This is a genomic window from Sphingomonas yabuuchiae (assembly GCF_001477495.1).
GTDB classification, from domain to species: Bacteria; Pseudomonadota; Alphaproteobacteria; order Sphingomonadales; family Sphingomonadaceae; genus Sphingomonas; species Sphingomonas yabuuchiae_A.
This window is the reverse complement of record NZ_LDTF01000007.1, coordinates 283,036-338,984: the sequence shown is the minus strand read 5'-3', so window position 1 is coordinate 338,984 and position 55,949 is coordinate 283,036. Positions and strand designations below refer to the sequence as shown.

The following is a 55,949-nucleotide window of genomic DNA, read 5'->3' as shown; positions in this document are numbered from 1 at the left end:
CGATCTCGTCCAGGAACAACGTGCCGCCATGCGCCTGTTCGAGAAGGCCGGTGCGGACCAGATCGCCCCCCTCCTCCACGCCAAACAATTCTTCCTCGACCCGCTCGGGCGTCATTCGCGCAGCGCTGACCACCACGAACGGCGCATCGGCGCGGTTGCTCCAACCGTGGAGCAGGCGCGCGGCGACCTCTTTGCCGACGCCCGCCGAACCCATGATAAGCACCCGGCTGCCCGTCGCGGCCACCCGCTTCAGGGTTGCGCGGATGCCGTTGATGGCGCTCGACGATCCGGTCAGATCGGTTTCACGCCCGGCCGATGCCCGCAGCGAGGCGTTTTCACGACGCAGCCGCTCCGTCTCGGTCGCGCGTGCGACCATCAAGAGCAGACGCTCGGCCTCGAACGGCTTTTCGATGAAGTCGGCCGCGCCCTTGCGAATCGCGGCAACGGCCGTATCCAGATTGCCATGGCCAGAGATGACCAGCACCGGGATCGACGGATCGCGCCGCTTGATCTCGTCGAGCAGTTCCAGCCCATCGAGCTTCGAGCCTTGAAGCCACACGTCCAGCAGAACCAGCGACGGACGCCGCACCGCCACCGCCTCCAGCGCGGAGTCGCTGTCGGCCGCAACGCGGGCGTCATAGCCCTCGTCTTCCAGTACACCCGCGACGAGTTCGCGGATGTCGAGTTCGTCGTCGACGACGAGGATGTCCAAAGCCATGATCTTTTTACGTCCGGGTACGAGTCAAAGCGGTGAGCTGGCCCTCCCCAGCCAGTTCGGGTTCGGCGCCCCCCTGATCCAGTGCCGCCAGGGCACCGGCGTCGAACATCATCGAAACGATGGTCCCGCCGGAGGGATTGTCGGAAAAGCCGATGGTGCCGGCATGTTCCGCAATGATCTTGTTGACGATGGCGAGGCCCAGTCCGGTACCCCGCGCGCGCGTCGTCATATAGGGCTCGATGATGCGGTCACGCTCCGGCGGCAGGCCGATGCCATTGTCGGTCACGGTGATCGTGACCATGCCGCCTTGCTGGCCGACCGTCATCACGACCTCTCCGCCGGTCAGGCCTTCCGGGCGGGACTCAATGGCCTCCACCGCATTCTTGACGATGTTGGTCAGGGCCTGGCTCATCTGACGGCGGTCGCAGACGAGCGTCGGGGCGGGTTCCTCCTGATCCAGCTGGAATCGGACCTCGGGATGCGCAACCTCATGCAGGAACATCGCCTGGGCGCAGATATCGGCGATAGCCTCTTCGCGGAACACCGGCTTGGGCATCCGCGCGAAGGACGAAAATTCGTCGACCATGCGACGCAGGTCACCGACCTGGCGGACGATGGTTTCGGTCAGGCGGCCGAATGTCGGATCCTCAGGTCCGACGACCTTTCCATAACGTCGCTGAAGCCGCTCGGCGGCCAGTTGGATCGGGGTCAGGGGATTCTTGATTTCGTGCGCGATGCGGCGGGCGACATCCGACCAGGCGGCGCGGCGCTGGTCGAGCAACTGCTGGGTGATATCGTCGAACGTCAAAATCGGGCCGTCACCGGTTTGGGCGATGCGCACCGCAAGGGTCCGCATGTCGCCATCAAGCGCGACCTGCACCGTCGCTTCGCGCCGCCCCTGGTCGAGCAGCTCGTCCAGTTCGGGTGCGACCTCGCCCAACTTGCGCCCGACCAAACCGCCCTGATCGGCACCCAAGAGCAAATCCGCGGAATTGTTCGCGATCCGCACCTGCCGATCCCGTCCGATCGCGACGACACCCGCGGAAACGCCCGCCATCACCGCCTCGATCAACGCACGACGATTGTTGAGCTGGGCATTGGCGGTAACCAACTCCGTGTTCTGGCGCTCCAACTGGCCGGTCATCTGGTTGAAGGCATTGGCGAGGGTGCCGACCTCGTCACGAGTCTTGGGGTCGGGCACGCGGGCGGTCAGGTCACCGCCTGCGATCCGCCGTGCGGCATCGACCAGTTCGCCCACGGGACGCACGAGGCGGTCCGCCACTGCCAAGGCGATCCAGACCGCAATACCGACGATCAGGAGCGCGATCGCGAACAGAACGAGGTTGAACTTCAACTGGAGCGAACGAGCACGCCCCTGAAGGGCACGATAATCGTCGAATACGTCCTCGGCGGCGAAATGCTGCTTGCTGAGGAACTCGGCGTTCACCGGCGTGCCGATATAGAGCATCAGGCCATTGCCCTCGGGCAGCGGCGTGACCACCCAGACGCGCTGCTCGTTGATGCCGACCTCGGGCCGGCTCAGCTTGCTCGCCTGCTGGATCATTTCCGGCGTCACCAGCTCGCGAAAGGTCGTGTCCGACGGCTGGTTGAAGAAGTCGTAGAATTTGAAGCCCTGCTTGCGGTCGTAGGAGAACAGGACCGACTCCACCGTATCGCGCACGACCGTCTGCTGGACGAGATAGTCGTGGAAATCGCGCCGGTTCTCGCGCAACGCGGGCAGGTTCCGGCCGAGGTCCTGCGACATGGCACGGCCGGTGTCGACCCAACGCTTGATGATCTGCTGCTGCGACTGGCGGGCAATGTCCATGGCGTCGCCGAACGCCTGTCGGGCACGGTCGGAAATCCAGAATTCGGCCGAGGACTGGAACAGCACCGAAGCGGTGACGACGGTCAACAGGATCGGGATGCTTGCGGTCAGCGAGAACAGCGCGACCAGCCGCACATGGAGCCGTCCGCCACCGCCGACCGGCGATTGAGCCGCCCGTCGCATCGCGACCCGCCGACCCAGCAGCATCAACAGCAGGACGCCAGGCACCAGATTGAGCGCGAGCAACCCCGCCATCACCGGCGGTGCGATCAACCCCTGCGCATCATGGCGGCTGTCGATATAGACATAGGTCCCGACCGCGACTGCGACCGCCCCCAGGATGACCGCGACCTCCATGACCGGAGTGACCGCGAAGCGAGAGCGCGGCCCTTCGGCAGGTTCAGCGGGCTTCACGGACGCCAACATCGTTGCAATCGTACAACGTGAAGCGTGTCCTGCAAGCCACAATTCGTGAAAATTATGCCAGCGCCTCTCCACCCTCGTCATCGCCGTTGACGGGGATGTTGAGTGTATCGAGGCGCTTGCGCAGGGTATTGCGGTTGATCCCCATCGCGCGTGCCGCACGAAGCTGGTTACCGCCGTGACGCGCGAGCATCGCTTCGATCAGGGGACGTTCGACCTCGCCGATGATACGGTCATAGAGCGTACCGTCGTCCAGCGATGTCGGCTGCGCCATGGCGAGCCGTGCGATGTAGGCGCGCACCGCCGCCGACAGGTTTCCGTCCGCAGCCGCGACGCCGACCGCTGCGAAAGACGAACGCGCTTCTCCCAACATCGTCCGCACCGCTTCGGCATCGATCACCTCGTCGCGCGCGAGTACGGCGAGGCGCCGCATCATATTCTCTAGCTCACGCACATTGCCCGGCCAGTCATGGATGACCAGTACGTCGAGCGCATGGGTATCGATCCGGCGCTTGGGCAGTCCCTGCAGCGCGGCATTCTCCAGGAAGTGCCGGGCAAGAAGCGGGATATCCTGACGTCGTTCGCGAAGAGCCGGCAAGGCGATCGGCACGACGTTCAGGCGGTAGAACAGGTCTTCGCGAAATTGCCCAGATGCGACCTGCTGGCTGAGATCACGGTTCGTCGCCGCCACGATGCGGACATCGGTGCGGATCGTCCGAGCGCCGCCGACCGTCGTGAACTCGCCGGATTGCAGGACGCGGAGCAGGCGCGTCTGCGCCTCCATCGGCATATCGCCGATCTCGTCGAGGAACAGCGTACCGCCAGCCGCCTGCTCGAACCGGCCCGCATTGCGCTGCGCCGCGCCGGTAAAGGCACCGCGTTCGTGCCCGAACAACTCGGCCTCGATCAATTCGCGCGGGATCGCGGCCATGTTGAGCGCGACGAAGGGCGCGGCACGACGCGGGCCGAGGTCATGGATCGCCCGGGCGACCAACTCCTTGCCGGTCCCCGACTCGCCGGAAACAAGCACCGTCAGATCGGTCGACACGACGCGCGCGATTATGCGGTACACGCCCTGCATCGCCTGCGATCGGCCGATCAGCGGCAGGGCCCGATCATCCTCCCCCAACCCGTCCTCGACCAATACACCGCGCCGGGCAAGCGCCCCGGCGACGGCATGGGTCAGCGCATCGAGGTCGAAGGGTTTGGGCAGATACTCATACGCCCCGACCTCTGCGGCGCGGACGGCAGTGGTCAGCGTGTTCTGCGCCGACAGGACGATGATCGGCAGGGCGGGAAACCGCTCGGCCACGCCGCGGATATGATCGATCCCGTCACCGTCCGGCAGGATCACGTCGGTGACCAGCACGTCCGGCGCGCCTCCCGCAAGGATACGGTCCAGCCTTGCCAGTGTCTCCACCGTCGTAACCTCATACCCCGCCCGCCGCAGGGCCTGACCGACGACGGTGCGGATGGCGGCGTCGTCATCGACGACGAGGACGTGGCTCATGATGGGCGGCTCATGGATGGGCTCTCGGAAGAAGCAGGCGGAGGACCGTCATTTCCGGCGTACCCTCCCTGGCATATTGAATGATCCCGCTCATGTCGCGAACGAGCTTGTCGACAAGCGCGAGGCCCAGCCCCTGCCCCTCGCGTCGCCCCGACACGAACGGGTCGAACAAGTGATCGACGATGTCGGCGGGTGCGCCGGGGCCATTGTCGATCACGCAAATCTCGATCGGCAGCGGCAGACGGGGTTGCCCCTCGCCTGCGCTGACCGACATGCCATGACGATAGGCGGTGGTCAGGACGATGTGCGGGTTGCGAACCGCACGAACGGCTTCGCGGGCATTCTTCAGCAGGTTGATGACGATCTGGAGCAGCGCATCGCGGTTGATGCGTGCAGGAGGCAGCGAAGGGTCGAACCGCTCCTCGATGGGAATGCCTCGTGCAAAGCCCGCCAAAGCAACGCCACGGGCGTGGCCGAGCAGCGGATAGATATTCTCCGACGCCAGCGGCAGCGGCCGGGTATCGCTGAAATCCTGCATCCGGTCGATCAGCGCGGCGATACGGTCGACCTCGGTCGTAATGAGCGTGGTCAGTTCGCCACCGTTGAGCAATTGCGCCGCCCCCCGGATGCCTGACAGCGGGTTCTTGATCTCGTGCGCCAGCATCGCGGCAGCCCCCACCGCAGCCCGCGCACCTGCGCTACGGTCGGACGCATGGGCCAGTCGCCGCGAAGGACCTGCACTATGCAGAGTGATGGCGCGCCAGCCGGGATAGTCGGGAATTTGCGCCTCGACGAAATCGACCCGGATTTTAGGGCCATGCGGTGTGGCGATCACCGTGTCGTAAACGGCAAAGCCATGCCCGTCCCGACTGCGGGGCGCGTCCGGCGGCGGCAGGATCGCGGCGAGCGGCTGCCCGGTCATCAGCCGCTCGGACAAGTTGAGCAGTTGCTCGGCCAGCCCATTGGCATGGGCGATACGGTCGTCGGGATCGACCACGACCACGGCCACCGGCAGCGCCGCGAACAGCGCGCCGAAACCGGGCCGACCGTGACCCGCCGTGTCAGGCAGCCGCTGCAAGCTCGATCTGCGGCATGTAGAAATCGTACAGCATCGCCTTGACCCGGTCGGCGCTGGCTTCGTGGTTTACCGTGTTGCGGAACTCGGCAGAGCCGTGCAGGCCACGGGTGTACCAGCCGATATGCTTGCGAGCCATGTTGACGCCAGTCTCGGTGCCATAATGATCCAGCATCGCGTCATAATGCTCAGTAACGGCACGATATTGCTCGTCGAGCGCTGGATCCTCGCGACGTTCGCCGGTGGCGAACCAGTGCATGACCTGACCCAGCAGCCAGGGACGGCCATAGGCACCACGTCCGATCATGACGCCATCCGCCCCCGACTGGTCGAGCGCCTTGTCGGCATCGTCGATCGAGCAGATATCGCCATTGGCGATGACCGGGATCGACACCGCGTCCTTGACGTTGCGGATGAACGCCCAGTCGGCACTGCCCTTGTACATCTGGTTGCGGGTGCGGCCATGAACGGTGATCATCTTGACCCCGATATCCTCGGCGATCCGCGACAGTTCGGGTGCGTTCAGACTGTCATGACACCAGCCCATCCGCATCTTCAGCGTGACGGGCACATCGACCGCCTTGACGGTCGCCTCGATGATGGCCGAGGCCAGCTTCAGGTCGCGCATCAACGCCGAGCCCGCATCGCCGTTGACGACCTTGCGCACCGGGCAGCCCATGTTGATGTCGATGATCGCGGCCCCGCGATCGGCGTTCAGCTTGGCGGCCTCTCCCATTTCATAGGGGGTGCAGCCGACCAACTGCATCGACACCGGCTCTTCCAACGGATGCCAGGCGGCCTTCTGGATCGACTGGCGCGTTTCCCGGATCGCGGCCTGGCTGGCGATCATCTCGGTGACGTTGAGGCCCGAGCCATAGCGGCGGACAAGCGTACGGAACGGCATGTCGGTGACGCCGGTCATCGGCGCCAGCACAACGGGGCTGTCGATCGTCACCGGACCGACCTGGATGGGAGCGAGATTACGCATCATACTGCCTGAAAATTAAGCAGTCGCTATACGGGAAGAGGCGCGTCAAGGCAAGATTGGCGAGTGCGGCGAAAAGCCGCTAGGCGGACGACATGAGCCAGGATGGAAAGATCGCCGCACTGATCGTCGCGGCGGGCGGGGGTTCCCGCATGGGCGGCGGCATACCGAAGCAGTTTCGCAACCTTGGTGGGCGGCCGATGCTCGGCTGGAGCCATGCCGCCTTCGCCTCCCACCCTGCCGTAGACACCGTCCTGACGGTGGTCGCGGAGGAGCAGATGGATCATGCCCGGTCGATCCTACCTGACGCGTGGATGGAGGCGGGCGGTGCCAGTCGGCGGGAATCGGTGGCGCGCGGGCTTCGCCACCTCGCGCTGAACGGCGTGACGCAGGTGCTGATCCATGACGCCGCGCGTCCGTTCCTGTCGGCCGACGTCATCGACCGGGTGCTGGCAGGACTAAAGGCTGCCGATGGGGCGATGCCTGTCCTGCCCGTGGCCGACACGCTCGCCCGGTCGCTGGACGATGCATTGGGCGAAACCGTCCCCCGCGACGGCATGGTCCGCGTCCAGACCCCCCAGGCTTTTCATCTGCAAGCCGTGATCGCCGCTCACGCCGCCTGGCCCGCCGAAGCGGAAGCGACGGACGACGCGCAGATGGTGCGACGGCTTGGCGGGCGCGTCGCTTTGGTGCAGGGCGATGCCATGCTCGAGAAAATCACCTATCCCGACGACATGACCGGAGCCGATATGCGCCTGACCTGGGAAACCCGGACCGCCATGGGCTATGACGTCCATCGGCTGGAGGATGGCGAGGAATTGTGGCTGGGCGGCGTGCTCATCCCCCATCATCAGGGCCTGTCGGGGCATAGCGACGCCGATGTCGCGCTCCACGCGCTGACCGATGCATTGCTCGGTACGATCGCCGCTGGTGATATCGGGGCCCACTTCCCCCCCAGCGATCCGCAGTGGAAGGGTGCCGAGTCGGGCCAGTTCCTGCAACATGCCGCCAAGCTGATCGCCGACAAGGGCGGTCGGATCGATTTCGTCGACCTGACCATCATCTGCGAAGCACCCAAGATCGGCCCGCACCGCGCCGCCATGGTGGAGCGGATCGCCGGACTGCTGAACATCGACCAGAGCCGGGTCAGCCTGAAGGCCACCACGACCGAGCGGCTGGGCTTTACCGGGCGTGGCGAAGGTATCGCGACCCAGGCGGTGGCGACCGTCCGCCTGCCCGGTGGAGCGGCGGCATGAAGCGGCTGGGCCTGATCGTCGCGCTGGCTGCCCTCGTCGCACCCGAAGTGGCAACGGCGCAGAGGGCCTGCATCACCGGGCCCGAGGCGGAGGCGATGACGCTGGTCGCCATGCCCGACATATTGCGCGAAACGGGCCGGGTCTGCGGTGCGCGCCTGCCCGCCAGCAGCCTGATCCGGGGCGGCGGCTCGCTGATCTCGAGATATGAAAGTGCCGCCGATCAGGCATGGCCCGCCGCCAAGGCCGCGATCGTCAAGCTGTCCGATCCGGCGATCGATACGTTGCTGCAATCGGATTATGCCCGGCCGTTGCTTACCTCGCTGCTCGTCCCGTTCATCGTAGGACGGATCGGGCTGGAGGATTGCGGGACGATCGACCGGCTGGTCACGCAGCTTGCCCCCCTGCCCCCGCGCAACATGGCCGGGGTGGTCGTGACCGCCCTGCAATATCTCAAGACCGAAAAGGCACGGGGGCGGCAGGTGGCCGTGCCCGACCTGCCGCTCTGCACCAACGGAAACTGATATGGACGTCCTTCTCCCCCGCGAGCTGATCGAACTGGCCGAGCGCGTCGTCGTCGCCAACCGCGCGGCAGGTCGCCGCGTGGCACTGGCCGAAAGCTGCACCGGGGGTCTGGTCGCGGCGGCGTTGACCGAAATCCCCGGATCGTCCGACGTCGTCGAGGCGGGGTTCGTAACCTACTCCAACCAGGCGAAGATCAGCCTGTTGAAGGTCAATCCGGAAGTCATCGAGACCTTCGGCGCCGTCTCGACCGCCACGGCCTGGGGCATGGCGCAGGGTGCGCTGGCGGCCAGCGAGGCGGACGTGGCGGTCGCCATCACCGGCGTCGCGGGGCCGGGTGGCGGCACGGCAAAGAAGCCGGTCGGAACCGTCGTCTTCGCCCAGGCGCTACGCGGCGGCGATCCCGAGGATGTGAAGGCCGAACGCCATGAGTTCGGCGATATCGGGCGCGGTGGTATCCGGCTTCAGGCGGCGCTGTTGGCGCTGGAGCTGTTGCTGCCGTAAAGCTTGGCGGCGCGATCCTCGAACGCGCCGATCATGCGGCGGAGCGCGGTGCCGAACACCTGCCCCGCCAGCATTTCGAACACCCGGTTCTTGAACGCGAAGTCGACGGTGAAGTCGACAGCGCAGCCCTGCTCCTCCGGGCGGAAGCGCCAGTTGTTGCGCAGATACTTTAGCGGGCCGTCGAGATATTCGACGTCGATCGATCCCGGCCGGTCCTTGGTGACGCGGCTGGTAAAGGTCTCGCGCAGCCCCTTGAAGCCGACGATCATGTCGGCCACCGTTTCGGTCGGCGTGTCCGAGCGGACCCGCATCGCCGATACCCAGGGCAAGAACTCCGGGTAACGGGCGACGTCGGCGACCAGATCGAACATCTGCTCCGGTGTGTAGGGCAGATGCCGCGTCTCGCTATGCTTGGGCATCAGCGCGCGCTTGCGAGCTTCGCCTCGCGGGCCGACCGCAGCCGCTCGAAATCGTCACCCGCATGATAACTGGAGCGGGTCAGCGGCGAGCTGGCGACCAGCAGGAAGCCCTTGGCCCGCGCGATCGCGGCATAGGCGTCGAAGGCCTTGGGCGTCACGAACTCCGCGACCTTGGCATGGCGCGGCGTCGGCTGGAGATACTGGCCCATGGTCAGGAAGTCGATGTCGGCCGAGCGCATGTCGTCCATCACCTGATGGACCTCCAGCCGCTCTTCACCCAAACCCAGCATCACGCCCGACTTGGTGAAGATGGATGGGTCGTGGCGCTTGACGCTCTCCAGCAGGCGCAGCGAGGCATAATAGCGCGCGCCCGGCCGGATCGTCGGATAGAGCCGGGGGACCGTCTCCAGATTGTGGTTGTAGACGTCCGGCCGCGCCTCGACGATCGACTCGATCGCGGCCTGCGCCTTGTTGCGGAAGTCCGGGGTCAGGATTTCGATGGTCGTGTCGGGCGTGGTCCGGCGCAGCGCCTCAATCACCTTCACGAACTGCGACGCGCCGCCGTCGGGCAGATCGTCCCGGTCGACCGAGGTGACGACGATATGCTTCAGGCCCATCTGCGCCGCGGCGTCGGCCACGTTCTGCGGCTCCATCGCATCGACCTTGCGCGGCATGCCGGTCTTCACGTTGCAGAAGGCGCAGGCGCGGGTGCACGTGTCGCCCAGGATCATCACGGTCGCGTGCTTCTTCGACCAGCATTCGCCGATGTTCGGGCAGGCGGCCTCTTCGCAGACGGTCGTCAGGCTCTTGGCACGCATCAGCTCGCGGGTCGCGGCAAAACCGGCGCTCGTCGGGGCCTTGACGCGGATCCAGTCCGGCTTGCGCGCGCGCACCGGCGCGGCCAACGGTGTCAACTCGTTCATGCCCGCGAAATAGCGATGCTGCCCGCTCGACACAATGCCCACGAGCGCAGCGAACATAACGGTGGACAGACACATTTTGATATGGAACCGAAACGGCCATGCTCGGGTTCGCCTGCTACAGCATCGTTTCCTTTACTGGATAAGAGAGAGCAATGACCGACTTTAACGACCTCGTGGATGGCTATCAGCGCTTTCGGACCTCCGATTGGCGTCGCCAGCGCGACCGCTGGGCCGAGTTGAAGGAAGGCCAGAGCCCCAAGGTGATGGTCATCGCCTGCTCGGACAGCCGTGTCGATCCGGCGCAGATCTTCGATACGCTGCCGGGCGAAATCTTCGTCGTGCGCAACGTCGCCAACCTCGTCCCCCCGTTCGAGACGGGCGGCGGTCATCACGGCGTCTCGGCCGCGCTGGAATTTGCGGTGACGCAGCTGGAAGTGACCGATGTCGTCATCATGGGCCACGGCGCCTGCGGCGGCTGCAAGGCCGCTTTGACGCAAGGTTTCGCGCATGCGCCTCAGGGCGAAGGCGGCTTCGTTTCGGACTGGGTCAGCCTGCTCGACGGTGCCCGTGAAAAGGTCATCGCCAAGCATGGCGACGGTGCCGATGCCGATGCGATGCGCGAAATGGAGCTGGAATCGGTCCGTACCTCCATCGCGAATCTGCGTACCTTCCCCTTCGTCACCAAGCGTGAGGATGCGGGTACGTTGACCCTGCGCGGCGCCTATTTTGCGATCGCCGATGGCGTCCTGCACCTGATGAACGAAAACGGCGATTTCCAGCCCGCCGTTCCCGCCCTGGCTGCGGCGTAAGGAACTCGGTCCGGGTCCCCGACCCGGACCCGAGACAAAAACAGGGTGGACGCCGCATCCGGCGCCCGCCCTTTTCCTTACCCTGAAGAACCGGGTCAGCCAGCGACCACCTGATCCACGTCTTTCTTCGGCTCGGCCGTCGAGCGCAGTGACAGCTCACGCATCTGCTTGTTGCTGGGCAGGCTGGGCGCCCCCATCAGCAAGTCTTCGGCACGCTGGTTCATCGGGAACAGCGAGATCTCGCGCAGGTTCTGCGCGCCGCAGATCAGCATGACGATACGGTCGACACCGGCGGCCATGCCGCCATGCGGCGGCGCGCCATACTGGAAGGCACGATAGAGGCCCCCGAAGCGTTCCTCGACATCGGCTTTGGACAGGCCGACCTTCTCGAACGCGGCGACCATCAGCTCAGGGCTCTGGTTGCGGATCGAACCCGAGGCGATTTCGAAGCCGTTGCAGACCAAGTCATACTGGTACGCCTTGAGCGACAGCGGATCGGCGGAGTTCAGCGCCTCCATGCCACCCTGCGGCATCGAGAAGGGATTGTGCGCGAACTCGACCTTCTTCTCGTCCTCGTCCCATTCGTAGAAGGGGAAGTCGACGATCCAGCAAAGTCGGAACGCGCCCTCTTCGATCAGGCCCAGCTGCTCGGCGACACGGGTCCGCGCCAGCCCTGCCAGCTTGGCCGCCGCCTCGACCTTGCCCGCCGCGAAGAACAGGCCGTCATCGGGGCCGAGGCCAAGCGCGGTGTAGATCGCCTCCATGCCCTCGGTGCCATGGTTCTTGGCGATCGGACCGCCGAACTCGCCGCCCTTGCGGGTGACATAGCCCAGGCCCGCATGACCTTCCGCACGCGCCCACTCATTCATCTCGTCGAAGAACTTGCGGCTCTTCTCGGCGGTCTTGGGCGCCGGGATCGCGCGGACGACGCCGCCCGAGCCGACGATCTTCTCGAACAGGCCGAAGCCCGAGGTCGTGAAATGCTCGGAGACATCGGTGATGATCAGCGGGTTGCGCAGATCGGGCTTGTCGTTGCCGTACTTCAGCATCGATTCCGAATAGGGAATGCGCGGAAATTGGCCGATCGGGGTCACAGTGCGGCCATCGGCGAACTTTTCGAAGATGCCGCCGATCACCGGCTCCATCGTCTCCCACACTTCTTCCTGGGTGACGAAGCTCATCTCGAGGTCGAGCTGGTAGAATTCGCCCGGCAGGCGATCCGCGCGCGGATCCTCGTCGCGGAAGCAGGGCGCGATCTGGAAGTAGCGGTCGAAGCCCGCGACCATCAGCAACTGCTTATACTGCTGCGGCGCCTGGGGCAGTGCGTAGAACTTGCCTGGATGGATACGGCTCGGCACCAGGAAGTCGCGCGCGCCCTCGGGCGAGGACGCGGTCAGGATCGGCGTCGAATATTCGGTGAAGCCCGCCGTCTCCATGCGGCGACGCATGTCGGAGATGACCTGCGTGCGGCGCACGATATTGGCGTGCAGCGTCTCGCGGCGCAGGTCGAGGAAGCGGTAGCGCAGGCGGATATCCTCGGGATATTCCTGCTCTCCCGCCACCGGCATCGGCAGTTCCTCGGCCGCCGACAGCACGGTCGCGCCGCGTGCGAACACCTCGATCTCGCCGGTCGCCAGGTTGGCATTGACGGTCCCCGCCGAGCGCGCCTTCACCACGCCGTCGATCGTCACGACCGACTCGACCCGGACGCTCTCCAAGATGGCGAGCGCAGGCGTGTCGCTGTCCGCCACGATCTGGGTGATGCCGTAATGGTCGCGCAGATCGACGAACAGCACGCCGCCATGATCGCGCTTGCGATGGACCCAGCCGGACAGGCGGACCGTCTCGCCGACCGCCTCAGCAGTCAGCGCGGCGCAGGTGTGAGTACGATAGGCGTGCATGGCGGACATTCTCTGTACGTCGGGGGAAAGTGCTGCCGCTTCCCCGCCCGCCCCCTTTTTGTCAATCCCAATGTGGCCGAACGGCCTTCGCGCGCGTTCCTCTTTGTCAACCCGCGCGGGTCGGGCTATGTGCATGCGATGCACGTTCATCCGTTGATTACCGACAGCGCCACGCTCGCCAATCTTTGCGCCCGCCTCTCGCAGGCCGACTATGTGATGGTCGATACCGAGTTCATGCGGGAGAGCACCTATTGGCCGGAGCTTTGCCTGATCCAGATCGCCGACACCGAAGAGGCCGCCGCGATCGATCCCAAGGCGCCGGGACTGGACATGACCCCGCTGCTCGACCTGCTGGTCAATAATGATCAGGTTCTGAAGGTCTTCCACGCGGGCGGCCAGGATATCGAGATCATCTACAACCTGACCGGCAAGACCCCGCATCCTCTGTTCGACACCCAGATCGCGGCGATGGCGCTGGGTCAGGGCGAGCAGATCGGTTATTCGAACCTGGTCGACAGCTGGCTGGGTATATCGGTCGACAAGGGTGCGCGCTTCACCGACTGGTCGCGCCGTCCGCTCGACCAACGCCAAGTCGACTATGCGATCGGCGACGTCACCCATCTCGCCGCGATCTTCCCCAAGATGCTGGAGCGGCTGCGCAAGACCGGACGCGGCGCGTGGCTGGACCAGGAAATGGAGCGGCTGGCCGACCCGGCACACTATGCCAACGACCCGGACGTGGCCTGGAAGCGCGTGCGGGTCTCGGGCCGCAAGCCCGACATGCTCGGCCGCCTGAAGGCGCTGGCCCGGTGGCGCGAGTTGGAGGCGCAGGCCAAGGACCTGCCGCGCGGCCGCATCGTCAAGGACGAGACGCTGGCCGACCTGGCCGGGCATCCGCCGCGCAAGCAGGCGGACCTTGCCAAGGTCCGCGGTCTGTCCGCGACCTGGGCGGGCAACGACATCGGCGCGCGCCTGATGGACGCGCTGGACGGTGCCGAACCGCTGAGCGCCGACGAACTTCCCGCCCGCGACGACCGCAAGCCGGGACTGGGGCGCGAGGGGGCGCTGGTCGCCGATCTGCTCAAGCTGCTGCTGAAGATCCGGGCGCGCGACATCGACGTCGCACCGCGCCTGCTCGCCCGCGCCGACGATCTGGAAATGCTGGCGGCGGGCGTCCGCTCCGACCTCTCGGTCCTCGACGGCTGGCGGTTCGAACAGTTCGGCCGCGACGCGCTCGATCTGGTCGAGGGCCGCACCGGCTTCGTCGTGAAGGGCGGCAAACTGAAGATGGTCCGTACGGCCGAGGACGCGGCATGATCCGCTCGGCCGTCCTGCTCGCCCTATTGCCGCTCGCCGCCTGCATGACGACGCCAAAAGCTCAAGGGCTCGCCGATGTATCGGGTTGCGGTGACGCCAAGGTGGCCGATCTGATCGGCAAGCGCTGGACCGAGGCACTACGCGTGCCGACGCAGAAGCGCGCCGGTGTTCAGCAGTTGCGGGTCATCGCACCGGGCGACGCGGTGACGATGGATTATCGCCCCGACCGACTGAACATCGAAACCGACGCAGAAGGCCGGGTCGACCGGCTCAAGTGCGGGTAAGCCGGACCGGCACCTTGCCCAGGGCGGTGGCGAGTGTCGCATGGCGACGCTCCACCGCTTCGCCATAAAAGCCCCGGTCTGCGTCCAGCATCTCCAGGCCGAGGCGGGTGTCGTCCAGGACGAGGCCCGTCCGTTCCAGCGGCCCGGCCAATCCACCGCTGAGCCGCTGACCCAGCCGGATGGCGAGCCCCCAGCTGGTAGCCAGCTTCAACTGCGCAGGGCTGGCAAGTTCGGCCAACGGCGACGGCACGTCCAGGCCACCACCCAGACTGGTGTGGAGCGCCTGCGCCAGCATGGCACGCGCCTCTGCATCGATGCCGACCCAATTGCCGTGAAGGGCGATCTCGACACCACGCTCGGCGCGAAATTCCGGGTTCGCCCGCCATCCCACATCGGCCAGCAGACAGGCCGCATGACGCAGCCTCGCCTCCGCCGCCGCCTCGCCCGCGAACAGCGGCGCAATCCAGCTTTCCAGCAGATCGCCATGCTCCGGGAAGCGCCCCAGCAGCCGCCCTTCCTCGCGCGCCGCGACGATCAGCGGATCGAGCGCACGCGTCTTGGCATCCAGTCCGCCATAGAGAAGCCCCTCACGAAGGCCGAAGGCGGAAACCACGGTCGTGCTGCTGCCGAGATGCTTCAGCAGCACGCTGAGCAGCGCGGTGGCATCGGCCAGCGTCGCGGCGCGGCTGGACGATAGTCCCTTCACCTCGCGCAGGCGGGCCTTGCTGAGATGCGGGATGGTCCGCGACAGTCGCAAAATGTCGAGCGGCGTCAGTTCGTAATGATGGATGATCGGCAGCGGATAATCGGCCAGCGTCATGTCCAGCCGCGCCAGCGCGCGCCACGATCCGCCGACGAGGTAGAAAGGCAAACCGCGGCCGCGCCCTTCCCAGCCGGCTTCCTCGATCAGGCGGCCGATAAAGCGCTCGAACGCCTTGCTGCCCTTTTCACGCAGCGCCGGGATACGCAGCACGCCCAGCGGGAAGGACACGCGGTCCTCGACGCCGCCGTCACGGACACGCACCAGTTCCAGACTGCCGCCGCCCAGATCACCGACGATCCCATCGGCATCGGGAATGGCGGAGAGAACCCCCTCGCCCGCCGCCTTGGCCTCCTGTTCGCCCGACAGGAGTTCGACCTCCAGCCCCAGCGATTCGGCACAGGCGATCAGTTCGCCGCCATTGGCCGCGTCGCGCACCGCCGCCGTCGCGACCGTGCGCAGCGTCGTGACACCCATCTCGCGTGCCAGGCTGGCGAAGCGGGCCAGCGCGACCTGCGCCTTGCCGAGCGAAGCCGGATCGATCGCGCCGGTCGCAGCCAGCCCCCGGCCCAGCCCCGCCATCACCTTCTCGTTGAACAGGATCGCGGGGAGGCGCGGCGGCCCCTGATAGACGACCAGGCGAACCGAGTTGGAGCCGATATCGATGATCGCCGTGCGCGGCGCGCGGGAGCCTGCCATTTCTCAGCGGTCGCCCGTCAACGCTGCCGCCGGAGCGACAAAGTCGGTACCGCCTTGCTGGTGTCGAGCGCGGCGCCGCGCCCCGAAAGCGAGGGATTGGTCATGAAATACCGATGCAGATTGAAGGGGCGATCGCCGGGCTGGTCGCGGACATAGCTGCCGTCCGGCTCCAATTCCCAGCTCTGTTCATTGTCGAGCAGGTTGGCGACCATCACCTGGTCCAGGATCTGGTCATGGACGGTCGGGTTGAGGATCGGCAGCATATATTCGACGCGCCGGTCGAAATTGCGCGGCATCCAGTCGGCCGAGGATATGAAGACCTTGGCCGCGTCGTGCGGCAGCGCCTTGCCGTCGCCGAACGCCCAGATACGGCTATGCTCCAAGAAGCGGCCGATAACCGACTTGACCCGGATATTCTCCGACATGCCGGGCACGCCGGGACGCAGGCAGCAGATGCCGCGCACGATCAGGTCGATCTCGACCCCGGCGCCGCTCGCCTCGTACAGCTTCTCGATCACCTGCGGATCGACCAGCGAGTTGACCTTCGCCCACAGGCTGCCGGTCCGCCCGGCGCGGGCATGGGCGATCTCGGCATCGATCAAGGCCATCAGATTGTGGCGCAGATCGCGCGGCGACAGGCTGACCCGGTTCATGGCCACGGGTTCGACATAGCCGGTGATGTAATTGAACATCTGCGCCGCATCGCGCCCGAGCAGCGGATCGGCGGTGAAGAAGCTCAGGTCGGTATAGATACGCGCGGTGATCGGGTGATAATTGCCCGTGCCGAAATGGCAGTAGGTGCGAAAATCGCTCCCCTCGCGCCGGACGACCATCGACACCTTGGCATGCGTCTTCCAGTCGATAAAGCCGTAGACGACCTGCACGCCCGCCCGCTCCAGCGCGGAGGCCCAGTAGAGATTCTGCTCTTCGTCGAAGCGCGCCTTCAGCTCCACGATCGCGGTCACCGACTTGCCCGCCTCGGCCGCCGCGATCAGGGCGTTGATGATCGCCGACTGCTTGCCCGCACGATAGAGCGTCTGCTTGATCGCCACGACATCGGGGTCCGCCGCCGCCTGCTTCAGGAAGGCGATGACCACCTCGAACGTCTCATAGGGGTGGTGGACGACGATGTCCTTGGCCTTGATCGCGGCGAAGCAATCGCCCGCAAACTCGCGGATTCGCTCGGGAAAGCGGGGTGCATAAGGCGGGAACTTCAGATCGGGGCGATCCGAGTCGACCAGGGTATCGAGGTCACCGATCCCAAGCATATTGCCGCTCTCGGTAATGATCGCATCCACGCCACCCAACTCGCCACGCAGCACGTCGGCGAGTTCGTCGGGCATGCCCGTTTCCAGCTCCAGCCGGATCACCCGCCCGCGCCGCCGCCGCTTGATGGCGTTGGCGAAATAGCGGACCAGATCCTCCGCCTCTTCCTCGATCTCGATATCGCTGTCGCGTAGCACGCGGAAGGTCGCGGCACCGTTGACGACATATCCCGGGAATAGCAGCCCGGAGAACCGGCGCAGGATCGTCTCGATCGAGACATAGCGTGCGCCCTCACCCGGCAGACGGACGAAGCGCGGCATGGTGGCGGGGATCATCACCAGCTCGCGGATCGGCGCCTTGTCCGATACGCGGGTCAGGTCGAAGATCATCGACAGCCCCTTGTTTGGAATGAACGGGAACGGGTGGGCCGGATCGAGCGCCTGCGGGGTCAGGATCGGGAAAATCTGTTCGCGAACATGCGTCTCTAGCCAGGCGCTTGCCTCCTGGTCGATGGCGTCGCGCCGCAAAACGAAGATGCCCGCCTCGTCCAGCAGGTTGCGCAGGTCGCCCCAGACTTCCTGCTGGCTCGCCATCAGGCGATCCGCCTCGGCCACGATGCCGCTCAGCTGTTGGCCAGGCGTCAGGCCATCGACCGACCGCTGTTCGACATCCTGCGCCTGCTGCCCCTTCAGGCCCGCCACACGCACCATGAAGAACTCGTCGAGGTTCGATCCCGAAATCGACAGGAAGCGCAACCGTTCCAGCAGCGGGTGCTCCGTGTTGCACGCCTCTTCCAGCACGCGCCGGTTGAAGGCCAACCATGACAACTCGCGGTTGAAGTACCGCCCATTCGGCTCCGTTGCGAAATGATCGTCGTCGGGTTCCGACATTTGCGCGATATGGGCAGGACGGGTCATCATGTCTCGCTTAAGGCTTACGGCTCGGCGATCAGACCGGCCGCGATCAGAGTGGATCGTGCAAGGGGAATGGACAAGCGCGCGCGCCGTTCCATGGCCCCTTGGTCGAGCATATCCACTGCGCGGATGACAGAAAGGTGACTCCGTTCGATCCGAAGCGTCAGCCATTCGATCAGATCGGGCCGGGCATCCAGGCCGCGCCGCTCGAACAGATGCTCGAACAGTCCGGCGACCAGTTCATCATCGGGCGCGCCGATCTCCGCCAGGCTGCTGTTCGCCAGGCGCGAACGCAGGTCGGGCAGCTTCACCTGCCAGCGCGGCGGCGGCGAATCGGCGACGATCAGCAGCGGCAGCCGGTCGGCCTGCGCCCGGTTCCAGGCATGGAAGATCTGTACCTCGGGCACGCGCTCGGCATCGTCGATGATCGTGCCCCCGCTCTTGGCCGCGAAGATGCGCGCCAGCAGCGACCGGCCCGACTTGCGCGGGCCGGTGAGGATCGCGGCCATGGTCGGCCACGCTTCCCATTGTTCGAGCATCCGTGCCGCCATTCGGTTGGAATCGGTCAGCAGGAAGGCATCGGATCGGGGGTCCGCCGGCCATTGCAGCGGCAGCGCCATCTGGTTCATCCGGTCGTCACAGTATCCGTAGGAGGCACCGGCGCGGGCACTTGCGGTGCGCGCCGAATGCGAAGGGTGGTGCCCGATCCGGACACCTGAAGACCGCGCTGCTCAAGCGCACGGCGAAGCTGATCGGGGTCGCCGTCATAGGTGACGGCCATGATCGACACGCCGCCCAGCGCCAGGCTGGTCGTGCCCGCGCGCACCACGCCGGGAATGCCCCGGACCAGGCTTTCGGCATTGGCGACGGCGCTGGCGGTCGGCGCATCATATTGCAGCGTCACGGCAATCCCCGCGCCCGACGACGCGATGGTGGCATCGAGTCCCGCGATCGGCTCCTCGCCCGGCGTCGTATCGTCGATGACGACGGCCTGCGGCTTGGGCGGCGGGGCGAGTGTGGCGTCGGGATGCAACGCGCCGCTGGCCAGGGCCTTCTGGTACAGCCCGTCGAGGCGCGCGACGCCGGTATCCAGCAACTGAGGCAACCCGTCGGTGCTGCCGACACGCAAGGTGATCGTCCCGAGCAAAATATTGTCGGGCCCGTGCCGTGCCTCGAACACACCGATCACCGGACCACCCGGCCATTGCCGATAGAGATGGACGACGGGAATCAGGATATCCGACGCGCCATATTGGTCGAGGATCGAGCGCCACCAGCCGCGCGAGCGCCGTCCGATCTGCCCGGCATTCATCAACAGCGGCTCGGCGCCGGTGCCCGAGGGGCGGATATAATCGATCGTGCTGTTACCGGTGCGGAACCGCGCCCATGCCTGTTGCCAGGGGGTACGCGCCTCGAACATCTGCGACACGCCGCCCGACACCTGCAGCGGCATCACCAGCATCGGCGGCGAGCGGTCGGCATAGGCCGACACGCCCAGCACCGAGGCCGCGCGAACCCGGTCGAACAAAACGCCCAGTTTGGCGACATAGCGGGTCGGACCGATCTGTTCGTTCTCGACCACGATGCCGCTGACCAGCGAATCGAGCAGACCGTCCGACGCCGCGGTGCCGCCGCGTCCCAACCGCTGCGCCAATATCGCCCAGGCCTTGCGTTGGGCGATCCGCCAGCCGCCCAGCCGGGCGGCCTCGGGTGTCTTGCCCGACACGTCGACCGCGACGCCGGTGACTTCGTAGGATCCGCCATTGTCGACCGGCGCGACGCCGCGCGTCTGCCCTTCGATCTGGGCGAGCACCGCGCCGCCCCCTATGCCGATCCCGGCAAGGGCGGCCAGACCGGCCATGATGGAGGGCAATCGCAAACGCATCGCGGCCTTTTGGCGAAGCAGACGTGGAAATCCAAGCGCGATATAGCTAACGGGCAAACATGACCGACAACAGCACGCCGTCCGCCACCCCCTCGCCCGCCGAAAAGGGCACGTCCTACACCTATGCCGATGCTGGCGTTTCGATCGCCGCCGGTAACGCGCTGGTCCGCGCGATCGGCCCGCTCGCCAAGGCGACGCGACGGCCGGGCGCGGATGCGGACCTGGGCGGCTTTGGCGGTTTCTTCGACCTGAAGGCCGCCGGTTTCGCCGATCCACTGCTGGTCGCGGCCAATGACGGCGTCGGCACCAAGCTGAAGCTCGCGATCGAGCATGACCGCCATGACGGCGTCGGCATCGATCTGGTCGCCATGTGCGCCAACGACCTCGTGGTGCAGGGCGCCGAGCCGCTATTTTTCCTGGATTACTACGCGACCGCCAAGCTGGAAGGCGATGTGCCGGAGCGCGTGATCGCCTCGATCGCCGAAGGGTGCCGTATCGCCGGATGCGCCCTGATCGGCGGCGAGACGGCCGAGATGCCGGGCATGTATGCACCGGGCGATTATGATCTGGCGGGCTTCTGCGTCGGCGCGGTCGAGCGCGACCAGGTGCTGACCGGCGCGACCATCGGCGACGGCGAAGTGATCCTGGGCCTGGCCTCGTCCGGCGTCCATTCCAACGGCTTCTCGCTGGTTCGCCGCCTGGCCGCCGACAAGGGCTGGAAGCTCGATCGCCCGGCGCTGTTCGATCAGGACGTGCTGCTGATCGAGGCGCTGATGGCCCCGACTCGGATTTATGTCCGCTCGCTGCTCCCCTCGATCAAGGCGGGCACGATCAAGGGGCTCGCGCACATCACCGGCGGCGGCCTGCTCGAAAATATTCCGCGCGTGCTGCCGAAGGGGGCCCATGCCGTGGTCGATGCGGATGGCTGGGAACAGCCGCGCCTGATGGCCTTCCTCCAGGCACAGGGCGGGATCGAGCCCGAGGAAATGGCACGCACCTTCAACTGCGGCGTCGGCATGGCGGTGATCGTCGCGGCCGACCAGGCGGAAGCGCTGGCCGAAACGCTGCGCGCCGCGGGTGAGACGGTCGTGACCATCGGCCGTGTCGAAGCGGGCGAGCGCGGCTGCACCGTAAAGGGCTCGGCCGGAACGTGGAGCGCCAAGGCGGACTGGACCGCGACCCATGTCGGCTAAGGAGCCGGTCAAGGTCGGCATCCTGATTTCCGGCCGGGGTTCCAACATGCAGTCGCTGGTATCGGCCTCGCGGGCAGCGGGTGCGGCCTATCAGGTCGCGCTTGTCGCCTCCGACAAGCCGGAGGCGGCCGGGCTGGCCTGGGCGCGGGAACAGGGCATCGCCACCTTCGCCCTGTCGCCCAAGGGGACCGGTAAACCGGCCTATGAGGCGGCGATCGACCGGGCGCTGCGCGATGCGGGCGTCGAGGTCGTCGCGCTGGCGGGCTATATGCGGCTGCTGTCGGGTGATTTCGTTGCGCGCTGGCAGGGACGCATCCTGAACATCCATCCCTCGCTGCTGCCGCTCTACAAGGGCCTCGACACGCATGAACGCGCGATTGCGGCGGGCGATGCCAAGGCGGGCTGCTCGGTCCATGTCGTGACCGAGGAACTGGATGACGGCGAGGTGCTGGGCCAGGCGGAGGTTCCGATCCTGCCCGGTGACGATGCGGCGGCACTTGCGGCGCGCGTGCTCGTTGAGGAGCATCGATTGTACCCGCAAATACTCACGGAGTTCGTGCGTCGATGACCGATTTCCTGTCCCGCATCCGCGACATCGCCATGCTGCTGCCCGGCACGACCGAGCAGGGTGGCGACGGCGAAATCCACTTCCTGGTCAAGGGTTCGCCCTTTCTCCGGGTGAGCGGAACCTCGTCGGCCATTCATCTGTGCGTCGCCGACGAAGGACAGGAACCGCACTGGAGCGAAGTGACGCTCAGCGCCGACAGCGACTGGACGCTCGTCGAGGATCGGATCGCGCGCAGCTGGGAACTGGTCGCGCCGACCGAATTGCTGGAGGCGGGCGGGCGATGAGCGAACCGGCCGGCAAAGAGGCTGCCGAACGTGCTAAATCGCGGCGGCGTTTGCTGACGCTGGCGGAGTTCGTGGCGGTCGCCGGACTGATGGTGGCGGCGCTGACGCTCTATCTCAATTGGTCGCAGCGGCGCAGCGACGCCGAGGACAAGGCGGCCACCGCCAGCGCCCAGCGGCAGGAGCGTGCCCGACTCGACCTGACCGCCACGGTCGAGGGGGACGGCCGCCGCCTGTTACTGCGCGATCCGAATCATGACCTTCAGGACGTCGCGATCGACTTCCCCAAGGCATCCGGCATCGGCCGTCAGGCCCCGGTTGGCGATCCGGCCATCGAGGCAGACCCGATCGCCGGACCGATCCTCGCCCTGACCGATGGCAAGGCGGACACACGAGAGGGGCGCCTGCCCACGCTCATTACCGTACGATACTGGGACGGCGACACCGCACGCACGGTCACCGGCCTCTACGATATCATCTGGAGCACGCATGGTCGTTTTCTGCGCGGGCGGACGCTGCGGCTGGAGGGCTTGCGGCTGCGCGACCGGAACGGCACCACCGCCAAGCTCGACGCGGCTTGGGCGGCCCGGCGGGGTTAAAGGTCTCGAGCGTAAACGACATCGTCAAAGACGGTGTCGCCGACCCGGAACTGCCGGGTCCCTGCCAGGGCAAAGCCTTCCCGCTCGTAAAAAATGCGGGCGCGTTCGTTGATGCCGAGCACGCCCAGCAACATGCGGCGGCGGCCCATGGCACGCGCGTCGTCGATCGCCAAGGCCATAAGCCTGTGCCCCAGGCCGGTGCCGCTCGTCAGGGACAGGGTATAAATGCGACGAAGCTCGATATCCCCGGCATCCGTCTCAATCGGCAGATCGGGAGGTGTGAGGAGCGTGTAGCCGATCGGCGCCGCGCCGTCGGGATGCTCCGCCAGGGTCGCCACGCAGGCCGGATCGGTGATCCAAGCGTGGAACTTGGCGGGCGAGCTATTCAATGCGCAATGGCGCACCATGTCGGGACCGGCGATGGTCCCGGCAAACGTCTCGAGGAAGGTGGCGGCCGCGACGAGCGACAGCGCGGGCGCATCGCCCGGCTTGGCCCGTCGCAGCCGCCATTCCATCAGCCGACGATTTCTTCCGGCTTGAAGAAGTAGGCGATCTCGATCTCGGCGTTCTCGTCCGAGTCCGAACCATGGACGGTGTTGGCTTCGATCGACTCGGCCAGTTCCTTGCGGATCGTGCCCGGCTCGGCGTTCGCCGGGTTGGTCGCGCCCATGATGTCGCGGTTACGCTGCATCGCGTTCTCGCCCTCGAGCACCTGCACGACGACCGGACCCGAGATCATGAACTCGACCAGATCGTTGAAGAAGGGACGCTCCTTGTGGACCGCATAGAAGCCTTCGGCCTGCTCGCGAGTCATCTGGATGCGCTTCGAGGCGACGACGCGCAGGCCGGCTTCCTCCAGCATCTTGGTGACGGCGCCGGTCAGGTTGCGGCGGGTCGCGTCGGGCTTGATGATCGAAAAGGTACGGTTCGCGGCCATGATGGTCACGCAGCTCCTGAATAAATGAGTTGGCTGGAAGTGGCGTCGCCCTAGTCGGGGCGGAAGGCCAATGCAATGTCTTATGGTAAGTTGATCCTCCCGTGCCGGGAAGGACTGTCAGGCCGCCTGTTCCCAGCGCCCCTGGTCGTTCTGTTTCCAGTATCGCCGCTCGACGCCTTCGCGGTCGGCCAGCGCCTTCCATGCGGTGCGCGCCTCGCCGATGCGATCGCCGTCGAAGAAGTGAAACGCCCGGTCGAAGGCCAGCGCCTCGTCGCGCCACACGCCATCGGCCAGTGCGACGTGACGGGCGCCATTGGTCGGCTGAACCTCGCCCGCGATCAGCACCGGCTGGGCGGCATCGTCACCCTCGCCCGCCTGGGCATGGGGAAGGAAGCCGTCCGCCGGGATCATCCAGAGTTGCCGGTCGAGCGCGGCGCGCTGGTCGGCGTCGCCGCTGACGATCAGCAACCGCCCGCCCCCCGTCATCACCCGCTCGGCGATGACGGGCAGCAGACGGTCGAGCGGCGCGATCGTCAGATGATAGAAATCGACCTGCATCGCGCCGCCCCTTACCCGACTTACGCCTCGAACCGGTCCGCGACGAACTGGTCGAGCAGGCGAACGCCGTAACCGGTCGCGCCCTTGTCGTGGTTCACGCCCGGCTTGTCCGACCAGACCATGCCCGCGATGTCCAGATGCGCCCAGGCGACCCCTTCGTTGATGTAACGCTTCAGGAACTGGGCCGCGGTGATCGAACCGGCGCCGCGCGGGCCGACATTCTTCATGTCCGCGATCTGGCTGTCGATCAGCTTGTCATAGGCGTCGGCCAGCGGGAAGCGCCACAGCTTCTCGCCCGTCGCGGTGCCCGCCGCCAGCAGCGATTCGGCCAGCGTGTCGTCGTTGGCGAACAGGCCGCCATGCTCGCTGCCCAGGCTGATGATCATCGCGCCGGTCAGCGTGGCGAGGTCGACGATCGTCGAAGGCGCATGCGTCTTCTGGACCCAGGTCAGCGCATCGCACAGGACCAGGCGGCCTTCGGCATCGGTATTGATGACCTCGATCGTCTGGCCCGACATCGAGGTGACGACGTCACCGGGACGCTGTGCATTGCCATCGGGCATGTTCTCGACCAGGCCCATGACGCCGACGACATTGGCCTTGGCCTTGCGGGCCGCGATCGCCTTCATCGCACCCGCGACCGCGCCGGCGCCGCCCATGTCCCACTTCATGTCTTCCATACCGGCGGCAGGCTTGATCGAGATGCCGCCCGTGTCGAAGGTCACGCCCTTGCCGACCAGCGCCAACGTTTCCGCATCGGCCGCGCCGCCATTCCACTTCAGAACCAGCAGGCGTCCTTCGCGCACCGAACCCTGGCTGACGCCCAGCAGCGCGCCCATGCCCAGGTCGCGCATCTGCGCCTCGTCCAGCACGGTGACTTCCAGGCCCAGGCCCTCGACGTCGTTCAGGACGCGTTCGACGAAGGTTTCCGGGTAGAGCTTGTTCGGCGGCTCGGAGACGAGCGTGCGCGTCAGTTCCAGCCCGCCATTGACCGCATGGATACGCGCATAGGCCGCCTCGGCCTCGTCACCCGCGCCGACGATGGCGATACGGGTCAGCGTGGGTTTCGACGTTTCGGGCAGCTTGGTGCGGTACACGTCATGCCGCCAACCACGTTGCACAGCAGCACCGGCGAAGCTCGCGACCGCATCGGCGGCAGGCCTGGTCGACAGGCCAGTCAGATCGACAGATGCCGACGAAGCGTTGGTCAGTAGCTTGGCCGTCACCGCGCCGCCCGCCTTGCGCCAATCGGCTTCCTTGCCTTCGCCGACACCCACCATCAGGACGCGGCGCGGCGCGCCGCCGACGGCGGCGAACAGCTCGACGATCGAACCGGCCTCCCCCTTGAAGCGCGCGGCGTCGACCGCCGCCTTGGCGAGCGCGGCCGCACCCTCCCCGTCGATCCGGCCGGTATCGACCGCATCCTTCGGAAAGGGAAGGACGAGCACGTCACCGGCTTCGACGGTGGAGGTAAAGGCGATCTGCATGGAAACCCTCTGCTGAACTGGTAACAGTTGCTATCATCTAGGCTCTTGGATCGTCGTGGCAAGCGCGCGATTGCAGCAAGCCGCCGGTGATGCGATAGGCAGGGCTTTCAAGGCGTCGCCCTGCCGGGGGAGGCTTCATCATCGTGTCGGCAAGGACGGAACAGCAATCATCGTGCGCAGAATGACGCTTCTGACCGGCAGCGCCCTGCCCTTCGCCCTGTTCATGGCCATGCCTGCGGTGGCGCAGGACCTTCAGGATCGCCCCGTCTCGCCGCCACCCAGCGAAGGCCCGGCCCCGACCAATCCCGACCAGGTTCGCTTCAGCGCCGACCAGCTGGAATATGACATCAACGCCGATATCGTGACGGCGACCGGTGAAGTCCGGATGCTGCGCGAGGGCGAGCGGCTGCGCGCCGACAAGGTGACCTGGAACCGCAAGACCGGAAAGGTGCTGGCGACCGGCAATATCGCCGTCACCAATCCTCAGGGCGATATCGCCTATGGCGACCAGATCGAGCTGACCGACTCGCTGAAGGACGGCGTGGTCGACAATATGCTGGTCGTGCTGGAACAGGGTGGTCGCCTGGCCGCCGTGCGCGGCACCCGCCAGCAGGACGGCACTGTCAATCTGGAACGTGCCGCCTACACGCCTTGCGCGGTCGAGACGTCGGAGGGCTGCCCCAAGGAGCCGTCCTGGAAGATCACCGCCGTCCGCGTCACCTATCGCCCCGATCGGGAGCGCGTCTATTTCAACGGCGCCAAGCTCAACCTGTTCGGCCTGCCGACCATTCCATTGCCGCGCCTGTCTGCGCCGGTCGGTTCGGGTGGCGACAGCGGTTTCCTGACGCCCGATATTCGGCTGGACCGGGTGAACGGGGTCGAGGTCGCGGTCCCTTATTATTGGCGTCTGGCTCCCAACAAGGGCCTGACCGTCACGCCGCACGTCTTCACGGCGGTGCTTCCGATGCTGGAAGCGCAATACGAAGCGCTGACCACGAAAGGCGCGTTCCGCATCACCGGCTATGGCACGGCCAGCCGTCGTAGCGATGACCTGAACACGCTGAACCCGACCGATACCAGCCAGGCCTTTCGCGGCTATCTGGATGCGGTCGGGCGCTATCAGTTCTCACCGGAATGGAGCCTGTCCGGCTCGATGCGGATCACCACCGACCGCACCTTCCTGCGCCGTTATGACATTTCCCGCGACGACCGGCTGCGCACCACCGCCAGCCTGGAGCATATCGACGCCAACAGCTATTTCTCGCTGACCGGCTGGTATGTCGAAACGCTGCGCGTCAACGATCCACAGGGGCAGCAGCCGATCGCGCTGCCCGAGCTCGACTATCGTCGCCGGTTCGACGACGGGCTGCTCGGCGGCAAGTTCGAGGTGCAGCTCAACACGCTGGCCATCAGCCGGACGGCGGGACAGGATACGCAACGCGCCTTTGCCAGCATGCGTTGGGACCTGCGCCGCCTGACCAACTGGGGCCAGGAGGTGACCTTCACCGCCTATGGCCGGGCCGACGCCTATAATGCCAACAACATCGCCTCGACGCCTTTGGTCTATCAGGGGCTGGCCGGGTTCCAGGGGCGCGGCATCGGGGCGCTGGCGGTGGACGTCAAATGGCCGTTCGTCGGCGAACTCTGGGGCGGCAGCCAGCGCTTCACCCCGCGTGTGCAGATCGTCGCCAGCCCGAAGATCGAGAATATAGAAATTCCCAACGAAGACGCACGCTCGGTCGATCTGGAGGATTCCAACCTCTTCGCGCTGAACCGCTTCCCCGGTTACGATCGGTTCGAGGATTCGACGCGCATCACCTATGGCGCGCAATGGGCGCTGACCCTGCCGGGCTTCACCTTCGACACGATCGTCGGGCAGAGCTTCCGCCTGAACGACCGGCCGACCATCCTCTATCCGGGCACCGGCCTGTCGGATCGCTGGTCGGACATCGTCGGGCGGACGGAGATGCGGTTCCGCGACTTCGTCTCGCTGACCCATCGCTTCCGGCTGGACAAGGACAGTTTCGCGGTGCGGCGGAACGAGATCGACGCGACGGTCGGATCGCGCACCACCTATGCGCAGGTCGGCTATCTGCGCCTGAAACGGAACATCTTCACCTCGATCGAGGATCTGCAGGACCGCGAGGAAGTGCGCCTGGCCGGTCGGGTGCAGTTCGCCCGCTTCTGGTCGGCGTTCGGATCGACCGTCATCGACCTGACCGACCGGTCGGAGGATGCGTTGTCGCTGTCGAACGGCTTCGATCCGATTCGGCACCGGGTCGGCGTGCAGTATGAGGATGACTGCCTGCGGCTCGGCTTCACCTGGCGGCGCGACTATGTGAACACCGGCGACGCCCGGGCGGGCAACAGCTTCCTGTTGACTCTGGCCTTCACCAATCTCGGTCGCTAAGCCGGTATTCAGCATGGTCGACCCATATCGCGACGGTTACGCGCCCCATCAGGCGCGATGAGGATCACAGACACGGTGAAGCACGACATTCGTACCAAGGGCCGCCGCCTTCGCGCGGGCGCAACGATGATGCTGGTCGCACTGGCGACCGGCGCGCTGGCGCAGACCGTTCCGGATCAGGCCGTGCCGGACACGGGCGGGCTGAACATCCCGTCCAACATGCAGCTGTTCGGCAAGCTGGACCCCAATGTCCGCAAGCCGACCGCCATCGTCAACGACACGGTGCTGACCCAGACCGACATCGACCAGCGCATGGCGCTGGCCATGGCGCTGAACAATGTGAACAACCTGTCGGCCGAGGATCGCGACCGCCTGCGCATGCAGATCCTGCGTCAGCTGATCGACGAAACGTTGCAGATCCAGGAGGCCAAGACAGCCGAGATCACCGTCACGCCCGACGAGATCAACCAGGCCTATGCCCGCTTCTCGCAGCAGTTCGGCAAGACGCCCGCCGCGATGAACACCTTCCTCCGCCAGGTCGGTTCGTCGGAAAAGTCGATGCGCCGCCAGATCGAGGGTGAGCTGGCGTGGAGCCGTTATCTGCGCAAGCGGGTCGAGCCGTTCGTCAATGTCGGCGACGAGGAAGTGACCGCGATCCGCAATCGCCTGGAAGCCGCCAAGGGCACCGAGGAATACAACCTCAAGGAAATCTTCCTTTCCGCCAACGAGGCGACCGGGCAGCAGGTGTTCAACAATGCCCGCCAGATCATCGGCGAAATCCAGAAGGGCCAGCAGCCCTTCGAATATTTCGCACGCAGCTTCTCCGAGGCTTCGACCCGCGCGGTGAACGGCGATCTGGGCTGGGTCCGCGCGGCGCAGCTGCCGCCGGAGCTTCAGGCTGCCGTGGGGCAGATGCAGGTCGGCCAGGTCGCGGGACCGATCCAGATTCCGGGCGGCTTTTCGATCCTGTACCTGACCGACAAACGCCAGGTCCTGACTGCCGATCCGCGCGATTCGCGGCTGTCGCTCAAGCAGCTGACGGTCAAGTTCCCGGCGGGTACCACCCAGGCCCAGGCCAGCGCCCGCGCGGCCGAGTTCGCCAAGGCGACCCAGGCGATCCGTGGCTGCGGCGACGTGCAGCGTGTCGCGACCGCGCTGAAGGCCGAGGTGGTCGACAATGATCAGGTGACGATCCGCCAGCTGCCCGCCCCGCTTCAGGAAATCCTGCTGAAGCTGCAGGTCGGTGAGGCGACGCCGCCCTTCGGCTCGCCGGAACAGGGCGTCCGCTCGCTGGTGCTTTGCGGTCGCGAAGAGCCGCGCTCGGGCAATCTACCGACCAACGACCAGATCCAGAATCAGGTCGAGCAGCAGCGGGTCAACCTGCGCGCGAACCAGAAGATGCGCGACCTTCGTCGCGACGCGGTGATCGAATATCGTTAAGATGATCCGGCCGCTCGCGATCTCGATGGGCGACCCGGCCGGGATCGGGCCGGAGATCATCGCCAAGGCCTGGGCCGCGCGGCGGGAGGCGGGGCTGCCGCCCTTCCTCGCGGTCGGGGACTCGCGCGCGATCGCGCGGGTCTGGAACGGCCCGACCATCCGCGTCTCGGACATGGCGGCCGCGGTCGCCGCATTCGACGAGGCGCTGCCGATCCTGTCGGTTGACGATGCGGGCGAAATCCGCCCCGGCCAACCCGATGTGGAGGGCGCACGGTGCGCGCTTCACGCATTGGAGCTGGCAGTCGGGCTGGTGCGCTCCGACGCGGCCAGCGCGCTCGTGACCGGGCCGGTCAGCAAGGCGCAGCTCTACGATATCGGCTTCACCCATCCCGGCCAGACCGAGTTCGTCGCCGAACGCTGCGGCGTGGCGGGCGAGAATGCGGTCATGATGCTGGCGGGGCCGTCCCTGCGGGTCGTGCCGATCACCACCCATGTCCCGCTGGCGGCGGTGTCGAGCCTGTTGTCGGTCGAACTGATCGTCGCCAAGGGGCGTGCAACCGCGCGTGGGCTGTGCAAGAATTTCGGAATCCGCGAGCCTCGGCTCGTCTTCGCCGGGTTGAACCCCCATGCGGGCGAGAGCGGCGCGATCGGGCGCGAGGAAATCGACATCCTCGAACCCGCCATCGCGCAGCTTCGCGCCGAGGGGATCGACGCGAGCGGGCCGTACGCGGCGGATACGCTGTTTCATCCGCGTGCCCGCGCCCGCTACGACGCCGCACTCTGCTGCTATCACGACCAGGCACTGGTGCCGATCAAGACGCTGCATTTCGACGAAGGCGTCAATATCACCCTGGGGCTGCCCATCGTGCGCACCTCGCCCGACCATGGCACCGCCTTTGGCCTGGCGGGGCAGGATGCCGCGCATCCCGGCGCGATGATCGCGGCCATCGCGATGGCCGGTGAGGCCGCGCAGCGCCGGGCCGAAGCGGCCGCCTGATATGGATCCCGTCACCCCGCTTCCTCCCCTTCGCGACGTCATCGCGCGCCACGGCCTGTCCGCCGCCAAGTCGCTGGGTCAGAATTTCCTGTTCGACGGCCAGTTGCTGGCGCGGATCGCCGCCATCCCCGGTGATCTGACCGACAAGCCAGTGCTGGAGATCGGTCCCGGCCCCGGCGGCCTGACCCGCGCGCTGTTGATGGCGGGGGCCAAGGTCACGGCGATCGAACGCGACCGCCGCTGCATCCCCGCGCTCGCCGAACTGGCCGAGGCGTTTCCCGATAGGCTCAAGGTGATCGAGGGCGACGCCCTGCGCATAAACGCCTCCGAGTTGTTCGACACCAAGCCGCATATCGTCTCCAACCTTCCCTATAACGTCGGCACGCCACTGCTGGTCGGCTGGCTGTCGGGCGCGTGGCTGCCCTGGTGGCAGTCCTGCACGCTGATGTTCCAGAAGGAAGTGGCGGAGCGGATCGTCGCGGCGCCCGACCAATCCTCCTATGGTCGTCTGGCCGTGCTGACCCAATGGCGGAGCGAATCGCGCATCGCGATGCCAGTCCACCGTTCAGCCTTCACGCCGCCGCCCAAGGTGATGTCGGCGGTGGTCCACATCACGCCCAAGCCTGCCCCCGAGGGCGTCAGCTTCCGCACCCTCGAACGCCTGACGGCCGCGGCGTTCGGCCAGCGCCGCAAGATGCTGCGCCAAAGTTTGAAGCCCGTCGCAGGTGCGGTGGAAGCGATGGAAGCGATCGGCCTCGATCCCGCGCGTCGGGCCGAAACACTCTCGGTGGAAGAGTTCGTCGCTCTCGCCCGCGCTTTGGGGTGAAATCTCTTATTCCTCCCCTTGCAGGGGAGGTGGCAGGGCAAAGCCCTGACGGAGGGGTGTCCCTCCTCTCGACAGCGGGACACCCCTCCACCAGCTTCGCTGGTCCCCCTCCCCTTGCAGGGGAGGATTTGGCAAACCTCTTATGGCGTCGCCGTACTCTTCGTATCGACCTGCGCCGTTGTCACCGTAGCTGGCGGCCCCTTGGCGATCTGCGCGGAGAGCGCGGTCGCATCCGCGCAGTCGGTTTTGCAGAGCGTCTTGATCTTGGCGAGATTGTCCTTCGCGCGCGCCACCGCACCGCGCTGAACCAGGGCCTCGCCTTGCCCGCGCAATGCCCGCGTGTCGTTGGGATCGAGCAACAGCGCCTCGCGATACAGGCGGATCGCCTTGCCCGGCAGGCCGCGCGCATCCGCCACCTCGGCGAGCAGGATGAATGCCGCCCGGTTGCGCGGATCGACCGTCACGGCCGTCTCCAGCATGTCGGTCGCACCGTCCAGATTGCCCGCCGCCTTGAGCCCGCGCGCCTGTTCCAGCAACTGCATCGAACGGGCGTCGATCTGGCTGTCCGGGCGCTGGCCGCTGAGCGAAGTGGAAAGCGAAACCACTGCCAACGCGGCGGCAGCAGCCAGGGACGACAAACGCATGAGGAACTCCGGACGTGGCACTGGGCTCGATGCTAGCATGGCGCCCGGAGGCAGGCGACAAAAAAGCCGTCCGTGCCATGGGTGGCGGGATCGAGCCGCTGGCCCAGGCCGTGCGGGGTTCCGATCCCCGGTTCGATCGGCTCGGCCGACCAGCCGGGATGGCGCGACAGGAAGGCCGTCACCTGCCCGCTCCCTTCGGCATCGAGCAGCGAACAGACGATATAGACCAACCGCCCGCCCGGCTTGACCAGACCAGCACCGATGTCCAACACCTGCGTCTGCATCGCGCTCAAACGGGCCAGCCGCTCCGGGGTCAGACGCCAGCGCGCCTCGGGATTGCGTCGCCAGGTTCCGGTACCGGAACAGGGGGCGTCGATCAGCATGCCGTCCGCCTTGGCCGCCCAGTCAGCGAGCATCTCTGCTTCGCGACCGGGGTTGAGCAAGCGGCTCTCGATAATCGAGGCCCCCGCCCGTTCGGCCCTGGGTGCCAGTCTCTGCAGCCTTGCCCGGTCGATATCGCAGGCCAACAGCGCACCCTGATTGTTCATCGCCGCCGCCAGCTGGAGGGTCTTGCCCCCTGCCCCGGCGCAGAGGTCGACCAGCCATTCACCCGGCTTCGCCGCCAGAGCCTCGCCGACCAGCTGGCTACCTTCGTCCTGCACCTCGACCAGTCCGGCGCGGTACAGGTCGGACTGCTCGACCGGCGTTCCGTTGGGCAGGCGAATACCCATCGGCGCATGCGGCGTCGCGGTGGCGTCGGACCATTGCTCCAAGACCGCGTTCCGCGTCGTCGCCAAGGCGTTGACCCGAAGGTCGAGCGGGGCCCGATCGACCAGCGCGGCCTGATGCGCGGCATCCAGGCCGGAGGCGGTCAGCGCCTCGACCAACCAGGCGGGCGCAACCCCGCCTTCGGCGCGCGGCTCATCGGGCCTGATGGGCGCAGGCCCATGGCCCGTCCCATCGAACGTCGCCGCAAGCGCGGGGTCCTGGTCGGCCACCGCCAGCACGGCCGCACGCCCGGACGAGGGCACCGGCCCGGCCTGCCGAATGGCGGCATAGACCAGCTCGCGCACCGCGCGCCGATCCTTGGACCCGGCGTAGCGGCGCGTAGCGAAATAGCGCGCGATCAACGTGTCCGCCGCCGCACCGCCGCTGGCGGCCGCGGCGACGATCTCGTCCAGCAACTCGATCGCCGCCTGGGTGCGGGCGCCGGGGGTCATGCGAAGCGCTCCGTCAGCTTAGCGGGTCGGGTAATTGGGAGCTTCCCGCGTGATCGTCACGTCATGGACGTGGCTTTCCTTCAGGCCCGCGCCCGTGATCTGGACGAACTGCGCCCGCTCGCGCAGATCCTTCAGCGTCGCCGAACCGGTATAGCCCATTGCCGCCTTGATGCCGCCGACCAGCTGATGAATGACGTCGCGCGCCGGGCCCTTGTAAGCGACCTGGCCCTCAATGCCCTCGGGCACCAGCTTCATCTGATCCTTGATGTCGCCCTGGAAGTAACGATCCGCCGAACCGCGACCCATGGCCCCGACCGAGCCCATGCCACGATAGGATTTATAGGCACGGCCCTGATACAGGAAGGTTTCGCCCGGTGCCTCTTCGGTGCCCGCCAGCAACGAGCCGACCATGCAGGCGCCAGCGCCCGCCGCCAGCGCCTTGGCGAGATCGCCCGAAGTGCGCAGACCACCATCGGCGATCACCGGCACACCGGCCTTCCAGCCTTCCTCGGCACAGTCCATGACGGCGGTCAGCTGAGGCACGCCGACGCCCGCGACGACGCGGGTGGTGCAGATCGAGCCCGGCCCGATGCCGACCTTCACCGCATCCGCGCCCGCGTCGATCAGCGCGCGGGTGGCGGCGGCGGTCGCGACGTTGCCTGCGATCACCTGCACCGAGTCGGACAGCTTCTTGGCGGCCTCGACCGCCCGCGCGACGTCGCGGTTATGGCCATGCGCGGTATCGATGATGACGCAGTCCACCTCGGCCTCGATCAGGGCACGGGTGCGCTCGAAACCCTTCTCTCCCACCGTCGAGGCGGCGGCGACGCGCAGGCGCCCCGAGCCGTCCTTGGTCGCCGACGGATAGGTAACGGCCTTTTCGATATCCTTGACCGTGATCAGGCCCACGCAGCGATAGCTGTCATCGACGACCAGCAGCTTTTCGATCCGGCGCGCATGGAGCAGGCGGCGCGCCTCGTCCTGGCCGACGCCGACCTTCACGGTCGCCAAATCCTCATGCGTCATCAGCTCGGACACGGGCTGCTGCGGATTCTCGGCGAAGCGCACGTCACGGTTGGTCAGGATGCCGACCAGGCGACCGTCGAACTCCACGACGGGAATGCCGCTGATCCGGTGCCGCGCCATCAGCGCCTGCGCCTCGGCCAGCGTCGCGGTCGGCGAGATGGTGATCGGATTGACCACCATGCCGCTCTCGAACCGCTTGACCTGGCGGACGGCGGCGACCTGTTGCTCGACGGTCAGGTTGCGGTGAAGAACGCCCATGCCGCCCAGCTGCGCCATGACGATCGCCATGTCGGCCTCGGTCACGGTATCCATCGCCGCCGACAGGACGGGGATGTTGAGCGCGATCGTGCGGGTCAGTTGCGTCCGCGTGTCTGCGGTGCTCGGCAGAACGTCGGACTCCTGGGGTATGAGGAGCACGTCGTCGAAGGTGAGGCCGAGGCGGATATCCATGGGGCTGCCAAATCCTGCGGAGGGAACAAGTGGCGGGCCATGTAACCAAAGCAAGCCGTTCCCGCTAGGCCCTTGGTGCATCGCCATGCTAGAACACTGACGGACCGATTATGGGGGAAGCCGTCCATGGGCCTGATTATCGCCGCGCTCGCCGTCCTGCTGGTGCTGATGTATCTGATGATGTCGATCAAGATCGTCCGCCAGGGCTATCAGTACACGATCGAGCATTTCGGCCGTTATACGGGCACGGCGATCCCCGGTTTCAACTTCTACCCCGCCTTTTTCTATCGTGTCGGCCGCAAGGTGAACATGATGGAGCAGGTGATCGACATTCCCGGGCAGGAGATCATCACCAAGGACAATGCGATGATCTCGACCGACGGTGTCGTGTTCTTTCAGGTGCTGGACGCGCCCAAGGCGGCCTATGAGGTGTCGGACCTCTACGTCGCGCTGCTGAACCTGGTGACGACCAATTTGCGGACCGTCATGGGCTCGATGGACTTGGACGAGACGCTGTCGAAGCGTGACGAAATCAACGCGCGACTGCTGAATGTCGTCGACCATGCGACGACGCCCTGGGGCGTGAAGATCACCCGCGTCGAGATCAAGGACATCCGTCCGCCGGTCGACATCGTCAACGCCATGGCCCGCCAGATGAAGGCCGAACGCGAGAAGCGCGCCAACATCCTGGAAGCCGAAGGTTCGCGCGCCTCCGAAATCCTTCGCGCCGAGGGGCAGAAGCAGGCCCGTATCCTGGAAGCCGAAGGTCGCCGCGAGTCGGCCTATCGCGACTCCGAGGCCCGCGAACGCGCGGCCGAGGCGGAGGCCAAGGCGACCCGCGTCGTGTCGGAGGCGATCGAGTCGGGCGGCACCCAGGCGATCAACTATTTCATCGCGCAAAAATATGTCGAGGCGGTCGGCAAGTTCGCGACCAGCCCCAATGCCAAGACCATCCTGTTCCCTGTCGAGGCGACCCAATTGATCGGCACGCTGGGCGGCATCGGCGAACTGGCCAAGGAGGCGCTCGGCGGCAATAAACCCGACGCCGCGACCCCGCGCGTCACCACCAAGCCGGGACCGTTCGACCAGTCTCCGTCATGACGATCGGAGACCTCGACCCCGCCGCACTCTGGCTGGCGGGGGCCTTGGCGCTCGGGATCGCCGAGTTGCTGGTCCCGGGGGTGTTCCTGATCTTCCTTGCCGTGGCCGCAGGCGTGACCGCGCTGACGAGCTGGGCTCTGCCGGACTTGCCGATCGGGCTGCAACTGGCCGATTTCGCCGTTTGGAGCGTGGTATGCGTGGTCATCGGGCGCCGATGGTATCGCGACTTTCCGGTGGAGAGCGACGCCCCTATCCTCAACGAACCCGCCCGGCGGCTGCGCGGGCAGATCGTCACCGTGACCACCCCCATCATCGGCGGCGAAGGCCGCGCCCGGCTGGGCGATGGCGAATGGCCGGTGCGCGGCCCGGATGCGGCAGGTGGCACCCGCTTACGGGTCGCGCATGTCGATGGCGGGACCTTGCTGGTCGAGCCGATCGAGCCCGAAGCCTGATCAGCCGCGCTGCTGCGCCAGCACCTCATAGGCCATGACCGCCGTCGCCACCGCCGCGTTCAGGCTGTCGGCCTTGCCCAGCATCGGGATCTTGACCAGCGTGTCGCACGCCTCGGCATATTCGGGTGGCATACCCTGCGCCTCATTCCCGGTCAGCAGGAAGGTCGGCGCGGCATAGGGCGCGGCGCGATAGTCCGTGTCGGTGTCGAGGCTGAGCCCCACAAGCTGCCCCGGCCCCTGTCGCAGCCAGTCGAGGAAAGGCTGCCACTCGGTGCGCACGATCGGCACGGTGAACAGCGCGCCCATGCTGGCCCGCACCGCCTCGACGGAAAAGGGATCGACGCATTCGCCGACCAGGATCAGTCCCCCTGCCCCGACCGCATCGCCGGTGCGCAGGATGGTCCCCAGATTGCCTGGATCGCGCAGACGTTCGGCAACCAGCCAGATACCGGATGCGGAGCGGTCCAACTCGTCGAGCGTAACGCCCAATTCCTCGAACACGCCGACCACGGCCTGCGGATTGTCCTTGCCCGACAGCTTTGACAGAATGTCCGGCGTCGTCTCGATCGCCTCGCCCTCCGACGCCTCGACCGCCGCGATCAGGTCGCGGACCAGCGGATGCCCCGCCGATGGCCGGGCATAGAATAGCAGGGTCGGCAGCCGCCCCGTCTCCCGTGCCTCGGTCAGGATGCGGAGGCCCTCGGCCAGGAACTGCCGCGATTGCTTGCGATGGCGCTTGTCACGCAGGTCGCGCGCCCACTTGATCAGCGGGTTGGAATAAGCGGTAATTTCACGGGGCATCAGTCTTCGCCGAACTTCGCTTCCACCAGCGCGGCAAGCGCCTCGACCGTCGTGTCGGCGCCGTCGCCAGCCGCGCTGATCGTGATGGTGTCGCCCATCGCGGCGCCCAGCATCATCAGGCCCATGATCGAGGTGCCCGTCACCGTGCTGCCGTCCTTGGCCACCCGCACCTCGCAAGGCTGGGTGGAGGCCAGCGTCACGAACTTGGCGCTGGCACGCGCATGGAGGCCCCGGCGGTTGGTGATCAGGACGGTGCGCGTCTGTTCGGTCATGCGGCGGCCTCGCCCAGCACTTCGGATGCGACCGAGATATATTTGCGCCCGGCCTCGCGCGCGGCGGCGACGGCATCGACGACCTGCATCGACTTGCGCGCCGATCCTAGCCGGATGAGCATGGGCAGGTTCATCCCTGCGATCACCTCGACCCGGCCCCGCTCCATCAGCGAGATGGCGAGGTTGGACGGCGTGCCACCGAACAGGTCAGTCAGGACGATCACACCGCGCCCGGCATCGACGGTGGCGATGGCGGCGGCGATGTCGGCGCGCCGTTCCTCCATGTCATCCTCCGGCCCGATCGCGATGGTGGCGATCCGCTCCTGCGGGCCGACCACATGTATCATCGCGGTCACGAACTCATCGGCGAGCCGCCCGTGCGTCACCAGAACCAGACCGATCATGTCAGACACGCATATCCATCATTGTTTGGCCGGCCTGGCTTCCAAGGAGTCTTTCGGCACGGCACCCAAATCACGATGCACCACCGTGGGGGAAAAACCGCTCTGGCGCAACCGTCCCGCGATGCGTTCGGCGACATGGACCGATCGGTGTCTCCCGCCGGTACAGCCTATCGCGACGGTGATGTAGGATTTCCCGCTGGCGATATAGCGCGGCACGAGCGTGTCGAGCAGCGTCTCGATCTGCCCCACGGCCGTCTCATAGGCCGGGTCATGCCGGATATAGTCAATGACCCCCTGGTCCAAGCCGGTGCCCGGACGCAGCTCGGCCGACCAGTGCGGGTTGCGCAGGAACCGCATGTCGAAGACCAGGTCGGCGTTGCGCGGCAGCCCTTTGGAAAAGCCGAAGGACATCACCGTCAGCACCGGCTCGCTCAGACCGTCGACCGCGTAATTGGCGCGCAGCCAGTTGCCGAGGTCATTGCTGGTCATGTTGGTCGTGTCGAGCAACCGGTCCGCCATGTCGCGGACCGGGGCCAGCAGGGCACGCTCATGCGCGATGCCGTCATCCGCGGCCCGGTCCATCGCCAGCGGATGGCGGTGCCGCGTCTCGGCATAGCGGCGCTTCAACTCCGCGCCGCCGCAATTCAGGAACAGCGTCTCGATGGCGAGATTGGGGCGCTCGTTCAGACGCCGGATACTCTGGGTGATCTGGTCGGGCGCGAAGTCGCGGGTGCGCACGCCGATGCTGATCGCCAGCGGTCTGTTCTTGCCCTCCATGCCCTTGGGCGGCGCGGCCTCCAGCAGGCCGTTCAGCAGGAATAGCGGGAGATTGTCGACCACCTCCCAGCCCAGGTCTTCCAGCGTCTTGAGCGTGGTCGAGGTGCCGGCCCCGGACATGCCGGTCACCAGCAAGATGCGTTTTCGGTCCATTACGGGCATTCCTTGAGGCGTGATGCCAGCAGCTCGACCTTGATCGGGGCCGAAGCGGGGCGCGGGTTGAGCCTATAGATAGGAAGTGAGACGCCCGCGATCACGGTCTGTCGGGCCTCGGGCAGGCGTTCTTCGATATTTGGATCGGCCAGCAATTCCACGACGACGCCAATGGTCGCAGCGGCTTGGTACGGAAAAGACAGGATGCCGATGCCCCTAACCTCGATAAGTCCGGCGATCCGATCCGGCACGGCGACGTGAAGAGCGCCGTCCCTGGCCGTCGCCTCTACATAATCGTCCCCGATCAGCACAGCCCCTCGGTCGATCAACCTCAGCGCCAGATCGGATTTGCCCGTCCCCGAAGTCCCGCAGAGCATCACCCCGATCCCCCCGATCGTCACGCAGGTGGCATGGACAAGCTCACCCATCAGACGATCGCGGCCAGCGGCAGGCGTACCACGAAACGGGCTCCGCTCATCCGGTCCTCACGCGACTCGACATGGATGCGTCCCTGATGCGCCTCGACGATGGTGCGGGCGATGGCGAGGCCCAGCCCGGAATGGCGTCCGAAATTCTCCGAACTGGGGCGGATCGAGTGGAAGCGACGGAAGATCGCCTCACGCGCTTCCTCGGGCACGCCCGGCCCCTCGTCCTCGACCCGCACAACCCAGTCATCCGGCTCACCCGCAAGGCTGATCGCGACCACCGCCTCGTCGGGAGAAAAGGATAGGGCGTTGTCGATCAGGTTCTCGAAGACCCGCTCCAACCGTGCCCCTTCGCCGGACACCATCGCCGGACCCGGCTCGGTCGAATCGAAGCGGAGGCGAATGCCCCGCTCGACCCCGCGCGCCTCACGCTGGGCGATCAGCCCGGCGAGGAGTGCGTTCAGATCGACGGGATCGAACTTGGCCCGACTTAGCTGGGCATCGAGCCGCGAGGCGTCGGAAATGTCGGTGATCAGCCGATCGAGACGGCGCACATCGTCGCGAACGATCGCGAGCAATTGCGCCTGAAGATCCGGATTGTGGACCGTCTCGAGCGTGTCGACGGCGGAGCGAAGCGAAGCAAGCGGGTTCTTCAGCTCGTGAGTCACGTCCGCAGCAAAAGCCTCGGTCGCGTCGATCCGCGCTCGCAATGCCAGGCTCATGTCGGACAGGGCGCGGGCCAGCATGCCCAGCTCGTCGCGACGATCGGGCAGGCGCGGCACCACGACCTCGCGCGCCCGGCCCAGTCGAACCCGCACAGCCGCGCGTGCCAGCCGCCGCAACGGGCGGACGATGGTGCGCGCCAAGAACAGTGACAACAGCACCGAAATCAGCGCCACCAACGCCAGCAACACGCTCAACCGAAACCGTTCGATCCGGACCGTCTCGGTGATGAAGCGCGCATTCTCGGTCGCCATGAGCGCCGCGCCGTCCGGCAACGGCGCGGCGGCGGTGATAACCGGCGTGCGATCAGGCGCGCGCCACACCGAGGCGGAGACCCGTCCTTCCCGCGCCGCGCGGATGTCCGGCCATTCCGCCCCGCCGCGACGCTCGCGATAGAGCGGCGGCCGGGCCGCGCCGACCACGGTGTCGATCCCGGCGTCCAGGAAGCGGGCGATCGCCTGCCCCCAATCCTGCTTGTCCGGATCGCGAAGCACGACGTTGCGCACGCCCAGCGCCCGGCTGTCCGCGACCAGCCGCCCGGCGGCATCGAACAGCCGGATGCGCCCCCCCGTATCGCGCGCCAGCCGGACGACCAGCAGATCGCGTTCCTCGCTGCGTACCGAACTCAGCGCCTCGCCCATCAACCGCACTTCACGCAGCGACTGGGCCTCCCGGTTGTCGAGCAGCCGGGCGCGATAGGAGTCCAGATAGAAGAACCCACCCGCGAGCAGCAGCAGCGCAAAGATGTTGAGCGCCAGAATCCGCTGGGTCAGCGAAATCTGGCCCGACCAGCGCAACGCCAGGTCGGGGGCTTCACTCCTCGGAGAATCGGTAACCGGCGCCATAGAGCGTCTCGATGGCGTCGAATTCAGGGTCTACCTGACGAAATTTGCGGCGCAGGCGCTTGATATGGCTGTCGATCGTGCGGTCATCGACATAGATATCGTCCTGATAGGCCGCATCCATCAACTGGTTGCGCGTGCGCACGATGCCCGGCCGCTGTGCCAGCGTCTCCAGGATCAGGAACTCCGTGACGGTCAGCGTCACCGCCTCACCCTTCCACGTCACGCGGTGCCGCGCCGGGTCCATGGCAAGCTGCCCACGGGTCAGCGGGCCCTGCACATCGGCGGCGGGCGCACCCTGCGGCGTGCCGACATATTCAGACCGGCGCAGGATCGCCCGAATACGCGCAATCAGCAACCGCTGCGAAAAGGGCTTGGCGATATAGTCGTCCGCGCCCATCGCGAGGCCCAACGCCTCGTCCAGTTCGTCGTCCTTGCTCGTCAGGAAAATGACGGGAATCTGGCTTTTTTCACGCAGGCGGCGGAGCAGCTCCAATCCGTCCATGCGTGGCATCTTGATGTCGAAGATCGCCAGGTCCGGCGGGTTGTCAATCAGCGCCTTCAGCGCCGCCTCGCCATCCGCATAGACGCGCGTCACGAAACCCTCGGCCTGAAGCGCGATCGATACGGAGGTCAGGATGTTCCGGTCGTCATCGACCAGCGCAATGGTGGCCGTCATGCGACCGCCCCCGGACCCGTGTCATGCGAAAAGACCGCCATGGCCCTCGGTTAAGCCAAAGTGAGACACGGCTCAACCATCTTCGCCACAGAGCGTGTTTGACGTGTTAAACAAATGGCGTATGGAACGATCCAACGCATACGTATTCGCGTGCGGTGAAACAGCGCCGGGCCGTCAGGACCCGCCGCCTAGGGGAACGAGGAAGCTCTTATGAACGAACGGATTCCGGAGATCGGTCTGCAGGCCCAGGGGATCGAGACCCGCGCCACCCTGCATTGGAACCTCGTTACCGCACGGCTGATCGAAACTGCCGTCGCACGCGGTGAGGGCAAGCTGTCGGCCGACGGTCCGCTGGTCGTCGAGACGGGCGAGCACACCGGCCGTTCGGCGCAGGACAAGTTCATGGTCCGCGACGACACGACGCGCGACACCGTCTGGTGGGGCAAGACCAACAAGCCCATGAGCCCCGACGATTTCGCCGCCCTGAAGGCCGATTTCTTCGCCGCGCTCGGCCAGAAGGAGGACCTGTTCGTTCAGGACCTGTATGGCGGATCGCAGCCCGAGCACCGAGTCCGCGTCCGCGTCGTGACCGAGTTGGCCTGGCACAATCTGTTCATCCGCACGATGCTGGTCCGTCCCGAAGAGCATGAGTTGCGCAAGTTCGCCGCCGAATACACCATCATCGACCTGCCCAGCTTCCGCGCCGATCCGGCGCGCCACGGCTGCCGCTCGTCGACGGTGATCGCGGTCAACATGACCGAGAAGCTGATCCTGATCGGCGGCACGCGCTACGCGGGCGAGATGAAGAAGTCGGTCTTCGGGCTGCTCAACTATCTGCTGCCGACCACGGGCGTGATGCCGATGCACTGTTCGGCGAATATGGGCGCGGACGGTTCGACCGCGGTGTTCTTCGGCCTGTCCGGCACCGGCAAGACGACCCTGTCGGCCGATGCCAGCCGCACGCTGATCGGCGATGACGAGCATGGCTGGTCGGACACGGCGGTCTTCAATTTCGAGGGCGGCTGCTATGCCAAGATGATCCGCCTGTCGCCCGAGGCCGAGCCGGAAATCTTCGCGACGACCAAGCGCTTCGGCACGGTGCTCGAGAATGTCGTCATGGACCCGGTCACGCGCCAGCTCGACCTAAACGACAACAGCCTGGCCGAGAACAGCCGCGGGGCCTATCCGATCGACTTCATCCCCAATGCGTCGAAGGACAATATGGGGGGTGTGCCGCGCAACATCGTGATGCTGACGGCGGACGCGTACGGCATCCTGCCGCCGATCGCCAAGCTGACGCCCGAACAGGCGATGTATCACTTCCTGTCCGGCTATACCGCCCGCGTGGCGGGGACCGAGATCGGCGTGACCGAGCCGGACGCAACCTTCTCGACCTGCTTCGGCGCGCCCTTCATGCCGCGTCATCCGTCGGTCTATGGCAATCTGCTGAAGGAACGGATCGCCAAGGGCGGGGTCGATTGCTGGCTGGTCAATACCGGCTGGACCGGCGGCAAGTACGGCGTCGGCCATCGCATGCCGATCAAGGCGACCCGCGCGCTGCTCAACGCCGCGCTGGACGGCAGCCTGAACCAGGTCGAGTTCCGCACCGACCCCAATTTCGGCTTCCAGGTTCCGGTATCGGTGCCCGGCGTCGATGCCGCGATCCTGAACCCGCGTGACACCTGGGCGGACAAGGCCGCCTATGACGCGACGGCGGCCAAGCTGGTCGGCCTGTTCAACGAAAACTTCCGGCAGTTCGCCGATCATGTCGACGATGGCGTCCGCGCCGCCGCGCCGATGGGAACGGTAGCGGCTTGATGGGTCAAGGGGGGGCATTCCAAACGAACGCCTCCCCTCTTCTTCTCTCTCCCCTGGACAGGGGAGAGAGAAGGAACTCACCTATGGGTGCCGATCGGTCATACTATCCACCCAATTGGCTGACTCACGCCCTTTCCAGCCCTTTGGCGGAACACCCCTATTCCATCTCGGCCTCGGCCAGATCCGCGACCGGTAACAGCTTGGTCAACGGACGCACCGCCTGTTCGCCGATCGGCGGGGAGTCGATGCTCTTGCCGCCGGTATCGATATTGAGCGCTTCGAAGCGTCGCGCACTGGTCAGCACCTGGCTCTCCAGGCTGCCGACAAAGGCGTTATAGGCCGTCATCGCGGTATCGAGGTTCTTGCCCAGCTTCGACACATGGCCGCCCATCACGGCAAGGCGCGCATAGAGTTCCTTGCCCAGCGCCCCGATCTGCCGCGCTTCCTGCGCCAGCTTCTCCTGCCGCCAGACCGCCGCAACCGTTCGCGCGATCGCGATCAGGTTGGTCGGGGTCGCCAGCAACACGCGCTTGTCGAACGCGAAATCCCAGAGCGTGGGGTCATTCTCCAGCGCCGCCGACAGGAAATGCTCGCCGGGAACGAACATGATGACATAGTCCGGCGCATCCTCGAACTGGTTCCAATAGCTCTTGTTGCCCAGGCCGTTGACGTGCGCGCGCATCGCCGCGGCATGGCGCGACAGCCCCAGTTGACGCTCGGCCTCATCGACCGCGCCAAAGGCATCCTGATAGTCGTTGAGCGAAACCTTGGCATCGATCACCAGCGCCTTGCCGCCGGGGACGCGCACGATCGCGTCGGGACGCAGGCGACCGCCCTCGCCGTCATCGACGCTGACCTCGGTCTGGAAATCGGCATGTTCGGACAGCCCGCAGCTCTCCAAAACGTTGCGAAGCTGCTGCTCACCCCAGCGGCCGCGTGCCTTGGGGGCGTTGCGCAGCGCGTTGACCAGCTTGGCCGCCTCGCCCGAGACGCGCTCCTGGCCGATCCGCATCGCCTCGATCTGGCCCTTCAATTCGCCGAACGCATCGCGGCGTTCGTCCTCGACCTTGCGCACGCCCTCTTCGTAACGCTGAAGCCGCTGATGCACGGGGTCGAGCAGCGCCTTGAGCGTCTGGCCGGACGCTTCCTCCGACTGGCGGAAGCGCGCCTCGGCCCGCTCCAAGAACTGACGCTGTGCCACTTCCAGCGCGCGCGCCGCCGCCTCGCCGAACTGGGCGTTGATCTGTTCGCGCGCCTGCCCCAGCGCCTCCAGCGTCTGGGCATAAGCCGTTTCGCGTTCCTGCGCACGGGCCCGCAATTCGGCCAATTCGCGATGCGCGGCGTTGCGCTCGGCCTCGACGGCATCGCGTGCCGCCCGGATCACATCGAGGTCGGCCGCACGACCGCGCAGTTCGGCCAGCGCCTGCAATGCCTCGCTCCGGTCGCGCTCGGCGGCGTCGCGGGCGGCGCGTAGCGGCTCCACTTCCCCCGCACGGGTCGTGGCGGTCGCCAGTTCGGCGGCCAGGCCATCGGCCTTGCGCCGCCCGGCCAGCCAGCCGACCACGCCCCCCAACAACAGGGCGAGCAGGGCAACTGCGATCAATTCGGGCATTTCAACAACCTGTCAAACCTCGGGACAGGTCGGAACATAGAACGAACGTAGCCGGTCGAACAAGGTCATTCGACCGGCCGCGCCGGGAAAGGTCAGCCCTTGCGCATCTTGTTCAGTTTGCGCATCAACATGTCGCGCTTCAACCGGCTGACATGATCGATGAACAGCACGCCGTTCAGGTGATCGATCTCATGCTGCATGCAGGTCGCGAGCAGCCCGTCGAGCTCCGCCTCATGCGCCTCGCCCTTTTCGTCCAGCCACTTCACGCGGCAGGAGGCGGGGCGCTTCACCTCGGCATATTGCTCGGGGATCGACAGGCAGCCCTCGTTATAGGTCGACAGTTCGTCGCTGACCGACAGGACTTCGGGGTTGATATAGGCCTTCGGGTTCTTGACCGGCTTGCCTTCCTCATCCTCTTCTTCCTGCAGGTCGATGACGAGAATGCGCTGGTCGACGCCGACCTGGATGGCGGCGAGGCCGATGCCGTGCGCGTCGTACATCGTCTCGATCATATCGGATACGAGCTGGCGGACGCTATCGTCCACCGTCTCGACGGGCTTGGAGACGAGACGCAGGCGGGGGTCGGGAATTTCGACGATCGGAAGAATGGCCATGGCGTTTTCGCTACGGTCAGCAGCGAAAACCGTCAAGCCAGCGGATCAGACCACCGGCCGCCTTGCGCGCAGCGCCTGGGCCAGCGTGCCTTCGTCCAGATAGTCCAGCTCGCCACCGACCGGCAGGCCATGGGCGAGCTGGGTCACGCGCACCGGAAAACGCTCGATCCGCTCGGCGATGTAATGGGCAGTGGTCTGCCCCTCCAGTGTCGCGTTCATCGCCAGTACGACCTCGTCCACGCCGCCGCCCTCGATCCGGCGGACCAGCGCGTCGATCGTCAGGTCCTCGGGCCGCACGCCCTCCAGCGCGGAGAGCCGCCCGCCCAGCACATGGAAGCGCCCCGGAAACAAACGCGACCGTTCCAGCGCCCAGAGGTCGGCGACCTCCTCCACTACGCACAGCGCGCCTGCATCGCGCCGGGGGTCGGCGCAGATGGCGCAAGGATTGGCGGTGTCGATATTGCCACAGGTCGAACAGGTCTCCAGCCGCTCCTCGACCGCCCCCAGCGCGGTCAGCAGCGGGACCAGCGCCGCCTCGCGCTTCTTGAGCAGGTGGAGGACCGCGCGACGGGCCGATCGGGGGCCAAGGCCAGGAATACGCGCCAGCGCCTGGGTCAGCGCCTCGATCTCGGGGGATGCCATGGGTGAACAGATAGGGGGTTGCGCGCCGTCCCGCCAGCGCAGAGAGGCGTCCTTATGCGGATCATCTTCATGGGTACGCCGGGCTTTGCCGTCCCGGTTCTGCAAGCGCTGGTCGAGGCCGGTCATCAGGTCGTCGCCAGCTATAGCCAGCCGCCGCGCCCCGGCGGGCGGCGCGGGCGGCAACTCGTCCCCTCGCCTGTGCAGCAGACGGCGGAAGGTTTGGGCATCCCGGTGATGACACCGGTATCGCTCCGTTCGGCCGAGGAGCAGGCACGGTTTGCCGCGCTGGATGCCGATGTCGCGGTGGTCGCGGCCTATGGCCTGATCCTGCCGCAGGCGATCCTCGACGCGCCGCGCCTGGGGTGCCTGAACGTCCATGGGTCGCTGCTCCCACGCTGGCGCGGTGCCGCCCCCATTCAGCGGGCGATCCTCGCGGGCGATGTCGTGACGGGTGTCGGCATCATGCAGATGGAGGCCGGGCTCGACACCGGGCCGGTCCGGCTGGAAGGCTCGACGCCGATCGGTCGCAAGACGACGGGTGAGTTGACCGAGGAACTCGCCATGATGGGCGCGGAGCTGATGGTCAAGGTGCTGGCCGACCCGGAACGCTATCCGGCGCGGCCGCAGCCTGCCGAGGGCGTCACCTATGCCGCCAAGATAGACAAGGCCGAGACCCGGCTGGATTTCACCAAAAGCGCGATCGCGCTGGAGCGGCAGGTTCGCGCCTTTCACCCCGCCCCCGGCGCCTGGTTCGAATATCAGGGGGAGCGGATCAAGCTGCTCTCCGCCGAGCCGGTCGACGGTGACGGTGCCCCGGGCGAGGTGCTGGACGACCGGCTGACCATCGCCTGCGGCGAAGGCGCGCTTCGGCCCATCATCGTCCAACGCGCCGGACGCGGCGTATCCAGCGCCGACGATCTGCTGCGCGGTTTTGCCATCCCGGCGGGGACGCGGCTTTGACGCGATTTGCGCTGACGGTCGAATTCGACGGACGGCCCTTCATGGGCTGGCAGCGCCAGTCGCATGGCCCCAGCGTTCAGCAGGCGCTGGAGGATGCCGTCCATGCCGTCACCGGCGAGCGCACTGCCGTCCATGCGGCAGGCCGTACCGATGCGGGCGTACACGGCCTCGCCATGCGCGCGCATGTGGACATCGCAAAGGACATCGCGCCCTTCCGCCTGATGGAGGCGATCAACGCGCGGATCCGGCCGAACCCGGTCGCCGTACTCGATTGCGTGACGGTGCCGGACGACTGGCACGCGCGCTTCTCATGCATCCGGCGATCCTATGAATATCGTATCGTCAACCGCCGCGCGCCGCTGACCCATGAAGCCGGATTGGCGTGGCAGGTGCCGCAGCCGCTCGACGAAGCCGCCATGGCGGACGCCGCCGGGCGGCTCGTCGGGCGGCATGATTTCACGACCTTCCGATCGGTTCACTGCCAAGCGGACAGCCCGGTGCGGACGCTCGACCTATTGTCGGTCGAACGGGTCGGGGCGCGGGTGTTCATCCGGGCCGCCGCGCGCTCCTTCCTGCATCATCAGGTGCGGTCGATGGTCGGATGCCTGGCGCTGGTCGGCATGGGCCGCTGGTCACCCGACGATGTGGAAGCGGCGCTGAACGCCCGCGACCGCGCGCAGCTGGGGCTGAACGCGCCGTCGGACGGGCTGTTCTTCGTGGCGGCGGATTACCCGGACGAAGGCTGACGCGAGAAACGGGCGGCCAGCTCGACATGGGTCGACCAGCGGAACTGGCCCACCGGCTGTACCCAGTCGAGCTGCCACCCCTGATCGACCATCGCCTTCGCATCGCGCGCAAAGCTGGACGGATTGCACGAGACATAGGCGACGGCCCGCACCTCGGCGCTGGCCAGCGCGTCGGCCTGATCCCGCGCGCCTGCACGCGGCGGATCGAGGACGATCGCGTCGAACCGGTCCAGTTCCGCCTTGGTCAGCGGTCGGCGGTACAGATCGCGATGCTCGGCAAAGACCATACGCCCCGCACCATTGGCCGCGCCCTTCAGCGACAGGATCGCGTCGCGCGCGCCCTCGGCGGCATAGACCTTGCCCGGCAGCGCGAGCGCGAAGGTGCCGAGCCCGGCGAACAGGTCCGCGGTGGTGCGGGGATTGCCCACCGCCTCACGCACGGCGGCGACCAGAGCCGCCTCGCCATCGGCAGTTGCCTGAAGAAAGGCCCCCGGCGGCAAAGGCACGCCGACGCCACCCAGGGTGATCGTCACCGGCTCCGGCTCCCAGCGGGTTTCCGCGCCCAGCCCGTCATCGACCGAAAACCGCGCAACGTCATGCCGCTGGCAGAAGGCGATGATCGTCTCGGCCGCTTCCAGCCCGTCGGGCGAGAAACTGGTGACGAGGATGTCCGCCCCCTGATCAGCCAGCGCCAGATGCACGTCGCCACGCCGCTTGAACCCCAGTCGCTGGAGCAGCGCGCGAAGCGGGGCGACCAGCGCGAACAGCGTGGGGTGCAGGATATGGCATTCGGCCATATCGACGATGGCGTGGCTCTTTTCCTCTGAAAAGCCGATCATCACGCGCCCACCCTTCGCCTCGGCATGGAGGGTCGCGCGACGGCGGCTGTGCGAGGGCGAGCAATGCGCGGGGCGCAGCGGCGCGGTCAGGCCCTGCGCGTCGAGCGCGGAGGCGATGCGGTCGGTGACGAACCCGGCATAGCTTTCGTCGTCCAGATGCTGGAGCTGGCACCCGCCGCAGCGCGGGAAGTGGCCGCAGGGCGGCGTCTGGTGATGCGGACCGGGCATGACGGTGCCGTCGGCCGACAGGGTATCGCCGGGTGCGGCAAAGGCAGCGTGGCGGCCGGTCGCGGTCACGCCGTCGCCCCGGGCGGCGACGCGGATGATGGTATCGCTCATGCGATCAGCCTCTGACGGCGGAAAGCGCGTCTGCCAAGTCGTCCGCGATGAAAGCCTTGCCCAAGCGTCGTGCGGCCTGGGCATGGAGCCAGACCCCCGCCTCCGCCGCCGCCAGCGGTTCGAGCCCCGCCGCCAGCATTGCGGCCGTGGCTCCGGCCAGCACATCGCCGGTGCCTGCGGTGGAAAGCCAGGGGCTGGCCTCCGGGCAGAGGATCGCACGGCCATCGGGGGCGGCGATGACGGTATCCGCCCCCTTGTGGGCGACGACGGCTCCGCTTTGCCGGGCGGCGCGGCGCGTGGCGCTGAGTTTGTCGCCGGTCACCTCGCCGAACAGATGGGTGAACTCGCCACCATGTGGGGTGAGGATCTTGGGGCCGTCATGCTTGGCAATCATTTCCAGCTCGATCAGCCGCAGCGCGTCACCGTCGATGACGAGTGGCCGTCCAGTGACGAGCGCCGCCCTCAGCCGCGTCGAAGCGTCGTCGTGCCGCCCCAGGCCGGGACCGATCACGATCGCGCCGATCCGATCTTCACCCAACGCGTCTGCGGTATAGGGTCGGCGCACGATGGCGTGCGGAGCGGCCGAGCCGGATACTTCCGCCGATGCTAGGTGGAGCACATAGCCTGCTCCTGCTCGCAAGGCGGCGAGCGCCGCCAGTTCCGAAGCGCCCGACATGCTGCCCGCGACGACGGCAACCATGCCACGGTTGTATTTGTGCGAGTTCGCATCCGGCTCAGGCAAGTTCGGTCGTGTCAGGGTGCGGGCGTGCGATCGCGTAGCGACGCCGATATCCAGCAAGCGCACCTCGCCCATGACGCTGGCGGCCGGTTGCAGGAGATGCGACAGCTTCACCGCCCCCAGCGCAAGCGTAACGTCAAACTGTGGTACCTTGCCCAGCGCCTTGCCATTGTCGGTCGCGATCCCGGTGGGCAAGTCGACCGCGATCCTCAGCCAAGCCGCTCCGGCAAGCCGGATCAACGCATCCTGCACTTCGCCAGAAGGCGGCCGCGATAGACCCGTTCCGAAGATGGCATCGACCAGGACGGGTGCGGCCTCCGCACCATTCAGCGATTCGACCGCGCCGCCCCAAATTTCGGCAGCCCGCCTGGCCCCGGCACTGCGCGGCGCTTCGCTGGCAGCCACCCGTACCGCCAAGCCCTGTCGCTTGAGCGCCGCCGCCGCAATATAGCCATCGCCGCCATTGTTGCCCGGGCCGCATAGCACCAGCATTTCGCGCCCGGCGGCCAATCGGGCCGCCGCCTGCGCGATGGCGGACCCGGCGCGATCCATCAGGGTCGCCTCGGTCACATCGCCGACCATCGCCGCCTGTTCCGCCGCCCGGATCTCGGCCGCAGTCAGGACGGGAAGGCCATCGATCGGAATCACTGTGCGCCCGCCGCAGCTGGCAGCCGATAGCGGTCGCCGCCGATCGCTATCTCGATGGTCCGGTCCCCGACCATCGTGACCGATGCGGGCTGGGCACCGTCCGCGACGTCCACGCCGCGTCCGTCATGCGTCACTCGAAGCCGCCGAAATCCGCCATCGGGATGCCGGACGGTCAGCATGACCGCGCCTCCCGCGCCCGACTGTTCCACCGTACAATCGCTGGCAAAGGCCTGTGCCCCCGCCAGCGCGCATTGGATGGTCAGGCCGGGTTTCTGTTCGGCGGCGGGGCCGTTCTGCGCCGCCGCCTGCCGTTCTTCCTGCCCCCCCGAGCAGCCGGCCAGCGCCAGGGCGCCGACCAGCCATCGTGGATCAGATATCCGCATAGACATGGCGCTCGGACTTGGCGCCGGGGTGCGTGACCGCGCCCTGATGCGCGGGGCCGACATTCTGGGCATAGCGCCACAACACACCCGCCTGATAATCGTTTACGCGCGGAGCCCAGCGCGCGCGACGCTCGTCCAGTACGGCAGGCTCGACCAGCAGGTCGATCGTGCCCGCCTCGGCGTCGATCCGGATCGTATCGCCATTCTCGACCAGCGCGATCGGGCCGCCATCGGCCGCTTCGGGACCGACATGGCCGATGCAGAATCCGCGCGTCCCGCCCGAGAAACGACCGTCAGTGATCAGCGCCACCTTCTCGCCCAGCCCTTGCCCGTAAAGCGCGGCGGTGGTCGACAGCATCTCGCGCATCCCCGGACCGCCCTTCGGCCCCTCATAGCGGATAACGACCACGGTGCCCTCGGTGATGGCGCGCGCTTCGACGGCGGCGAAGGCCTCTTCCTCGCAGTCGAAGACCTTGGCGGTGCCCTCGAACTGGAGGCGCTTCATGCCCGCCACCTTCACGATCGCCCCCTCGGGCGCCAGCGACCCGCGCAGGCCGACCACGCCGCCGGTCGGGCTGAGCGGGGTCTTCACATCGTAGATGACCTTCTGGTCCGGGTTCCAGGTGACCTCGTCAATATTCTCGGCCAGCGTCTTGCCGGTCACGGTGATGCAGTCGCCGTGCAGGAACCCGCCCGCCAGCAGCGTCTTCATCAGCATATAGACACCGCCCGCCTCATACATATCCTTGGCGACGTAGCGGCCGCCGGGCTTCAGGTCGGCGATATAAGGCGTGGTCTTGAAGATGTCGGCCACGTCAAACAGGTCGAAGTCGATCCCCGCCTCATTCGCCATCGCGGGCAAATGAAGCCCGGCATTGGTCGAGCCACCGGTCGCCGCAACGACGCGCGCGGCATTCTCGAACGCCTCACGGGTGCAGATGTCGCGCGGACGGATGTTCCGGGCGATCAGCTCCATCACCTGCTCGCCCGCCGCCTCGGCGATGCCGTGGCGGTCGAGGAAGGGCGCGGGCATCATGTTGCTGTTCGGCAGCGACAGGCCGATCGCCTCACCGACGCAGGCCATGGTGTTGGCGGTGAACTGGCCCCCGCACGCCCCGTGACCGGGGCACGCGACCTTTTCCAGCGCGATCAGGTCGTGAAGCGGGCAGTTGCCCGCCGCATGCTGGCCCACCGCCTCGAACACGTCGACCACGGTCACGTCGCGGTCATGATGACGGCCGGGCAGGATCGAGCCGCCATAGACGAAGATCGACGGCACGTTCAGGCGCAGCATCGACATCATCATGCCCGGCAGCGACTTGTCGCACCCCGCAAAGCCGACCAGCGCGTCATAGCAATGGCCGCGCACCGACAATTCGACCGAATCGGCGATGACTTCGCGGCTGACCAGCGAGGACTTCATGCCCTGATGGCCCATCGCGATGCCGTCGGTCACGGTGATGGTGTTGAAGCGGCGCGGCATGCCGCCGCCGCGAATGACCCCCGCCTGCGCGGCGTCGGCCTGCGCATCGAGGGTGGTGTTGCAGGGGGCCGAGTTGTTGCCCGCACTCGCCAGCGCGACGAAGGGCTTGGCGATATCTGCTTCCTGGATGCCCATCGCATAATAATAGCTGCGATGGGGTGCGCGCTCCGGGCCGACGGAAACGTGGCGGGACGGCAGGCGAGACTTGTCGAATTGGCGTGTCATGGCGCAGGCCTATGTCGCCAGACGGCCCTCATACGCAAGCAAATTTCGCAACGACCGATATTCTCGGGCGTTTGCAGGCGTCAGCCGGTCAGAGCGAACCCAATGCTTTCGCCACCCCGTCCATGGTGAACGGCTTTTGCAGACGGGGACGGTCGCGGAACCGCTCGTCCACCGCATCGTCCGCGCCGCCGGTGGCGAACACGAACGGCACGCCACGCTCAGCCAACGCTTCAGCGACGGGGGTGCTCTTCTGGCCGCCCCGCAGGTTGACGTCGAGAATGGCGGCGTCGATACCGCCCTCCGCCACCCGCGCCAGTGCGTCATCGACGCTGTCCACGGTGCCCGCGACCTGTTTGTCGAGGACGTCCAGGAAATCCTCGAGCATCATGGCGATCAGGGGTTCGTCCTCGACGATGAGGATCTGCACGGGCTCTGTCATCGTCATCGCCATACCATGCTTTGCGCCCCGCGCCAGCCGCTAGTTGCGGTCCGGCCCCTGCCCGGTCCCTTGCGTCAGCGCCGCCTGTGTCGCCTCGGCCAGTTGCTGGACTGAGAAGGGCTTGGGCAGGAAGCCGACATTGGGCAGCGTGATCGACTTGCGCAGCTGTTCCTCGGCATAGCCCGACATGAACAGCACCGCGAGGTCGGGATAGCGTTTGCGGACCAGCCCGACCATGGTCGGCCCGTCCATCGTCGGCATGACCACGTCGGAGATCAGCAGGTCGGGCTTGCCATGCTTGTCGAGCATCTCCAGCGCCGCCTCGCCATTCTCGGCCGAGATGACGGTATAGCCCTGTCGCGACAGCGCACGTTCGGCGACGGCGCGGACCATATCCTCGTCCTCGACCAGCAGGATCGTCCCCGAGCCCCAGGGGGTCGTGACCTTGGTCGGGGCCTTGGTCGGGCTGGCCTTGGTCGGGGAGACGGCCGGGGCGGCATGGACCGGCAGGTAGATCGAGAATTTCGCCCCGCCCCCCGGCGGCGAGTCGGCGAAGATATAGCCGCCCGACTGCTTGATGATACCGTACACCGTCGACAGGCCCAGGCCGGTTCCCTTGCCCAGTTCCTTGGTCGTGAAGAAAGGCTCGAAGATCTTGCCCAGAATCTCGGGCGGGATGCCGGTGCCGTTGTCGCTCATGATCAGCGCGGTGTAATCGGCGGCGGGCAGGATATCGTTGTTGAGCGCGCGCGCATCGGCCATCGACACGGCGCGCGTCTGGATGGTCAGGATGCCGCCGCCCGCCGGTTCGTTCTCCAGGATCGCATCGCGCGCATTGACCGCGAGGTTGACGACCACCTGCTCCAACTGCCCCGGATCGGCGCGGACCGGGCCCAGATTGCGGCCATGGCTGACATCCAGCCGCACCCGCTCTCCGAGCAGCCGCTTGAGGAGGTTCGACACCTCCGACACGACATCGGGCAGTTGCAGGATCTGCGGCCGCAGCGTCTGCTGGCGAGAGAAGGCGAGCAGCTGGCGGGTCAGGCTGGCGGCACGGTTGGAGTTGGTGCGGATCTGCTGGATATCGTCATAGTCGCTGTCGCCGGGCGAGTGGCGCATCAGCATCAGGTCGCAATGCCCGATGATCGCGGTCAGGATGTTGTTGAAGTCGTGCGCGACGCCGCCCGCCAGCTGACCGACCGCCTGCATCTTGGTCGCCTGCGCGACTTCGCGTTTCAGGCGGCTTTCCTCCGAATTGTCCTTCAGGCTGAGCAGTACCGCCGCTTCGCCGAGGCCACGCGCGCCCGCTATGGTCAGCGCGACCGGTTCTTCGGGATGATCCTTCAGCCGCACCGCCATGTCGGCAGAATGCGTCGCCCCGCTGGCAAAGCGCCGGATCGCGTCAGCGACCGCGGCCTTGTCCTCCCGCACCACCAGGTCACCAGGATAGAGCGGCGGCGCGGTGCCGTTGACCCCGGCGGCGCGCATGAAGGCCGAGTTCATCTGGATGAAGCGCCCGTCGCGGTCGACCAGCGCGATCCCGAAGGGCATCAGCGAGACAAGGCCTCGGACATGGCTGCCCGCGCTCGTGCCTGCGGGGGCGATCAGTTGTTCTTCCTCGTCGAGCAGCGCGACCAGCATCGGCGCCCCCTCCCCCTCGACGAACGGAATTTGCAGGATGCGCAGGGGCTTTCCTTCGCCCTTCGCCAGTTCGGCGGCGAAGCGGACCTGCCCGCCCGGATCATGCGCCAGGAAGGTCGCGAAGTCGCGACCGACGATCGACATCATGTCCCCGCCCATTGCCCGCGCGCACAGCACCCGGTTGGCGGCGCGGACGCGACCATCAGGGGCGATCAGCGCGGCCATGATGCCCGCCGTGCCCAACCGGTCGCCATGGATGCCGCCGATCAGCCGCTCGGCCGTCTCGGCCAAGTCCTGTTCCTCGGCGATCGCGAAGCGCCAGACCAGCAGGTCAGCCTCGTCGCCCGCGCGCGTGATCAGAACCGACAATTCGGTGCCCATCAACGCGATCCGGTCCGCCCGGCCCAGCCCGTCACGCCAGGCGGTCCGCCCCGCCTCCGCCAGCGTTTCCACCGACGTCGCGTCGAGCGGCACACCTGGCGGAGTCGGCATCGTCGGGAAGAGCGAGGCATAGGCGTCATTGGCGCACACCAGCCGTCCGGCTCGGTCGGTAACGGCAATCGCGTCCACGCTGGCATCCGCCACGACCCGCGCGAAATCCCAGTCGACGCTGCGTCGGCTATGTTCGACCTTGGGGGTCAGGATACGCCAGACCAGGATGACGCCAAAGGCCAGCAGCGCGGTCGCCAGAAACCCCGCCGCGACGACCCAGCTGCGGATCGCCACGAACAACAAGGCGGCCGCGCCCACGCCGCTCGCGATCGACACGGCGGCCGCGACGCGGGCGGGGTGAAATCTATCGAGGGACGCGATCGCCATCGGCAACCCATCATCCGGCAACCCGGCATGGTCAAGCCCGATCCCTCGGACGGACGCCCCATGCCGGGAAGCGGGTGCCGATTACCAGATCCGGACGCGCTGTTCCGGCGTCAGATACAGCTTCTCGGTCGGCTTGGGGCTGTAGGCCGCATACCAGGGGTCGAGATTGCGCACGACCCAGGCGCGCTGCTGCGACGGCGAGTGCGGATCGGTCAGCAGGCGGTTGCGGAGGTTCGCCTCGCGGTAATTGCGCCGCCAGACCTGTGCCCAGCCCAGGTAGAAGCGCTGGTCGCCGGTGAAGCCGTCGATCACCGGCGCCGCCTTGCCCTTCAACGACCCGTGATACGCGTCATAGGCGACCGACAGACCCGCCAGGTCGGCGACATTCTCGCCCAGGGTCAGCGCGCCCTTCACATGCAGGCCGGGCAAAGGCTCATAGGCATCATATTGCTTCACCAGAGCGCCGGTACGCTCCTTGAACGCCGCGACGTCCTTGGCCGTCCACCAGTCGGTCAGCTGACCGTGCGCGTCGAACTTCGATCCCTGATCGTCGAAATGGTGGCTGAGTTCATGGCCGATCACCGCACCGATGCCGCCATAATTGACCGCTGGATCGGCCTTCGGATCGAAGAAGGGCGGTTGCAGGATGGCGGCGGGGAAGACGATCTCGACCATGCCGAAATTGGCATAGGCGTTCACCGTCATCGGGGTCATGCCCCATTCCCAGCGCTGGATCGGCTTG

55 protein-coding genes (2 of these 55 only partly in view) are annotated in these 55,949 nt (G+C 66.6%); 19 read left to right on the top strand and 36 right to left on the bottom strand.

Annotation, left to right across the window (positions count from 1 at the left end; translation table 11 throughout):
* The 5 genes in view from NS355_RS02845 to dusB are tightly spaced (at most 52 nt apart) and all read right to left on the bottom strand, a layout consistent with a single transcriptional unit that may run on beyond the window.
* Positions 1-718, bottom strand: the 5' portion of a protein-coding gene (locus NS355_RS02845) for a sigma-54-dependent transcriptional regulator (RefSeq protein ID WP_056434891.1). 659 nt of this gene lie to the left of the window's left edge; 718 of the gene's 1,377 nt are visible here — the first part of the coding sequence; its start codon is at positions 716-718; its stop codon lies beyond the left edge, outside the window.
* A gap of 7 nt (positions 719-725) precedes the next feature.
* Positions 726-2,972, bottom strand: a complete 2,247-nt coding sequence (locus NS355_RS02840) for a sensor histidine kinase NtrY-like (RefSeq protein ID WP_058744262.1) — start codon at positions 2,970-2,972, stop codon at positions 726-728.
* A 52-nt stretch (positions 2,973-3,024) separates the two neighbouring features.
* Positions 3,025-4,479, bottom strand: coding sequence for a nitrogen regulation protein NR(I) (gene ntrC / locus NS355_RS02835; protein WP_058744261.1), 1,455 nt, complete (start codon positions 4,477-4,479; stop codon positions 3,025-3,027).
* A gap of 10 nt (positions 4,480-4,489) precedes the next feature.
* The gene (locus tag NS355_RS02830; RefSeq protein WP_058744260.1) at positions 4,490-5,557 is read right to left on the bottom strand and encodes a two-component system sensor histidine kinase NtrB; all 1,068 of its coding nucleotides are present in this window, start codon (positions 5,555-5,557) and stop codon (positions 4,490-4,492) included.
* Positions 5,541-6,542 (bottom strand): tRNA dihydrouridine synthase DusB, encoded by a 1,002-nt coding sequence (gene dusB / locus NS355_RS02825; RefSeq protein ID WP_058744305.1) that lies wholly within the window; start codon positions 6,540-6,542, stop codon positions 5,541-5,543. Before dusB ends, NS355_RS02830 begins: the two co-directional genes overlap by 17 nt.
* 92 nt (positions 6,543-6,634) lie before the next feature.
* Here dusB and NS355_RS02820 point away from each other — a divergent pair, with 92 nt between their 5' ends.
* From NS355_RS02820 to NS355_RS02810, 3 genes are read left to right on the top strand one after another with little or no spacing between them, the layout of a single operon-like run.
* Positions 6,635-7,795, top strand: a complete 1,161-nt coding sequence (locus tag NS355_RS02820) for a bifunctional 2-C-methyl-D-erythritol 4-phosphate cytidylyltransferase/2-C-methyl-D-erythritol 2,4-cyclodiphosphate synthase (protein ID WP_058744259.1) — start codon at positions 6,635-6,637, stop codon at positions 7,793-7,795.
* Positions 7,792-8,316, top strand: a complete 525-nt coding sequence (locus NS355_RS02815) for a hypothetical protein (RefSeq protein ID WP_058744258.1) — start codon at positions 7,792-7,794, stop codon at positions 8,314-8,316. Before NS355_RS02820 ends, NS355_RS02815 begins: the two co-directional genes overlap by 4 nt.
* Position 8,317: 1 nt before the next feature.
* Entirely contained in the window at positions 8,318-8,818 is a 501-nt protein-coding gene (locus NS355_RS02810) for a CinA family protein (RefSeq protein ID WP_056434885.1), read from the top strand.
* Here the strand turns inward: NS355_RS02810 and NS355_RS02805 are convergent.
* Complete coding sequence (locus NS355_RS02805) at positions 8,779-9,237, bottom strand: type II toxin-antitoxin system RatA family toxin (protein WP_058744257.1); 459 nt, start codon at positions 9,235-9,237, stop codon at positions 8,779-8,781. The genes NS355_RS02810 and NS355_RS02805 overlap by 40 nt on opposite strands.
* On the bottom strand, positions 9,237-10,160 hold the full coding sequence (gene lipA, locus NS355_RS02800) for a lipoyl synthase (protein WP_056435333.1): 924 nt from the start codon (positions 10,158-10,160) through the stop codon (positions 9,237-9,239). Before lipA ends, NS355_RS02805 begins: the two co-directional genes overlap by 1 nt.
* 152 nt (positions 10,161-10,312) lie before the next feature.
* On the opposite strand from lipA, the gene NS355_RS02795 reads away from it, so the two are divergent.
* Entirely contained in the window at positions 10,313-10,969 is a 657-nt protein-coding gene (locus tag NS355_RS02795; RefSeq protein ID WP_058744256.1) for a carbonic anhydrase, read from the top strand.
* A gap of 95 nt (positions 10,970-11,064) precedes the next feature.
* Here NS355_RS02795 and aspS read toward each other — a convergent pair whose 3' ends face one another.
* Positions 11,065-12,870, bottom strand: coding sequence for an aspartate--tRNA ligase (aspS, locus tag NS355_RS02790; RefSeq protein WP_058744255.1), 1,806 nt, complete (start codon positions 12,868-12,870; stop codon positions 11,065-11,067).
* A 138-nt stretch (positions 12,871-13,008) separates the two neighbouring features.
* Between aspS and rnd the strand changes: the two genes are divergently transcribed.
* A complete protein-coding gene (gene rnd, locus NS355_RS02785; protein ID WP_058744304.1) occupies positions 13,009-14,187 on the top strand; it encodes a ribonuclease D in 1,179 nt (392 codons plus the stop codon).
* The gene (locus tag NS355_RS02780) at positions 14,184-14,471 is read left to right on the top strand and encodes an I78 family peptidase inhibitor (RefSeq protein WP_058744254.1); all 288 of its coding nucleotides are present in this window, start codon (positions 14,184-14,186) and stop codon (positions 14,469-14,471) included. The genes rnd and NS355_RS02780 overlap by 4 nt, the downstream gene beginning before the upstream one ends.
* On the opposite strand, the gene NS355_RS02775 is transcribed toward NS355_RS02780, so the two are convergent.
* From NS355_RS02775 to NS355_RS02760, 4 genes are read right to left on the bottom strand one after another with little or no spacing between them, the layout of a single operon-like run.
* Complete coding sequence (locus NS355_RS02775) at positions 14,458-15,930, bottom strand: Ppx/GppA family phosphatase (RefSeq protein WP_058744253.1); 1,473 nt, start codon at positions 15,928-15,930, stop codon at positions 14,458-14,460. The genes NS355_RS02780 and NS355_RS02775 overlap by 14 nt on opposite strands.
* Positions 15,931-15,947: 17 nt before the next feature.
* Entirely contained in the window at positions 15,948-18,113 is a 2,166-nt protein-coding gene (locus tag NS355_RS02770) for an RNA degradosome polyphosphate kinase (protein WP_058744303.1), read from the bottom strand.
* A 17-nt stretch (positions 18,114-18,130) separates the two neighbouring features.
* A complete protein-coding gene (locus tag NS355_RS02765) occupies positions 18,131-18,739 on the bottom strand; it encodes an HdaA/DnaA family protein (RefSeq protein WP_042482335.1) in 609 nt (202 codons plus the stop codon).
* Complete coding sequence (locus NS355_RS02760; protein ID WP_058744302.1) at positions 18,736-19,995, bottom strand: hypothetical protein; 1,260 nt, start codon at positions 19,993-19,995, stop codon at positions 18,736-18,738. Before NS355_RS02760 ends, NS355_RS02765 begins: the two co-directional genes overlap by 4 nt.
* A gap of 59 nt (positions 19,996-20,054) precedes the next feature.
* Here NS355_RS02760 and purM point away from each other — a divergent pair, with 59 nt between their 5' ends.
* The 4 genes from purM to NS355_RS02740 are packed head-to-tail and all read left to right on the top strand — an operon-like array spanning position 20,055 to position 22,636.
* Positions 20,055-21,188, top strand: coding sequence for a phosphoribosylformylglycinamidine cyclo-ligase (purM, locus tag NS355_RS02755; RefSeq protein WP_058744252.1), 1,134 nt, complete (start codon positions 20,055-20,057; stop codon positions 21,186-21,188).
* Positions 21,178-21,756 carry a phosphoribosylglycinamide formyltransferase gene (purN, locus tag NS355_RS02750; RefSeq protein ID WP_058744251.1) on the top strand — a complete coding sequence of 193 codons (579 nt, stop codon included), beginning with the start codon at positions 21,178-21,180 and terminating at the stop codon, positions 21,754-21,756. The genes purM and purN overlap by 11 nt, the downstream gene beginning before the upstream one ends.
* Entirely contained in the window at positions 21,753-22,040 is a 288-nt protein-coding gene (locus NS355_RS02745) for a hypothetical protein (protein WP_058744250.1), read from the top strand. Before purN ends, NS355_RS02745 begins: the two co-directional genes overlap by 4 nt.
* Entirely contained in the window at positions 22,037-22,636 is a 600-nt protein-coding gene (locus NS355_RS02740) for a hypothetical protein (RefSeq protein ID WP_058744249.1), read from the top strand. Before NS355_RS02745 ends, NS355_RS02740 begins: the two co-directional genes overlap by 4 nt.
* Here the strand turns inward: NS355_RS02740 and NS355_RS02735 are convergent.
* From NS355_RS02735 to NS355_RS02720, 4 genes are all read right to left on the bottom strand, one after another.
* The gene (locus NS355_RS02735; protein WP_058744248.1) at positions 22,633-23,151 is read right to left on the bottom strand and encodes a GNAT family N-acetyltransferase; all 519 of its coding nucleotides are present in this window, start codon (positions 23,149-23,151) and stop codon (positions 22,633-22,635) included. The genes NS355_RS02740 and NS355_RS02735 overlap by 4 nt on opposite strands.
* On the bottom strand, positions 23,151-23,573 hold the full coding sequence (gene ndk, locus NS355_RS02730; protein WP_007403624.1) for a nucleoside-diphosphate kinase: 423 nt from the start codon (positions 23,571-23,573) through the stop codon (positions 23,151-23,153). Before ndk ends, NS355_RS02735 begins: the two co-directional genes overlap by 1 nt.
* Positions 23,574-23,690: 117 nt before the next feature.
* Positions 23,691-24,131 (bottom strand): DNA polymerase III subunit chi, encoded by a 441-nt coding sequence (locus NS355_RS02725; protein WP_058744247.1) that lies wholly within the window; start codon positions 24,129-24,131, stop codon positions 23,691-23,693.
* Between the two features lie 20 nt (positions 24,132-24,151).
* Positions 24,152-25,618, bottom strand: coding sequence for a leucyl aminopeptidase (locus tag NS355_RS02720; protein WP_058744246.1), 1,467 nt, complete (start codon positions 25,616-25,618; stop codon positions 24,152-24,154).
* A 181-nt stretch (positions 25,619-25,799) separates the two neighbouring features.
* Between NS355_RS02720 and NS355_RS02715 the strand changes: the two genes are divergently transcribed.
* From NS355_RS02715 to rsmA, 4 genes are read left to right on the top strand one after another with little or no spacing between them, the layout of a single operon-like run.
* Positions 25,800-28,028 (top strand): LPS-assembly protein LptD, encoded by a 2,229-nt coding sequence (locus tag NS355_RS02715; protein WP_209445007.1) that lies wholly within the window; start codon positions 25,800-25,802, stop codon positions 28,026-28,028.
* Between the two features lie 57 nt (positions 28,029-28,085).
* Positions 28,086-29,468 (top strand): peptidylprolyl isomerase, encoded by a 1,383-nt coding sequence (locus NS355_RS02710; protein WP_058744244.1) that lies wholly within the window; start codon positions 28,086-28,088, stop codon positions 29,466-29,468.
* 1 nt (position 29,469) lies between these two features.
* The gene (gene pdxA, locus NS355_RS02705; protein WP_084787444.1) at positions 29,470-30,465 is read left to right on the top strand and encodes a 4-hydroxythreonine-4-phosphate dehydrogenase PdxA; all 996 of its coding nucleotides are present in this window, start codon (positions 29,470-29,472) and stop codon (positions 30,463-30,465) included.
* A 1-nt stretch (position 30,466) separates the two neighbouring features.
* Complete coding sequence (rsmA, locus tag NS355_RS02700; protein WP_058744300.1) at positions 30,467-31,291, top strand: 16S rRNA (adenine(1518)-N(6)/adenine(1519)-N(6))-dimethyltransferase RsmA; 825 nt, start codon at positions 30,467-30,469, stop codon at positions 31,289-31,291.
* Positions 31,292-31,431: 140 nt separating this feature from the next.
* Here the strand turns inward: rsmA and NS355_RS02695 are convergent, their stop codons facing one another.
* The 3 genes from NS355_RS02695 to guaB are packed head-to-tail and all read right to left on the bottom strand — an operon-like array spanning position 31,432 to position 34,631.
* A complete protein-coding gene (locus tag NS355_RS02695) occupies positions 31,432-31,935 on the bottom strand; it encodes a tetratricopeptide repeat protein (protein ID WP_058744243.1) in 504 nt (167 codons plus the stop codon).
* 32 nt (positions 31,936-31,967) lie between these two features.
* A complete protein-coding gene (locus NS355_RS02690) occupies positions 31,968-33,155 on the bottom strand; it encodes an RsmB/NOP family class I SAM-dependent RNA methyltransferase (RefSeq protein ID WP_058744242.1) in 1,188 nt (395 codons plus the stop codon).
* 18 nt (positions 33,156-33,173) lie between these two features.
* Positions 33,174-34,631, bottom strand: coding sequence for an IMP dehydrogenase (gene guaB / locus NS355_RS02685; protein WP_058744241.1), 1,458 nt, complete (start codon positions 34,629-34,631; stop codon positions 33,174-33,176).
* Positions 34,632-34,757: 126 nt separating this feature from the next.
* Between guaB and NS355_RS02680 the strand changes: the two genes are divergently transcribed.
* Together NS355_RS02680 and NS355_RS02675 are read left to right on the top strand one after the other, a co-directional pair.
* Positions 34,758-35,732 (top strand): SPFH domain-containing protein, encoded by a 975-nt coding sequence (locus NS355_RS02680; protein ID WP_058744240.1) that lies wholly within the window; start codon positions 34,758-34,760, stop codon positions 35,730-35,732.
* On the top strand, positions 35,729-36,184 hold the full coding sequence (locus NS355_RS02675) for an NfeD family protein (RefSeq protein ID WP_058744239.1): 456 nt from the start codon (positions 35,729-35,731) through the stop codon (positions 36,182-36,184). Before NS355_RS02680 ends, NS355_RS02675 begins: the two co-directional genes overlap by 4 nt.
* Here the strand turns inward: NS355_RS02675 and NS355_RS02670 are convergent, their stop codons facing one another.
* Genes NS355_RS02670 through NS355_RS02640 form a run of 7 tightly spaced genes read right to left on the bottom strand, consistent with a single transcriptional unit; the run spans position 36,185 to position 41,260 of the window.
* A complete protein-coding gene (locus NS355_RS02670) occupies positions 36,185-36,985 on the bottom strand; it encodes a TrmH family RNA methyltransferase (protein WP_058744238.1) in 801 nt (266 codons plus the stop codon). It lies immediately after the preceding gene.
* Entirely contained in the window at positions 36,985-37,257 is a 273-nt protein-coding gene (locus tag NS355_RS02665) for an HPr family phosphocarrier protein (RefSeq protein ID WP_058744237.1), read from the bottom strand. The genes NS355_RS02670 and NS355_RS02665 overlap by 1 nt, the downstream gene beginning before the upstream one ends.
* The gene (locus tag NS355_RS02660; protein ID WP_042482384.1) at positions 37,254-37,661 is read right to left on the bottom strand and encodes a PTS sugar transporter subunit IIA; all 408 of its coding nucleotides are present in this window, start codon (positions 37,659-37,661) and stop codon (positions 37,254-37,256) included. The genes NS355_RS02665 and NS355_RS02660 overlap by 4 nt, the downstream gene beginning before the upstream one ends.
* 18 nt (positions 37,662-37,679) lie before the next feature.
* On the bottom strand, positions 37,680-38,591 hold the full coding sequence (rapZ, locus tag NS355_RS02655) for an RNase adapter RapZ (RefSeq protein ID WP_153008002.1): 912 nt from the start codon (positions 38,589-38,591) through the stop codon (positions 37,680-37,682).
* A complete protein-coding gene (locus NS355_RS02650; protein ID WP_058744235.1) occupies positions 38,591-39,019 on the bottom strand; it encodes an HPr kinase/phosphorylase in 429 nt (142 codons plus the stop codon). The genes rapZ and NS355_RS02650 overlap by 1 nt, the downstream gene beginning before the upstream one ends.
* Positions 39,019-40,584, bottom strand: a complete 1,566-nt coding sequence (locus NS355_RS02645; protein ID WP_058744234.1) for a sensor histidine kinase — start codon at positions 40,582-40,584, stop codon at positions 39,019-39,021. The genes NS355_RS02650 and NS355_RS02645 overlap by 1 nt, the downstream gene beginning before the upstream one ends.
* Positions 40,553-41,260, bottom strand: coding sequence for a response regulator transcription factor (locus tag NS355_RS02640; protein ID WP_058744233.1), 708 nt, complete (start codon positions 41,258-41,260; stop codon positions 40,553-40,555). Before NS355_RS02640 ends, NS355_RS02645 begins: the two co-directional genes overlap by 32 nt.
* A 210-nt stretch (positions 41,261-41,470) precedes the next feature.
* On the opposite strand from NS355_RS02640, the gene NS355_RS02635 reads away from it, so the two are divergent.
* On the top strand, positions 41,471-43,078 hold the full coding sequence (locus NS355_RS02635; RefSeq protein ID WP_058744232.1) for a phosphoenolpyruvate carboxykinase: 1,608 nt from the start codon (positions 41,471-41,473) through the stop codon (positions 43,076-43,078).
* Positions 43,079-43,235: 157 nt separating this feature from the next.
* Here the strand turns inward: NS355_RS02635 and rmuC are convergent, their stop codons facing one another.
* The 3 genes from rmuC to recR all read right to left on the bottom strand — a co-directional run bounded on the left by rmuC (position 43,236) and on the right by recR (position 45,946).
* Positions 43,236-44,690 (bottom strand): DNA recombination protein RmuC, encoded by a 1,455-nt coding sequence (gene rmuC / locus NS355_RS02630; RefSeq protein ID WP_058744231.1) that lies wholly within the window; start codon positions 44,688-44,690, stop codon positions 43,236-43,238.
* 92 nt (positions 44,691-44,782) lie between these two features.
* A complete protein-coding gene (def, locus tag NS355_RS02625; protein ID WP_058744230.1) occupies positions 44,783-45,304 on the bottom strand; it encodes a peptide deformylase in 522 nt (173 codons plus the stop codon).
* Between the two features lie 45 nt (positions 45,305-45,349).
* Positions 45,350-45,946, bottom strand: a complete 597-nt coding sequence (recR, locus tag NS355_RS02620; protein ID WP_058744229.1) for a recombination mediator RecR — start codon at positions 45,944-45,946, stop codon at positions 45,350-45,352.
* A gap of 54 nt (positions 45,947-46,000) precedes the next feature.
* On the opposite strand from recR, the gene fmt reads away from it, so the two are divergent.
* Positions 46,001-46,906: a methionyl-tRNA formyltransferase gene (gene fmt / locus NS355_RS02615; RefSeq protein WP_058744228.1), complete on the top strand. Its 906-nt coding sequence runs from the start codon at positions 46,001-46,003 to the stop codon at positions 46,904-46,906.
* The gene (gene truA, locus NS355_RS02610; protein WP_058744227.1) at positions 46,903-47,652 is read left to right on the top strand and encodes a tRNA pseudouridine(38-40) synthase TruA; all 750 of its coding nucleotides are present in this window, start codon (positions 46,903-46,905) and stop codon (positions 47,650-47,652) included. Before fmt ends, truA begins: the two co-directional genes overlap by 4 nt.
* On the opposite strand, the gene NS355_RS02605 is transcribed toward truA, so the two are convergent.
* The 7 genes from NS355_RS02605 to NS355_RS02575 form a co-directional block, all read right to left on the bottom strand.
* Positions 47,634-48,830 (bottom strand): class I SAM-dependent RNA methyltransferase, encoded by a 1,197-nt coding sequence (locus tag NS355_RS02605; protein WP_058744226.1) that lies wholly within the window; start codon positions 48,828-48,830, stop codon positions 47,634-47,636. The two genes, truA and NS355_RS02605, sit on opposite strands and share 19 nt — an antisense overlap.
* 4 nt (positions 48,831-48,834) lie before the next feature.
* Complete coding sequence (locus NS355_RS02600) at positions 48,835-50,217, bottom strand: bifunctional ADP-dependent NAD(P)H-hydrate dehydratase/NAD(P)H-hydrate epimerase (RefSeq protein ID WP_058744225.1); 1,383 nt, start codon at positions 50,215-50,217, stop codon at positions 48,835-48,837.
* Positions 50,214-50,600 carry a hypothetical protein gene (locus NS355_RS02595; protein WP_058744224.1) on the bottom strand — a complete coding sequence of 129 codons (387 nt, stop codon included), beginning with the start codon at positions 50,598-50,600 and terminating at the stop codon, positions 50,214-50,216. Before NS355_RS02595 ends, NS355_RS02600 begins: the two co-directional genes overlap by 4 nt.
* Entirely contained in the window at positions 50,587-52,308 is a 1,722-nt protein-coding gene (ilvD, locus tag NS355_RS02590; protein WP_058744223.1) for a dihydroxy-acid dehydratase, read from the bottom strand. The genes NS355_RS02595 and ilvD overlap by 14 nt, the downstream gene beginning before the upstream one ends.
* Before the next feature lie 88 nt (positions 52,309-52,396).
* Positions 52,397-52,747: a response regulator gene (locus tag NS355_RS02585; protein WP_056435315.1), complete on the bottom strand. Its 351-nt coding sequence runs from the start codon at positions 52,745-52,747 to the stop codon at positions 52,397-52,399.
* A 39-nt stretch (positions 52,748-52,786) separates the two neighbouring features.
* Positions 52,787-55,207 (bottom strand): hybrid sensor histidine kinase/response regulator, encoded by a 2,421-nt coding sequence (locus NS355_RS02580; RefSeq protein WP_058744222.1) that lies wholly within the window; start codon positions 55,205-55,207, stop codon positions 52,787-52,789.
* Positions 55,208-55,288: 81 nt separating this feature from the next.
* Positions 55,289-55,949: the final stretch of a M13 family metallopeptidase gene (locus NS355_RS02575; RefSeq protein ID WP_058744299.1), read on the bottom strand. Its footprint extends 1,367 nt past the window's final position; only the last 661 of its 2,028 coding nucleotides appear in the window; the start codon falls outside the window, past its right edge; its stop codon occupies positions 55,289-55,291.

Excerpts from the sequence above, each read along its gene's own strand:
- NS355_RS02840 (WP_058744262.1), bottom strand. The coding sequence starts at position 2,972 with ATGTTGGCGTCCGTGAAGCCCGCTGAACCTGCCGAAGGGCCGCGCTCT.
- ntrC (WP_058744261.1), bottom strand. The coding sequence starts at position 4,479 with ATGAGCCACGTCCTCGTCGTCGATGACGACGCCGCCATCCGCACCGTC.
- dusB (WP_058744305.1), bottom strand. The coding sequence starts at position 6,542 with ATGCGTAATCTCGCTCCCATCCAGGTCGGTCCGGTGACGATCGACAGC.
- NS355_RS02820 (WP_058744259.1), top strand. The coding sequence starts at position 6,635 with ATGAGCCAGGATGGAAAGATCGCCGCACTGATCGTCGCGGCGGGCGGG.
- NS355_RS02815 (WP_058744258.1), top strand. The coding sequence starts at position 7,792 with ATGAAGCGGCTGGGCCTGATCGTCGCGCTGGCTGCCCTCGTCGCACCC.
- NS355_RS02810 (WP_056434885.1), top strand. The coding sequence starts at position 8,318 with ATGGACGTCCTTCTCCCCCGCGAGCTGATCGAACTGGCCGAGCGCGTC.
- NS355_RS02805 (WP_058744257.1), bottom strand. The coding sequence starts at position 9,237 with ATGCCCAAGCATAGCGAGACGCGGCATCTGCCCTACACACCGGAGCAG.
- lipA (WP_056435333.1), bottom strand. The coding sequence starts at position 10,160 with ATGAACGAGTTGACACCGTTGGCCGCGCCGGTGCGCGCGCGCAAGCCG.
- NS355_RS02795 (WP_058744256.1), top strand. The coding sequence starts at position 10,313 with ATGACCGACTTTAACGACCTCGTGGATGGCTATCAGCGCTTTCGGACC.
- aspS (WP_058744255.1), bottom strand. The coding sequence starts at position 12,870 with ATGCACGCCTATCGTACTCACACCTGCGCCGCGCTGACTGCTGAGGCG.
- rnd (WP_058744304.1), top strand. The coding sequence starts at position 13,009 with ATGCACGTTCATCCGTTGATTACCGACAGCGCCACGCTCGCCAATCTT.
- NS355_RS02780 (WP_058744254.1), top strand. The coding sequence starts at position 14,184 with ATGATCCGCTCGGCCGTCCTGCTCGCCCTATTGCCGCTCGCCGCCTGC.
- NS355_RS02775 (WP_058744253.1), bottom strand. The coding sequence starts at position 15,930 with ATGGCAGGCTCCCGCGCGCCGCGCACGGCGATCATCGATATCGGCTCC.
- NS355_RS02770 (WP_058744303.1), bottom strand. The coding sequence starts at position 18,113 with ATGACCCGTCCTGCCCATATCGCGCAAATGTCGGAACCCGACGACGAT.
- NS355_RS02765 (WP_042482335.1), bottom strand. The coding sequence starts at position 18,739 with ATGAACCAGATGGCGCTGCCGCTGCAATGGCCGGCGGACCCCCGATCC.
- NS355_RS02760 (WP_058744302.1), bottom strand. The coding sequence starts at position 19,995 with ATGCGTTTGCGATTGCCCTCCATCATGGCCGGTCTGGCCGCCCTTGCC.
- purM (WP_058744252.1), top strand. The coding sequence starts at position 20,055 with ATGACCGACAACAGCACGCCGTCCGCCACCCCCTCGCCCGCCGAAAAG.
- purN (WP_058744251.1), top strand. The coding sequence starts at position 21,178 with ATGTCGGCTAAGGAGCCGGTCAAGGTCGGCATCCTGATTTCCGGCCGG.
- NS355_RS02745 (WP_058744250.1), top strand. The coding sequence starts at position 21,753 with ATGACCGATTTCCTGTCCCGCATCCGCGACATCGCCATGCTGCTGCCC.
- NS355_RS02740 (WP_058744249.1), top strand. The coding sequence starts at position 22,037 with ATGAGCGAACCGGCCGGCAAAGAGGCTGCCGAACGTGCTAAATCGCGG.
- NS355_RS02735 (WP_058744248.1), bottom strand. The coding sequence starts at position 23,151 with ATGGAATGGCGGCTGCGACGGGCCAAGCCGGGCGATGCGCCCGCGCTG.
- ndk (WP_007403624.1), bottom strand. The coding sequence starts at position 23,573 with ATGGCCGCGAACCGTACCTTTTCGATCATCAAGCCCGACGCGACCCGC.
- NS355_RS02725 (WP_058744247.1), bottom strand. The coding sequence starts at position 24,131 with ATGCAGGTCGATTTCTATCATCTGACGATCGCGCCGCTCGACCGTCTG.
- NS355_RS02720 (WP_058744246.1), bottom strand. The coding sequence starts at position 25,618 with ATGCAGATCGCCTTTACCTCCACCGTCGAAGCCGGTGACGTGCTCGTC.
- NS355_RS02715 (WP_209445007.1), top strand. The coding sequence starts at position 25,800 with ATGACGCTTCTGACCGGCAGCGCCCTGCCCTTCGCCCTGTTCATGGCC.
- NS355_RS02710 (WP_058744244.1), top strand. The coding sequence starts at position 28,086 with ATGAGGATCACAGACACGGTGAAGCACGACATTCGTACCAAGGGCCGC.
- pdxA (WP_084787444.1), top strand. The coding sequence starts at position 29,470 with ATGATCCGGCCGCTCGCGATCTCGATGGGCGACCCGGCCGGGATCGGG.
- rsmA (WP_058744300.1), top strand. The coding sequence starts at position 30,467 with ATGGATCCCGTCACCCCGCTTCCTCCCCTTCGCGACGTCATCGCGCGC.
- NS355_RS02695 (WP_058744243.1), bottom strand. The coding sequence starts at position 31,935 with ATGCGTTTGTCGTCCCTGGCTGCTGCCGCCGCGTTGGCAGTGGTTTCG.
- NS355_RS02690 (WP_058744242.1), bottom strand. The coding sequence starts at position 33,155 with ATGACCCCCGGCGCCCGCACCCAGGCGGCGATCGAGTTGCTGGACGAG.
- guaB (WP_058744241.1), bottom strand. The coding sequence starts at position 34,631 with ATGGATATCCGCCTCGGCCTCACCTTCGACGACGTGCTCCTCATACCC.
- NS355_RS02680 (WP_058744240.1), top strand. The coding sequence starts at position 34,758 with ATGGGCCTGATTATCGCCGCGCTCGCCGTCCTGCTGGTGCTGATGTAT.
- NS355_RS02675 (WP_058744239.1), top strand. The coding sequence starts at position 35,729 with ATGACGATCGGAGACCTCGACCCCGCCGCACTCTGGCTGGCGGGGGCC.
- NS355_RS02670 (WP_058744238.1), bottom strand. The coding sequence starts at position 36,985 with ATGCCCCGTGAAATTACCGCTTATTCCAACCCGCTGATCAAGTGGGCG.
- NS355_RS02665 (WP_058744237.1), bottom strand. The coding sequence starts at position 37,257 with ATGACCGAACAGACGCGCACCGTCCTGATCACCAACCGCCGGGGCCTC.
- NS355_RS02660 (WP_042482384.1), bottom strand. The coding sequence starts at position 37,661 with ATGATCGGTCTGGTTCTGGTGACGCACGGGCGGCTCGCCGATGAGTTC.
- rapZ (WP_153008002.1), bottom strand. The coding sequence starts at position 38,591 with ATGGACCGAAAACGCATCTTGCTGGTGACCGGCATGTCCGGGGCCGGC.
- NS355_RS02650 (WP_058744235.1), bottom strand. The coding sequence starts at position 39,019 with ATGGGTGAGCTTGTCCATGCCACCTGCGTGACGATCGGGGGGATCGGG.
- NS355_RS02645 (WP_058744234.1), bottom strand. The coding sequence starts at position 40,584 with ATGGCGCCGGTTACCGATTCTCCGAGGAGTGAAGCCCCCGACCTGGCG.
- NS355_RS02640 (WP_058744233.1), bottom strand. The coding sequence starts at position 41,260 with ATGACGGCCACCATTGCGCTGGTCGATGACGACCGGAACATCCTGACC.
- NS355_RS02635 (WP_058744232.1), top strand. The coding sequence starts at position 41,471 with ATGAACGAACGGATTCCGGAGATCGGTCTGCAGGCCCAGGGGATCGAG.
- rmuC (WP_058744231.1), bottom strand. The coding sequence starts at position 44,690 with ATGCCCGAATTGATCGCAGTTGCCCTGCTCGCCCTGTTGTTGGGGGGC.
- def (WP_058744230.1), bottom strand. The coding sequence starts at position 45,304 with ATGGCCATTCTTCCGATCGTCGAAATTCCCGACCCCCGCCTGCGTCTC.
- recR (WP_058744229.1), bottom strand. The coding sequence starts at position 45,946 with ATGGCATCCCCCGAGATCGAGGCGCTGACCCAGGCGCTGGCGCGTATT.
- fmt (WP_058744228.1), top strand. The coding sequence starts at position 46,001 with ATGCGGATCATCTTCATGGGTACGCCGGGCTTTGCCGTCCCGGTTCTG.
- NS355_RS02605 (WP_058744226.1), bottom strand. The coding sequence starts at position 48,830 with ATGAGCGATACCATCATCCGCGTCGCCGCCCGGGGCGACGGCGTGACC.
- NS355_RS02595 (WP_058744224.1), bottom strand. The coding sequence starts at position 50,600 with ATGCGGATATCTGATCCACGATGGCTGGTCGGCGCCCTGGCGCTGGCC.
- ilvD (WP_058744223.1), bottom strand. The coding sequence starts at position 52,308 with ATGACACGCCAATTCGACAAGTCTCGCCTGCCGTCCCGCCACGTTTCC.
- NS355_RS02585 (WP_056435315.1), bottom strand. The coding sequence starts at position 52,747 with ATGACAGAGCCCGTGCAGATCCTCATCGTCGAGGACGAACCCCTGATC.
- NS355_RS02580 (WP_058744222.1), bottom strand. The coding sequence starts at position 55,207 with ATGGCGATCGCGTCCCTCGATAGATTTCACCCCGCCCGCGTCGCGGCC.